44 protein-coding genes, 10 tRNA genes and 1 pseudogene (1 of these 55 running past the window's edge) are annotated in these 57,671 nt (G+C 39.2%); 38 read left to right on the top strand and 17 right to left on the bottom strand.

The genetic code is table 11. The features are described 5' to 3' along the window. Nucleotides 1–384 carry the 5' portion of a pyridoxamine 5'-phosphate oxidase gene (gene pdxH / locus C9J41_RS19110; RefSeq protein ID WP_107208290.1) on the bottom strand. The gene continues 252 nt to the left of window position 1, outside the view, so 384 of the gene's 636 nt are visible here — the first part of the coding sequence; its start codon is at nucleotides 382–384; the stop codon falls past the left edge of the window. Nucleotides 385–653: 269 nt separating this feature from the next. On the opposite strand from pdxH, the gene C9J41_RS19105 reads away from it, so the two are divergent. After that, entirely contained in the window at nucleotides 654–2,606 is a 1,953-nt protein-coding gene (locus C9J41_RS19105) for an EAL domain-containing protein (protein WP_233217825.1), read from the top strand. An 830-nt stretch (nucleotides 2,607–3,436) separates the two neighbouring features. Here the strand turns inward: C9J41_RS19105 and C9J41_RS19100 are convergent. The 3 genes from C9J41_RS19100 to C9J41_RS19090 form a co-directional block, all read right to left on the bottom strand. Next, the gene (locus tag C9J41_RS19100) at nucleotides 3,437–5,530 is read right to left on the bottom strand and encodes a tRNA(Met) cytidine acetyltransferase TmcA (RefSeq protein ID WP_107294900.1); all 2,094 of its coding nucleotides are present in this window, start codon (nucleotides 5,528–5,530) and stop codon (nucleotides 3,437–3,439) included. A gap of 100 nt (nucleotides 5,531–5,630) precedes the next feature. Then, complete coding sequence (locus C9J41_RS19095) at nucleotides 5,631–6,605, bottom strand: ParB/RepB/Spo0J family partition protein (RefSeq protein WP_045085007.1); 975 nt, start codon at nucleotides 6,603–6,605, stop codon at nucleotides 5,631–5,633. A 7-nt stretch (nucleotides 6,606–6,612) separates the two neighbouring features. Continuing rightward, complete coding sequence (locus C9J41_RS19090; protein WP_045085008.1) at nucleotides 6,613–7,827, bottom strand: AAA family ATPase; 1,215 nt, start codon at nucleotides 7,825–7,827, stop codon at nucleotides 6,613–6,615. Between the two features lie 1,357 nt (nucleotides 7,828–9,184). On the opposite strand from C9J41_RS19090, the gene C9J41_RS19080 reads away from it, so the two are divergent. The 4 genes from C9J41_RS19080 to C9J41_RS19065 all read left to right on the top strand — a co-directional run bounded on the left by C9J41_RS19080 (nucleotide 9,185) and on the right by C9J41_RS19065 (nucleotide 18,983). Then, entirely contained in the window at nucleotides 9,185–11,185 is a 2,001-nt protein-coding gene (locus tag C9J41_RS19080) for a replication initiator protein RctB domain-containing protein (protein WP_107208293.1), read from the top strand. Nucleotides 11,186–11,352: 167 nt separating this feature from the next. Beyond that, the gene (locus C9J41_RS19075; RefSeq protein ID WP_107261950.1) at nucleotides 11,353–13,653 is read left to right on the top strand and encodes a patatin-like phospholipase family protein; all 2,301 of its coding nucleotides are present in this window, start codon (nucleotides 11,353–11,355) and stop codon (nucleotides 13,651–13,653) included. A 403-nt stretch (nucleotides 13,654–14,056) separates the two neighbouring features. After that, entirely contained in the window at nucleotides 14,057–18,454 is a 4,398-nt protein-coding gene (locus C9J41_RS19070; protein ID WP_107294899.1) for a M36 family metallopeptidase, read from the top strand. Between the two features lie 244 nt (nucleotides 18,455–18,698). Beyond that, nucleotides 18,699–18,983 (top strand): hypothetical protein, encoded by a 285-nt coding sequence (locus tag C9J41_RS19065; protein WP_105061657.1) that lies wholly within the window; start codon nucleotides 18,699–18,701, stop codon nucleotides 18,981–18,983. Nucleotides 18,984–19,027: 44 nt separating this feature from the next. Here C9J41_RS19065 and C9J41_RS19060 read toward each other — a convergent pair whose 3' ends face one another. Together C9J41_RS19060 and C9J41_RS19055 are read right to left on the bottom strand one after the other, a co-directional pair. Continuing rightward, on the bottom strand, nucleotides 19,028–19,831 hold the full coding sequence (locus C9J41_RS19060) for a helix-turn-helix transcriptional regulator (protein WP_105061658.1): 804 nt from the start codon (nucleotides 19,829–19,831) through the stop codon (nucleotides 19,028–19,030). Between the two features lie 73 nt (nucleotides 19,832–19,904). Then, the gene (locus C9J41_RS19055) at nucleotides 19,905–20,528 is read right to left on the bottom strand and encodes a hypothetical protein (RefSeq protein ID WP_107208296.1); all 624 of its coding nucleotides are present in this window, start codon (nucleotides 20,526–20,528) and stop codon (nucleotides 19,905–19,907) included. Between the two features lie 268 nt (nucleotides 20,529–20,796). Here C9J41_RS19055 and C9J41_RS19050 point away from each other — a divergent pair. From C9J41_RS19050 to C9J41_RS19015, 8 genes are all read left to right on the top strand, one after another. Continuing rightward, nucleotides 20,797–20,887 (top strand) — tRNA-Ser (locus C9J41_RS19050). A 39-nt stretch (nucleotides 20,888–20,926) separates the two neighbouring features. Then, a tRNA-Asp gene (locus C9J41_RS19045) sits at nucleotides 20,927–21,003 on the top strand. Between the two features lie 43 nt (nucleotides 21,004–21,046). Continuing rightward, a tRNA-Thr gene (locus C9J41_RS19040) sits at nucleotides 21,047–21,122 on the top strand. Between the two features lie 9 nt (nucleotides 21,123–21,131). Continuing rightward, a tRNA-Tyr gene (locus tag C9J41_RS19035) sits at nucleotides 21,132–21,216 on the top strand. Between the two features lie 7 nt (nucleotides 21,217–21,223). Continuing rightward, a tRNA-Asn gene (locus C9J41_RS19030) sits at nucleotides 21,224–21,299 on the top strand. 410 nt (nucleotides 21,300–21,709) lie between these two features. Further along, on the top strand, nucleotides 21,710–22,270 hold the full coding sequence (locus C9J41_RS19025) for a 3'-5' exonuclease (protein ID WP_107208297.1): 561 nt from the start codon (nucleotides 21,710–21,712) through the stop codon (nucleotides 22,268–22,270). A gap of 244 nt (nucleotides 22,271–22,514) precedes the next feature. Further along, nucleotides 22,515–24,485 (top strand): excinuclease ABC subunit UvrB, encoded by a 1,971-nt coding sequence (gene uvrB, locus C9J41_RS19020; RefSeq protein ID WP_107294898.1) that lies wholly within the window; start codon nucleotides 22,515–22,517, stop codon nucleotides 24,483–24,485. Between the two features lie 916 nt (nucleotides 24,486–25,401). Next, on the top strand, nucleotides 25,402–26,568 hold the full coding sequence (locus C9J41_RS19015) for an EAL domain-containing protein (protein ID WP_233220422.1): 1,167 nt from the start codon (nucleotides 25,402–25,404) through the stop codon (nucleotides 26,566–26,568). A gap of 106 nt (nucleotides 26,569–26,674) precedes the next feature. Here the strand turns inward: C9J41_RS19015 and C9J41_RS19010 are convergent, their stop codons facing one another. Genes C9J41_RS19010 through C9J41_RS19000 form a run of 3 tightly spaced genes read right to left on the bottom strand, consistent with a single transcriptional unit; the run spans nucleotide 26,675 to nucleotide 29,780 of the window. Then, on the bottom strand, nucleotides 26,675–27,766 hold the full coding sequence (locus C9J41_RS19010) for a DUF4056 domain-containing protein (protein WP_107294896.1): 1,092 nt from the start codon (nucleotides 27,764–27,766) through the stop codon (nucleotides 26,675–26,677). Beyond that, a complete protein-coding gene (locus tag C9J41_RS19005; protein ID WP_107294895.1) occupies nucleotides 27,766–28,893 on the bottom strand; it encodes a BamA/TamA family outer membrane protein in 1,128 nt (375 codons plus the stop codon). The genes C9J41_RS19010 and C9J41_RS19005 overlap by 1 nt, the downstream gene beginning before the upstream one ends. A 14-nt stretch (nucleotides 28,894–28,907) precedes the next feature. Beyond that, entirely contained in the window at nucleotides 28,908–29,780 is an 873-nt protein-coding gene (locus C9J41_RS19000; RefSeq protein WP_107288024.1) for a hypothetical protein, read from the bottom strand. A gap of 493 nt (nucleotides 29,781–30,273) precedes the next feature. Here C9J41_RS19000 and C9J41_RS18995 point away from each other — a divergent pair, with 493 nt between their 5' ends. From C9J41_RS18995 to C9J41_RS18930, 14 genes are all read left to right on the top strand, one after another. Further along, a complete protein-coding gene (locus C9J41_RS18995) occupies nucleotides 30,274–30,621 on the top strand; it encodes a transcriptional regulator (RefSeq protein WP_107294894.1) in 348 nt (115 codons plus the stop codon). A 2-nt stretch (nucleotides 30,622–30,623) separates the two neighbouring features. Continuing rightward, complete coding sequence (locus tag C9J41_RS18990; protein ID WP_060989724.1) at nucleotides 30,624–30,986, top strand: glycine-rich SFCGS family protein; 363 nt, start codon at nucleotides 30,624–30,626, stop codon at nucleotides 30,984–30,986. A gap of 1 nt (nucleotide 30,987) precedes the next feature. Next, complete coding sequence (locus C9J41_RS18985; RefSeq protein ID WP_107208304.1) at nucleotides 30,988–31,284, top strand: DUF4312 family protein; 297 nt, start codon at nucleotides 30,988–30,990, stop codon at nucleotides 31,282–31,284. A gap of 46 nt (nucleotides 31,285–31,330) precedes the next feature. Further along, nucleotides 31,331–32,107: a DUF4311 domain-containing protein gene (locus C9J41_RS18980; protein WP_060989726.1), complete on the top strand. Its 777-nt coding sequence runs from the start codon at nucleotides 31,331–31,333 to the stop codon at nucleotides 32,105–32,107. A gap of 20 nt (nucleotides 32,108–32,127) precedes the next feature. Beyond that, nucleotides 32,128–32,778, top strand: a complete 651-nt coding sequence (locus C9J41_RS18975; protein WP_107208305.1) for a DUF4310 family protein — start codon at nucleotides 32,128–32,130, stop codon at nucleotides 32,776–32,778. A gap of 55 nt (nucleotides 32,779–32,833) precedes the next feature. Then, nucleotides 32,834–33,967, top strand: a complete 1,134-nt coding sequence (locus C9J41_RS18970) for an amidohydrolase/deacetylase family metallohydrolase (protein WP_107208326.1) — start codon at nucleotides 32,834–32,836, stop codon at nucleotides 33,965–33,967. Beyond that, complete coding sequence (locus C9J41_RS18965; protein WP_107208306.1) at nucleotides 33,951–35,054, top strand: DgaE family pyridoxal phosphate-dependent ammonia lyase; 1,104 nt, start codon at nucleotides 33,951–33,953, stop codon at nucleotides 35,052–35,054. The genes C9J41_RS18970 and C9J41_RS18965 overlap by 17 nt, the downstream gene beginning before the upstream one ends. Before the next feature lie 20 nt (nucleotides 35,055–35,074). Beyond that, nucleotides 35,075–35,815: a KDGP aldolase family protein gene (locus C9J41_RS18960; RefSeq protein WP_107208307.1), complete on the top strand. Its 741-nt coding sequence runs from the start codon at nucleotides 35,075–35,077 to the stop codon at nucleotides 35,813–35,815. Nucleotides 35,816–35,987: 172 nt separating this feature from the next. After that, nucleotides 35,988–37,916, top strand: coding sequence for a transcription antiterminator (locus C9J41_RS18955; RefSeq protein ID WP_107208308.1), 1,929 nt, complete (start codon nucleotides 35,988–35,990; stop codon nucleotides 37,914–37,916). Between the two features lie 56 nt (nucleotides 37,917–37,972). Beyond that, nucleotides 37,973–38,434, top strand: a complete 462-nt coding sequence (locus C9J41_RS18950) for a GNAT family N-acetyltransferase (RefSeq protein ID WP_107208327.1) — start codon at nucleotides 37,973–37,975, stop codon at nucleotides 38,432–38,434. Nucleotides 38,435–38,562: 128 nt separating this feature from the next. Continuing rightward, nucleotides 38,563–39,477, top strand: coding sequence for a LysR family transcriptional regulator (locus C9J41_RS18945; RefSeq protein ID WP_107208309.1), 915 nt, complete (start codon nucleotides 38,563–38,565; stop codon nucleotides 39,475–39,477). A 189-nt stretch (nucleotides 39,478–39,666) separates the two neighbouring features. Continuing rightward, nucleotides 39,667–40,032 carry an SMR family transporter gene (locus tag C9J41_RS18940; protein ID WP_107208310.1) on the top strand — a complete coding sequence of 122 codons (366 nt, stop codon included), beginning with the start codon at nucleotides 39,667–39,669 and terminating at the stop codon, nucleotides 40,030–40,032. Between the two features lie 17 nt (nucleotides 40,033–40,049). Further along, nucleotides 40,050–40,379 (top strand): SMR family transporter, encoded by a 330-nt coding sequence (locus C9J41_RS18935; RefSeq protein WP_107208311.1) that lies wholly within the window; start codon nucleotides 40,050–40,052, stop codon nucleotides 40,377–40,379. 276 nt (nucleotides 40,380–40,655) lie between these two features. Next, nucleotides 40,656–41,549 carry a DMT family transporter gene (locus C9J41_RS18930; protein ID WP_107262016.1) on the top strand — a complete coding sequence of 298 codons (894 nt, stop codon included), beginning with the start codon at nucleotides 40,656–40,658 and terminating at the stop codon, nucleotides 41,547–41,549. Nucleotides 41,550–41,641: 92 nt separating this feature from the next. Here the strand turns inward: C9J41_RS18930 and C9J41_RS18925 are convergent, their stop codons facing one another. Both C9J41_RS18925 and C9J41_RS18920 read right to left on the bottom strand, forming a co-directional pair. After that, on the bottom strand, nucleotides 41,642–42,964 hold the full coding sequence (locus tag C9J41_RS18925; RefSeq protein WP_158259684.1) for an amino acid permease: 1,323 nt from the start codon (nucleotides 42,962–42,964) through the stop codon (nucleotides 41,642–41,644). Between the two features lie 293 nt (nucleotides 42,965–43,257). Further along, nucleotides 43,258–44,553, bottom strand: a complete 1,296-nt coding sequence (locus tag C9J41_RS18920; RefSeq protein WP_107288023.1) for a serine dehydratase subunit alpha family protein — start codon at nucleotides 44,551–44,553, stop codon at nucleotides 43,258–43,260. A 480-nt stretch (nucleotides 44,554–45,033) separates the two neighbouring features. Here C9J41_RS18920 and C9J41_RS18915 point away from each other — a divergent pair, with 480 nt between their 5' ends. The 3 genes from C9J41_RS18915 to C9J41_RS18905 all read left to right on the top strand — a co-directional run bounded on the left by C9J41_RS18915 (nucleotide 45,034) and on the right by C9J41_RS18905 (nucleotide 48,269). After that, nucleotides 45,034–46,401: an NCS2 family permease gene (locus C9J41_RS18915; RefSeq protein WP_107208314.1), complete on the top strand. Its 1,368-nt coding sequence runs from the start codon at nucleotides 45,034–45,036 to the stop codon at nucleotides 46,399–46,401. Nucleotides 46,402–46,546: 145 nt separating this feature from the next. Then, nucleotides 46,547–47,632 carry a linear amide C-N hydrolase gene (locus tag C9J41_RS18910; RefSeq protein WP_107208315.1) on the top strand — a complete coding sequence of 362 codons (1,086 nt, stop codon included), beginning with the start codon at nucleotides 46,547–46,549 and terminating at the stop codon, nucleotides 47,630–47,632. 451 nt (nucleotides 47,633–48,083) lie between these two features. Further along, nucleotides 48,084–48,269 (top strand): hypothetical protein, encoded by a 186-nt coding sequence (locus C9J41_RS18905; protein WP_045150501.1) that lies wholly within the window; start codon nucleotides 48,084–48,086, stop codon nucleotides 48,267–48,269. 127 nt (nucleotides 48,270–48,396) lie between these two features. Here C9J41_RS18905 and C9J41_RS18900 read toward each other — a convergent pair whose 3' ends face one another. Further along, a complete protein-coding gene (locus C9J41_RS18900) occupies nucleotides 48,397–48,639 on the bottom strand; it encodes a Rho-binding antiterminator (RefSeq protein WP_107288022.1) in 243 nt (80 codons plus the stop codon). An 884-nt stretch (nucleotides 48,640–49,523) separates the two neighbouring features. Here C9J41_RS18900 and C9J41_RS18895 point away from each other — a divergent pair. Beyond that, on the top strand, nucleotides 49,524–51,239 hold the full coding sequence (locus tag C9J41_RS18895) for a chitinase (RefSeq protein ID WP_107247782.1): 1,716 nt from the start codon (nucleotides 49,524–49,526) through the stop codon (nucleotides 51,237–51,239). A gap of 62 nt (nucleotides 51,240–51,301) precedes the next feature. Here C9J41_RS18895 and C9J41_RS18890 read toward each other — a convergent pair whose 3' ends face one another. Further along, the gene (locus C9J41_RS18890) at nucleotides 51,302–51,856 is read right to left on the bottom strand and encodes a hypothetical protein (protein ID WP_107247781.1); all 555 of its coding nucleotides are present in this window, start codon (nucleotides 51,854–51,856) and stop codon (nucleotides 51,302–51,304) included. Nucleotides 51,857–51,861: 5 nt separating this feature from the next. Next, entirely contained in the window at nucleotides 51,862–53,940 is a 2,079-nt protein-coding gene (locus tag C9J41_RS18885; RefSeq protein WP_233217827.1) for an LruC domain-containing protein, read from the bottom strand. A gap of 383 nt (nucleotides 53,941–54,323) precedes the next feature. On the opposite strand from C9J41_RS18885, the gene C9J41_RS18880 reads away from it, so the two are divergent. From C9J41_RS18880 to C9J41_RS18860, 5 genes are all read left to right on the top strand, one after another. After that, nucleotides 54,324–54,414, top strand: a tRNA-Ser gene (locus tag C9J41_RS18880). Nucleotides 54,415–54,460: 46 nt separating this feature from the next. Further along, a tRNA-Thr gene (locus tag C9J41_RS18875) sits at nucleotides 54,461–54,536 on the top strand. A 9-nt stretch (nucleotides 54,537–54,545) separates the two neighbouring features. Next, a tRNA-Tyr gene (locus C9J41_RS18870) sits at nucleotides 54,546–54,630 on the top strand. Between the two features lie 19 nt (nucleotides 54,631–54,649). Then, nucleotides 54,650–54,724: transfer RNA gene (locus tag C9J41_RS18865), tRNA-Gly, on the top strand. A gap of 6 nt (nucleotides 54,725–54,730) precedes the next feature. After that, nucleotides 54,731–54,806 (top strand) — tRNA-Asn (locus tag C9J41_RS18860). Nucleotides 54,807–54,960: 154 nt separating this feature from the next. Here the strand turns inward: C9J41_RS18860 and C9J41_RS18855 are convergent. Continuing rightward, nucleotides 54,961–55,071: pseudogene (locus tag C9J41_RS18855) on the bottom strand (IS6 family transposase); the annotation flags it as partial. A gap of 228 nt (nucleotides 55,072–55,299) precedes the next feature. Between C9J41_RS18855 and C9J41_RS18850 the strand changes: the two are divergent. Further along, complete coding sequence (locus C9J41_RS18850) at nucleotides 55,300–55,605, top strand: hypothetical protein (protein WP_107288021.1); 306 nt, start codon at nucleotides 55,300–55,302, stop codon at nucleotides 55,603–55,605. After that, a complete protein-coding gene (locus C9J41_RS18845; protein ID WP_199190660.1) occupies nucleotides 55,602–55,928 on the top strand; it encodes a hypothetical protein in 327 nt (108 codons plus the stop codon). The genes C9J41_RS18850 and C9J41_RS18845 overlap by 4 nt, the downstream gene beginning before the upstream one ends. Nucleotides 55,929–56,034: 106 nt before the next feature. Here C9J41_RS18845 and C9J41_RS18840 read toward each other — a convergent pair whose 3' ends face one another. Beyond that, nucleotides 56,035–56,292 carry a bacteriocin immunity protein gene (locus C9J41_RS18840; RefSeq protein WP_199190661.1) on the bottom strand — a complete coding sequence of 86 codons (258 nt, stop codon included), beginning with the start codon at nucleotides 56,290–56,292 and terminating at the stop codon, nucleotides 56,035–56,037. After that, nucleotides 56,282–57,544: an S-type pyocin domain-containing protein gene (locus tag C9J41_RS18835; protein WP_107294893.1), complete on the bottom strand. Its 1,263-nt coding sequence runs from the start codon at nucleotides 57,542–57,544 to the stop codon at nucleotides 56,282–56,284. Before C9J41_RS18835 ends, C9J41_RS18840 begins: the two co-directional genes overlap by 11 nt. Nucleotides 57,545–57,671 lie beyond the last annotated feature (127 nt).

The following is a 57,671-nucleotide window of genomic DNA, read 5'->3' as shown; positions in this document are numbered from 1 at the left end:
TTTTGGACGAGAAGAAAAATAGCTTAGCACTTCACGCTTTGATAACGCTTCAACATGTCCGGTAATATGTACTTGTCTTTCCAACATATGCCATGGGAAATGCAAGCTGATTTTATTATTAATGGCTAGTTGCTGAGCTTTACGACTACCAAGGTTGGTATAAAATACAAAGCCATGCTCATCAAAGTGTTTTAGTAAAACAATACGTTGAAAAGGTTGTCCAGAAGCATCGACGGTAGCAACCGTCATTGCAGTGGGATCAGGTAACTGTGCTTCTACTGCTTGCTTTAACCATCGTTCAAATAAGACGAGTGGATCACTCGGTAAATCATCTCGTCGTAGACCTCCTTTGGCATACTCCCTGCGAATATCGGACAACTCCATCTTTATCTCCATAAAGTATAAATAATTTATTCTCTACAATATTGTGACTTCCTTTTGGAAGCAAACACTATTTTCTTATGAATATTAGTCTTGTTTGCAAAAACAAATAGACACATCTATCGAATTTCAACAATAAATAACAAAGAGTACAGTTGCAAGATGCGACTTTTGATAAATTAGACTAATACAAAATCAATGATTTAGTCAGCATAAGATATCTCTCTTTTACTGTTTATGTTGGGCTAGTACTCTACTTTGGTGCTCAGACTATGACACTCTTTAAACGACAAATAATAAGTATTACAACACTCATGTGTTCTATACTTGGCATTTCTGCAGGTACGCAGTTGTATACTGGCTATCATGTAATTAGTGATCAGCATATAGCGACAGCTCATGAAGATATAAATCGTGCGCTTACTACATTACCGGATAAATTATCAATTATTGACAGTTTAATAATTTCACGACAGCAAGAAGAACAACTTGTTGATACGCTAAATTATTTATTTCCTGCACAACAATATAACCACGCATCGTTGTTACTTGCCGATTCAACACCTTTGATACGAATAGATAATAACCGTGATATCACTAATGTTCCACAATGGTTTCAATCTTTAATTAAGATCCCAGAACATATTGAAAAAAGAATAATAAATAATGACAATTTTGATGTCGGTATCCTAGCCCTGAGCGCGTCATCCCGCTGGGCATATACAAAATATTGGCAGTTATTTAGTAACACCCTTATTTCACATTTATTACTCATGCTTCTTGGTGGCTGCGCGATTTACTTTATTAGTAAAAAGCATTTCACATCGTTACGCACGCTAACCAACCGTGCGTATAACATAGATAATCTCAATCAAGCACCTTTAGCATTGCCTGATGAATCAGATATTAAAACAATAGTAAGAGCTTTTAATAAGCTTAGTTATCAATTAGATGTCAACTTTAAGAGTCAAGCAAACGAAGCCGTAAAACTGCGAGAACAAGCTTATCTTGATCCTATCTCTGGTTTAGGCAATCGAAGTTTCTTTATCCATCAAATTAGCTCTTGGTTGGATGAATCACATAAAGGTGGATTAGCACTAATCCAAACAACGCTAATCAGTGATTATTATGAGCAGGAAGGCTATCAAGCGGGTGATAAACTGATAAAGCAAATCGCAGCACGTTTGAATGATGTCATTAATTATAATTACACCACGATAGCACGCTTATCTCGTGATGAATTCGCCATTCTTATTCCTAACCTATCTTCTGAAAAGTTAGAATTGCTTGGAAAAATGGTGCTTAAAATATTTGATGATATCGTTAATAATTCAAATTTAGTTAGCCCATCAACCACAGATATTGGATTGGTTTATAACGAAGCGCAAATTACGCCAAGCCAATTATTAACCCAATTAGATAACGCATTAACACAAGCAAAGCTTACTCCTCATAAATCCATTGCTTTAATAAAAGATCCTAATAGCCATAACAGCTTAGGAAAACAACAGTGGAAACAATTACTGGAGCAAGCGATAAATGAAGATTTATTTCAATATAAATTTCAGCCTGCAACATTAGAAAATAAAAGTGTTTACCATTATGAGGTTTTCACCGCGATACAAAAAGATAAGAACTTTTATTCAGCTGGTCAGTTTTTAGGTGCTATAGAAGATTTGAAGATCGGCAGTTGGTTTGATCGACATGTCATCGTAACCATAGTTAACCGACTTAATGCCGATAGAACAATAGGTCCATTTGCAATAAACATCACTAACAGCAGTATTGGCGATCCGAGTTTTACTCGCTGGTTAGATAAACTATTGAGTAATAATACGCAGATAGCCTCTCGACTATTTTTTGAATTACAAGAAATCAGTTGTATCAGAAACACTGATGCGACAAGCCTGTTGTGCAGTATTATAAAACGCTACCACTTTGGCGTGGGAATAGATAACTATGGACGTCATTTTCAATCATTAAATTACTTAAAAGAAATCAATCCTGATTACGTCAAGATCGACTACGCATATACTTATCAATTAAATGACCAAACAAAATCAAATGTATTATCTTCTATATGTCGAACCGCACATAGTTTAGATATTAAGGCTATTGCAACTCGCGTTGAAACAGAAACACAGTTAGAACGGTTATCTGATTTATTCGTAAGTGGTTATCAAGGCTTTATTACTGAAAAATACACACAGTTAGAATCGGCGTAGGTCATTTACACTGTAAATATTATTTCCCCCGAAAACCAGTACCTTTGTACTGGTTTTTTTATTTCTATTTATTATCTAACTGATTCAACTTATAGGATGCAAATCGTTATCACAGCTTTTAATTTCAAGAAAGCAAGGTGAAGGTTCTGCCTTATTTTAATCACTCTAATCACGGTTTGAATTGGACAACGGCAAATAAGTGCACTTTCAAGTCCCAACCTATCAATGCTTTAATTGTTACCCCTTCTTTTATCGTCTTATCGATTTTCACAATATAATTCATTCTCGAAAAATCATACGAGTAAGAACTGGTTCTTCATTTACAGTGTAAATATAGCACTTCAACTTTAGCATCTAGCATCTAGCATCTAGCATCTAGCAAATATTAATAAACAATTAACCATCATTCATTGTATTTACAGTGTAAATACTCGTCATCAATTTAAATATTTACACTGTAAATTACATACACATTAGATTGCATATGTAGTTTACAGTTAGGACATACATTATCACCCAACCTTTCAATTAAATAAGTGAGTATCAGCTACCTCTTCCAAACGCCACAAATTAATATAAAAATATTTTTCGACCGAAGAAATAAAAAGCATCATTCTACGATAAAAAGAAAATATTCCAGGCAAGTTCTGTAGAGGCGCTTAGAAGTAAGAAGTAAGAAGTAAGAAGTAAGAAGTAAGAAGTAAGAAGTAAGAAGTAAGAAAAGAATAAACGGGTAATTTACAGTGTAAAGTGAATATCCAATTTACACTGTAAATAAAAGAGAGAAACAATTTACACTGTAAACAGTACTCCCAAAATCGAAGCCATCACTAGATAAGATTCTCGCTGACAAATTGGCGAAGAATGCTTTCTGCTTGTTTTCGTCCAGTATATTTGAACGTAGAGATAACATCAGTCCAAGCTTGGCGCTGCATCACTTTTGCGATTACAAAAAACAATTCTTCATTTCGAGTACAATCATCACTTAGTAAATAAGATGATAACCTTGTTTCAATACTTGCAACCACATAATCATATCCTAACGCCCCCAAACAAAAGCCTTTAAGTTGAGACTGAATAAAGGGTTCAGGAAGTTGATAATCAATTGGATGAGTCTTCCCATTTCTATATAAACGAAGAAATAATTCAGGTGCCAGTTGTTGAAACTGTTCTACTCTTTGAGCGCAAAAACTCGCAGAAAATAAAAGAGCAGCATCATTGAACCAAGAATCATAGCAGTAAGGATTGAATACCTTAACGCAGAGTAATGAATGAAGCCCACTGGCCGCATCTCTATTTATGCCTAAACGAATAGGAGTAAAACCTGCGTTATGCCAAAAATTTACTAGTTCATCAGAAGCACCAAAACTTGTACCAATATAGTCAACGCGGCACGACAAAGCGTACTTCTCAGCACGAGATAATAACTGATGACCGATCCCCTGACGATGAAGTGCCGGTAAAACAGCAATACGTAATATTCGATAACAAGACTGTTTCGCTGCCGCTTTTAAACCTAGGTGTGCTGCGATAGATTGCGCTAATAAATGCCCTTTGATTCTTCGCTGTCCAAGCATAACCGCTTGCGCTAAATCCTCATCAAACGCGCCTTCTTTGACGAGCAAACAACAACCAATCACGTGTTGTTCCGTACGGGCGACGAGTAGGTGTTGGCTAGCATCATCAAGAAGTTGTTGAACATCATTGGGAGAGGTTTGGTAGTGGGCATGAATTAATAGACCAACTATTTGAGACAATAAATTTTTATTGGCAACAAGCTCTGACTTAGTAACGCGTTCATAAGAAATGGTCGCATCAGATAATGTCTCTATTGTTGGGTACTCTGCATTAAGCAGTAATGCATTGAAAACCCACTGCTCTAACGGATCGTTGACTTGCCAACGAATAGGTTGCTCAATATGAAGCGCTTTCCACTGCGGCATTTTTTTATTGAGGGCTTGCTTAAATTTAATTTCAAAACCACGCCCTGTCCCTTCATAACCATGAATCGTCGTGGCAAAGACTAACCGATTATGTCTATTCAATAGCGCGATCAAGGTATCACCAGGAATCGCTGCAGCTTCATCGACAAGAATAAAATCATAATTATCTGCAACATCACAAATAACATCTTGCGCAATAAAATGTAGCTCACTCCCTTGGCATAATAAGCGATGAGGGTGAGTGGTATCAGCGTCAACCAAGCGTTGCTGGGCATGCGAAAAAACGGTAGATGCACAAGAAAAAGAAGGAGACGTCACCGCAATTTTCATTTTACGCGTTAGCATTAATTCGGCAGCAGCAATACCTAACGATGACGATTTACCTCGCCCTCTATCAGCCGATAAAACTAACGGGCGCTTCCTATGACCAACAGCAACTTTGATAATGGCATCTACCGCAAGCTCTTGTTGTTGCGATAAGCAAAACCGAGGAGCACTAGAGATAAAATCAACACTATTAGGTGACTGGTGAATCCAAGGTTTAAATATCGGAATAGGCGTATCTTGGCATAACGTAATCACATCAGGATCTGCACACAATAATGATAGCCGCTTCATAAATGGAGAAATATTAGCATCGCTTTTCCATCCAAGAGGTAAGAGTAATAACATTACCCCACCCCCTTTTATTGTGCCGGACAACGCACCAATAACATTCGCATCAATACCGTGATGAGCGTTAATTGCAATACAATCTGTTTCTTGTCCCAACCACTTTTTCGCTGTTTTAAAAGGACAATGAAGCATAGAGTCAGGCGCATTATCACCCGCCCAAAGCATCGCTGAATAGTGTTCAGAAAATACTTGCGTGATCTGAGTTGACCAGCAAAGATCACCTTCAACAATAACAAGTCGACGGCAATTAGCTGCAAGAGAGTCCCCATGAAGCTTAGAAATAAACGTAGGAAGAAGTGATAACATACAATAACCTGAACAACATGATTGCTGAGATCATAACATGTGAAACAAAATTGAGATGAAAAAAAACCACGCTAGAGTGCGTGGTTTTAATAAGAATTGATTATTTCAGATAATCATTTAAATAATCAAGAATGTCACTGACTTGGCGATCGCTCATTTTTTTCAAACGTAACTGTAACTTATCACCATCGCGGGTATAACTTACTTTACCTTTAATAAGCTCTTGAGAACTTGGTTTTTCAACAACAGCTTTTGGCTGAAGTGCATCACCCATCTCTTCAAGTTTAACCGTCACTTCGCGAGTAATACGGCTGATCCCTTGTGCTTTGATTGTTTTCCAAAGTGCCGTATTTTCTGCACTTAGCTCTTCAATCATCTTTTTCTGTTGTTCAGCGTCTAAGCCAAAAAACACACGGTGAAGTTTAACTATCGTAGGACGGCCAAGTTCGCCAACGCTAGGATAAGCCATCAGCAATTCCATCGGTAAACTTGCCGCTTTTAAAGCGCCACTCACCAGGGCTTCACTGCATTGTAAATAACGCGCTAACTCTTTTTGATCCGCAACTTTTCCACTATCAAGGAGATGTTGCATCTCTTTACCACGCTCAAATAAACTTAACGGTTTATGAGCGTTAGCGACGTCAGATAAAAATTTAGCGTGTTCAGTATTAATGCCTTTAGCAACATAAATTAAGAAATCTTTATGAGCTAAAATACAAGACATTCGACGGCGGCTACCGTCTAAAACTTCAATACGACCATCATCTAACCAACGACCAACAGCGGGATATTGCTGTCCACGATCTTTCAATGTCGATAATATATCAGCGAGTGCATGCTCATTTAAAAATGCTTGTTCACGTGCATTCTCAGCAAAAACAGTGGTTTTAGTACTGACATCATCTGCATTAATTTTGATTAATTCAAACGCAACTGTTTCTTCACCCGCTACCGCTAATTCTATTACAGCAGCTTTATCGCGCGCAGCTGTTTGTGCTTCTGTTACATTAGTCGCGCGACGTTTGTCCGCTTTACCGAACAGACGAGCATTAAGATCAGTTGTTTTAATAGCCATCTGTTAGTTACTCCTCGTTAAGATTTGCCCAGTGGCTATGCATAACGCGTTCTAGTTCTAAACCAACGCGTTGAATAGCCTCTTGGGCGGTTGAAAGGGTCTTTTTACCCCCTTCAAACTCTGCTGCCGTTAAATCAAATACCGTACTATAGGTATCAGCACAAGTTTCAAATGCACGGCTACGTGGCACTGTTGCCATCATAACTTGATCACGAAGCAGGTAATTCATTTCAGTTAACACAGAAACTTGCTTCTTATTATCGTCTTCAAACATTGTCGGCATTAAACGAATAAATTCTAAACCATGCCAATCTTCAGGGAACATCTCGTAAACAGTCGGTAAATGCTGGAAAAAGTTAACAGTAGATGCCCAGTCAAGACGTTTTGCAGCACAAGGAATGATTAACGCATTAGATGCATACATTGCATTCCATACCAGTGGGTCAATGTGAGGACCCGTATCAATCATAATAATGTCGAACTCATCTGCAATTGGATCAATGACTTTTTCTTTGAGTAAACGAACAATATCAAGGTCTTGATTTACTGCAAGATCTTGCCATGCATCAGCATTAAACATCGCATCTTCAGGGAAGGCCGCTATCGTTTTAAGGTTAGGATATTGGGTTGGCATAACCACATTATCTTTTAAGAAATCTTTATCCATTTCAACGCCATCAGGTACGTTATCAAGCATAACGTCAACAGCGGAATAAATCGTTTCTTGTTTTCCCACACTTATAAGAGGGTTTAAAAACAGACGTAATGAACCCTGTGGATCAAGGTCGATAAGACAAATACGATAGCGTTTATCTAAATCTAATGCTAAACAAGCAGCGATATGAACCGCTGTCATTGATTTACCCGTACCACCTTTCTGATTCTGAACATTAACAACCCAAGGTTTACGGCCAGCTCCTTCTCTCTCATGAAAAGCCGGTTTTTTTGCCGCTTTCATCAGCTTATGGGCTTCTTCTAATGTAATAGAGTAGTGATTAGCATTATTTTTCGTAAATTGATGACCATCAGCCTCCATACGAGAAATTGCATCATCAAGTTTACGTCTTGTTAACCCTGAGCGTGTTTCCATTAAAGCCTTAGACATCGGAGGGAATAGCTCCTCACGACGCTCTTCTAAAACAATCTCAATTCGGTCCGCTTGTACTTGTTTTGTTTGCTCTGCAATGTTGAGCAAATTTTGGATCGTCTGTTCCCTATTCATTATCACTCTTCGCCATGATGATAGACTGAGCAATATTGTACAACAAACACAGAACATAACAATAAAAAGCTGAACAATCAGTGTGATATTAATCTAAAGTCAAAAAGCTTTATGTTTGATAAAAGCAGATATGAGATAAATATTTGAACATTTTATGACGTTAACTATGTGATTAACTACTCGAAATAAGAGACAGATTTAAAATGTTACAGCGTCACAACTTTACAATGTAAATTGATTTTAGCTAGCTATTTACAGAAGCATGAGAAAAACAAGCTAAGTTACGGGAGATGTTATTTCAATTTCAGATACAGCTAAAATTAGACAAATAACGATAAGATCTAACACTATGATGAAATTGAATAATTTCATAGCTATTTCATTAAAAAAATTATGAAATAGCAAATAAAGCCAGATCTCATCACCTAAAAGTCGAAATAGAGCGAACAAAATCTTGATCATTGTTCCGAGAAAATAGCTGCGATCACGAAACGATGATCAAGTGCTCTAACGGCAATATAAATCAGAACTTCAATCGATTATAAGATCAAATTTTCAGGAAAAATGATCAAGGTAAAAGGGAGGCGCTAGCGCCTTACAACAATAGTTACGGAAGCATGATCGAAAGGTGATAAGTTACGGTGAATGTAGGTTCAATAAGGGTTTAGCACACAAAACCTCCCTTAGAAGGTGTCCAAAAGGTCAATATTGAATAAATAGTACAGATATTTGAAATGCAGATTCATTTACTTGATCATTTTTCCTAATATTAAACGACAAAATAGGCACTTCTTTAGCAACATAACGAATCAATGTAATATGGATTAATCGTTATGGTCGCGGTAATTACTTTTTATCCGAATTTAAAAAGTGAATAGAATTTAAACAAAATGGCTCGAACGGCACTTACATGATCATTGTTCCGACTAAAAACACCTTAATAAATGACTTTTACAGCGTGAAATTAAAGATCAATCAATACAGATAAAGGATTACTGTGGATAACCCTGTGAATAAGCATTGAATCTATTATGATCATGCTTTCAATTGAATGTTGATCATCGTTTCAGAATCAAGATGATCATGCTTCCTATGTTATGATGATCATGTTTTCAATCAACTGTTGATCACACTTCCGATAAAACCATGATCATTGTTCCGTAACGTCACTATTTTATCTTCTTTTAAAACAAAATGTTACATTGTAAAATAGAACCAGATCATTAGATCAGTTAATCAAATAGATCAGAATTAATCATAAAGATCAGTATTAAAAATCTTTAAATAAAAAACTTTATTTATTGATCTTTTTCTATTAATCTTTGCGGAAAGATGATGAATCTACGGCCAATGACAAATGAAACAACCTCGTAATAGTGAAAATGCCCCAATTGAAAAAATATTGATCGAAGCCCCTAGATCGCACAAAGATGGTCATTTATTTTTGATCCATTCAAATCTTGTCGATTGGCTTCCGCAATATCAACATTTCAAAGGGGTCACCAAAAGTATTATTGAATTGCTCAATATTATTTCGCTACGTGGTTTATCAAGCAAAGATGGTTATGTATCAACAACTGAACTTGTTGAAGCAACGGAAGGTCAATTAACGCGAGCGGCAATTCAGCAACGTTTACGTGCAGCTGTGAGTGTTGGTTTATTTAATCAGCAGCCTGTAAGGTTCGAAGAAGGCTTAGCCGGTAAAACCATGCTGCATCACTTCATCAATCCATCTTTGCTGATCTCTCAATTGGGCACGGGGAGTTTACAATCAGACCAATTTAAAGAAAAAGAAAAACAAAAACGTTCAAAAGCATTAGCACAAAATCATGTTAATCGACGCTTACTGACAGAACATGGTTTAGGCACCCCACCTAGTATGCCTGATGAAGCTGATCAAATTGTGGTTTCACCAACCAGCTGGGCAGGGATCATTGATCAAGCGTTAGCGCCACCGAGAACTAAAAAAAGTTATCAAAAATCAATGGTTGCGATCAGTGGTACGAAAGCGATCATTGAGACACGATCATCAAAGTCGATCATGACGGTGGATGATCTCATGACACTGTTTGCGTTGTTTACCCTAACGGTTCAGTACCATGATCACCATATCGCTGATTATGAAATTCAAGCGCGATCGATGGTAAATAAGACGCCAGTCTATATCACTGATATTTTGGCTCTACGAGGCAAAAAAGACAGTGGCCCGGCACGCGATTCTATTCGAGAAAGTATTGATCGTATTGAATTTACTGATTTTCAATTACACGAACTCACTGGTCGTTGGCTAAGTGAAAATATGCCTGAAGGGTTTAAGAGTGATCGTTTTCGTTTTATTGCTAGAACGATCACGGCTTCAGAAGAAGCGCCTCAAGAAGGGGAAGATGGTGAGATCAGGATCAAACCTAATTTGTATATTTTGGTGTGGGAACCGTCATTTTTTGATGAACTATTAACACGCGATTATTTTTTCTTGTTTCCACCTGAAATTTTACGTCAGCATACGCTTGTGTTTCAGTTGTATACTTTTTTCCGTAGTCGCATGTCTCGTCGTGTCAATGACTCTATGCTTTTAAGTGATTTAAATCAAAAGCTTGCTAGAAATATTGAATGGCGACGTTTTTCTTCTGATCTTATTCGAGAATTGAAAAAATTAGCTGAAGGAAAAGTAACAGAAACGATATTTGCGGTGAATTTATGGGGATACCATTTAACGATCAGTGCTGAAGAGCCTGATAAACGTTACACAGATTATCGTATTGATATTAAATGTGATGCTGATGAAGTGATCCGATATTCACGTGCTAAAACGACCAATGAAGGTAAGCGTACGATGGCACCAACAATGCCAAACCCGTTACGTAATGAGATCATGCCAAAGCAAGAATTAGAACAATTATCCGCCATTATTGATGGTGAGTTTGAACCGATTCAGCGAAAGGCACCGCGTCCGAAAGGCCGATTAGGGCGTCGTATTAAGTTGCGTAAGCATCTTGTTGAGATTAATGCAGATGAATTAACGATTGTGTTATCTAAATATACCTCACCAGAAGCGCTCCAGCGAAGCATAACGGCTTTATCTGCAATGACTGGTCATCCATCATCAGTTATTACTGAAGAGTGCCACGGATACTTAGAGAAGCTAGATTGGTTATATGTTTCTGGTCAAAAAGTCAGTTATGAAACTTTAAGTCGTACCGTTGAGTTATATAACAGTCGCCAAGACGAACGTCATTTATCGATTGAACGTTTAATTTCAGGCTTAGCTGTTAGACGAAAAGTCTGTCAACTTGTCCATGAAGGCCATATTAATGAGCAGGTTTTAAAAGCACTTGATGATGTCGCCAAAGGCATTTAAAGCTGTTGCGTTAGAAAGAAAAAGAGCGTTTTGTACGCTCTTTTTTCATTTTATTAACGGAATATTTAGTATTTAGTGTATTTTATTAAGCGATTCGTAGTTTTAGTGAATATTTTAACGATGAGAGGAACTCGTTGGTTAAAATATTTTCATTGTGATAGCGCTAAATGATTGGGAACTTCATGGTGTTGAAAAAGCATAGAATAATAAAAACCGTATTATTTATGGCACTCAGTGTACAGTCTCTTACAGTGTATGCGAGTGTAGATGAACGTCCCAAACTGAATCGAGAACGGATTGGACTTGTTCTTAGCGGTGGTGGTGCAAAAGGAGCTGCTCACATCGGCGTACTGGAAGTACTAGAAGAAAACCGCATTCCTGTTGATATCGTAACCGGTACCAGTATGGGCGCTTATGTTGGCGGTATGTACGCCATGGGGTTAAGTGCTAAAGAAGTAAAACGTCGTACCTTTGGTGTTAAATGGGAAGAAGGTTACCTCGATCGTGCTAGTCGTAACGATCTTACGTTACGTAGAAAGCAGCAAAGTGATAGATATCAATTACATACTGATATTGGTCTCGACCTGAATGGTGAATTTAAATCGCGTTCAGGCGCATTTCAAGGTCAAGGATTTGCTAAAATTCTACGAGATGTGACTGATAACCTTCCTGCTTTAAAATCTTTTGATCAGCTCGCAATCCCGTATCGAAGTGTAGCTACCGATATTGCTAAAGTGAAACCTGTTATATTAAGTTCAGGTCATTTAGCGACAGCAATGCAAGCATCAATGACAGTACCAGGGGCGTTAAAGCCGGTTCACTTAAATGGGAAACTATTGGTTGATGGTGGTGTTGTTAACAATATGCCTGTTAATGTGGCCAAAGTGCTTGGTGCTGATGCCATTATTGCGGTTGATTTACGTGATAATTTAATGCCAAGTAAAGATCTTGATAGTGCGTTGAATATTGTTTCGCAGTTAACGACTTATATGACCAATGCGAGTGCTGATCTGCAAAAAAGTCTCATGGCCGAAGGTGATGTATATCTCCAGCCTGATGTGTCATTTATGACTGCCGCTGATTTTGATCAAATGAAAAAAGCATATTTAGCGGGAAGGAAAGTGGCAACGGCTTCGCTACCAAAATTACTTCGTTATCAATTATCAGATCACGATTATCAAGCTTATATTAAACAAAAACAAAATCGTCGAAGCCAATTAACCGCAGCTTCTGCTTATTACATTGATAAGATAAAAATAAAGAATAATACCCGTTTACCTGAAAAAACCTTATTGTCTCAGTTGGATTTAAAAACTGGTCGAGTAATTTCTAATGAAGAATTAGAGCAAGCAGTTAAACGACTACAAAGTGAAGATGTTTATGGTCGAATTACTTACCAAATTAAGCAAGAAAACGGCGAAAACGTGCTTGATATGGATATTAATGAAAAATCATGGGGACCGGGGTATTTAAACTTTACCTTGGCGTTCGAAGATGATTTTGTCAATCGTTCAAACTTCTCTTTTGGTGCTCAATATCTATATACCGATCTCACTGATAAAGGGGGAGAGTGGCTAACAGAGTTCTCATTAGGTAGTTGGAAAAATATCAATACTGAATTTTATTTCCCACTCGATTATAAACAGCAATTTTTTACAGAAATTGGTGCTGGTGCAAGTAACGAGGTAAGGAAATTCAATCGTCCTACTATTAATTATGTCGATGGGAATAGTGATGATCGGTTTAATATCGAAACTGAATATCGACATGTTAATGGTTATGCTGCTATTGGTTGGAATTTAAAATCATCAGCAGAAGCAGTTCTTGGATACAGTGTTCAAAAAGGCTCTATCACGGTCCTTTCAAAACGAGATAAAGAGAATTATTTCGTGCACGGCCCTTATATAAACTTAATTTATGATGACTTAGATAGTTTCTATTTTCCGTCAAAAGGTCTATATGCGAATGCAACCACGGGTTATAACCAAACAACCAGTGAGTATAAAGATAAGGGTGAAGTAAATGGCAATACCACTTTTTATAACTTATCGATTAAAAAACCGTTTACTTATGATCGACATACCTTGGTGTTAAATGCGAAAACGGCTGGATCTGATTCAGACGAAATATTACCGATATTTGTTCAGGCGTTAGGTGGCTTATTTAATTTATCTGGTTATCACCGTTACGAGTTAAATGGCCGTTACAGTGCATTTACTAGCATTGTCTATCGTTATCGTGTCATGGATAATAACTTTGGCGCATTTAAATTACCTGTTTATGTGGGAGGGTCTTTAGAGCATGGGGGAGTTTGGGCTAAATCTTCAGAAATGTCTTGGGGCTCGGCAGTGACTGCAGGCAGTGTTTATGTTGCTGTTGACTCTATTATAGGTCCTGTTTACTTGAGTTATGGTCAAGCAGAAGACGGCAATAACTCGTTCTACCTTTCTCTTGGCTCTTCGTGGTAATCAATAAAGCAAGGTTAAGTAAATTTACTTAACCTTGCTTATTTTAATTTTGAATATGTTGTGTATTTACATTGTTATGACAAATATATCTACGTATATGGCAAAATAATTACCGATATAACCTTTGTCTTATCGTACTAAGGATTAATTATTTAAGAAGGATCTTGAATTATAATCACTTTTGTATTGTATATTACGTTTGCGAGCATCTTGCTCGCTTTTTTTTTAACTAATATTTTATTTAATTACTTGTTATATTTATCCTATTTTTAACATTTCAATGGTACTTATTTATTAAGTATTTTCTTTCTTTTAAACAAGACAAATAAAAAATAAACCGTTTCTATAATCACAAAGTTAATTTGTATTCGCAAAGTAAACTGAGATAAATAGAGGCTTGCTCATGAAAATTATCCGAGTGTTTATATGGCTCGCAATGCTAATAAGTATTGTGAGTTGTAATGGTAGCAGTGAAGATACAGTAGCACCCAGTAGTGATAGTAAAACTGTAGTCATTGATTTTACTCCTGAATTCACTGCATTTCGTATGGCTATCCCCTCCACAAAAAATGAACAAATAGGAAAAAATACTTCATCACCAATCTTATTAGTGGGGACTTTACAAGCAACGAATACAGCTACGAATGCTGTCGATGAGTTCGATTGGAAAGCGTATCTACATCTTGATACGTTTAAAGTGGAATCGGAAACAACGGTTGGCTTAACACCGGGTAATTATGATCTTATGCTTGATATTGAGCATGATGGACAAAAATATCATGGTGAAGCGAACACCAATATTGTCGATGGTAATTCCCCTATTGCGATGAATTTAACCCCTGTATTAGGCAAACTTGATATTGACGTTTCTGTTAATCCTGAAATGGCTAAAGTCTTTTTTAAAGTCGATCCTAACGAATTAAATTTATTAGGTTTAGGAACCCCTATTGTTGGTATTGGGCTTGATAATAATCAAGAAATGAAGTTTTTAATCAACAAAAATTCAGCGCAATCTGATCTTTTTTTTAATATCCAATATGGTAGCTATTTCGTTGATATTAATTTCTACAATGACACTGAAAAAGTGGGACATTTAGATATACCAAACCAAGTATTAAATATTGATCAAAATACTGCTATTGCGAATTATGATGTGGTTCCATTGATGGGGGTCAGCGTCATTACATTTAATGAGCAAGGAGAGACTACAGATATCACGGTTAAAATTCCTAACTCGATTATTACCCATGTTCAGCAATTATCAGATCTTAATACTGAGCTTAAGCTATTAGATCCTAACAATATGATAGTGTTTGATGATCAAGTGATATTTACCCAAGATCCAAATACACCTGATAGTTACATCGCAACGCTACCGATGAATTTGAATTTTGCTCAAACACAGATCCATGGTTTGTTTTTAACATTAAAATTTTTCGATACCGCGGATAATCCGACTGTTGCATTTGCAAGTTGTACTTCAGAGAGTTTTCATTTAGAGCACAATGATAAAACCTTAGGCTGTCAGGTGACGTTTAACGATACAACGATTGATGTTGTAACGGCACTTAATGCCCATTTTGTGGTGAATGTTTATGATGTCAACGGTAACCCTGTTAAAGATGCTCAAATCTTTATTGATGATGCAGCAACTCCTATTGGTGTAACTGGGGAAGATCCGTCGACCAGTGATGGTGCGCTGGTATTCAATACATCTATAGGTGAACACGATATTAAGGCTAAAGCGATTGGTTATGTCGCTGAAAAAGTCGTTAATGCTGCACCTCTAAGCATCAATAATGTTGATTTATATTTAATGATCCCTGAATCACCACCAGCAGATGCTGTTGAATCAAGAAACTATGATACGCGGGTATCTTTAACTGAAAATATCAATATTTTACCCAGTACAGAGCAAATAAACCTTGCTAATGACATGATGGTAAGAATACCGCCGGTGAAAATTGATTATGAAAAACGCACAGGTGTAGCGCGTGTTCTTTATAATCAGACAGGCTATTTGACTGATGCTGATCCAAGTAAAACCACAGAGCAAGTGGTGATGGATTTTCTTGAAGATAATCGACGATTATTACATTTATCACCTACCGATATTGCCAATGTAGAGCAACAAGTTTATGAAACTGCAGCGACAGGTGCGAAGCGTTTTTACTTACAACAAAAAATCCATGGGCGTGATGTCTTTAATGCTTTGCTACAAGTAAATGTGAATCGTGATGGTCGTATCTTAAGTGTGAATAACACCTTCTCACCACATATTGATCAAGTGATTTTGAGTAAGCAACCACCCACCATAACGATTAAGCAAGCGATCATTAATGCGGCTGAAAAAGTAGGGATCAAGGTTCGCCACCAGCCAACCATTGAAAATGAAGATCTTGGCGCAGATGATCAAGCAACAAAAGTTAATGCCGCCAGTGCTTCAAGAGAGCCGATTGACGCTAAATTAGTTTACATGCCAGTCAAAAATGATGAACTACGTTTGGCATGGTCTTTCTTACTCTTTACTCATGATCAACGTCATGTCTATCAAATGTTGGTTGATGCCAATAGTGGTGAACTTCTCGCTTACTTTGATCAGGTTGATGAGCACAGCTATGAAGTGTTTCAATATCCTGTTGAATCACCGAATCATGCAACACCTGTTAACGCTCGACAAATTGAAGTTAATCCGGCGGCAAGTCCCGGTTCACCATGGGGATGGCATGATATAAATGCCACCATTGGCAATGAATATACCATCATGCGAGGTAACAATGTTCATGCGTATAATGATTCAAATAATTCAGGTTCACCAACAGGAGTCGAGCCTGATTGTTTGGCGGGTATAAGTTGTGTCTTCCCACTGGATTTTACTCTACCACCACAAGACAACAGCGATGCGGCTGTAGCAAACTTATTCCACTGGAATAACATTATTCACGATATCACCTATCTATATGGCTTTGATCAAGCTTCAGGGAATTTCCAAGTCAATCAATATGGAGCACCCGGTGCTGGTGGCGATGATGTTAAAGCCGAAGCGCAAGATGGCGGGGGAATGAATAATGCTAACTTCTGGACGCCTGCTGATGGTACACGCCCTCGAATGCAAATGTACCTATGGTCATATACCACTCCACAGCGTGACGGTGATTTTGATAATGCGATTATTGTCCATGAGTATGCTCACGGTATTTCAAATCGTTTAGTCGGTGGCCCTGCCAATGTAAATTGTTTAAGTAATTACCAACGACCATCAGAAGGGATCAGTGATCTTTATGCCTTAATGATGACTCAACCAGCTGGGCTCACAGGGGCCGATCCTCGTGCGATGGGGACCTATGTATTAGGTCAACCAACCTCGGGTGCAGGTATACGTCCGCAACGTTACAGTACTGATTCAACGATAAATAATTATACTTATGAAAGTATTACCTCAGGTATGTCAGTACCTCATGGGGTCGGCTCTGTATGGGCACAAGCGGCATGGGAAGTGTACTGGGCATTGGTTGATGAACATGGTTTTGATATTAACTTGTATAATTCATTAGGGGGAAGCGGTAACCAACGTGCCATGTTGTATTTCACCGAAGGGTTGAAAAATACCATTTGTTCACCAAGCTTTATTGATACACGCGACGGTATTATCCAAGCTGCTATCGATAACTATTCGGGTGAAGATGTGTGCTTAATCTGGCGTACGTTTGCAGGCTTTGGACTTGGTGTTGATGCAATATCACCAAGTAGTAATAGTTTAAATGTTACTAATGGCTTTGGTATTCCAAGCTCATGTGACGAGACTGCTGATGTGTGGGTTGAAGATACCCATTATGATTACTTTGGTCCTGCACCTGATACGGGCAATGAGCCTGATGCCAATATGGTTGGTAAATCGATGTGGCGCAGTAAAGCGATTTGGAACCGTGTGGTTGCAGGTAGCCCAGGTCCGCATCAAAATCCAGAGTTTGGCCAGAAAAATGAAATTTACGTTAATGTGAAAAATCGTGGTGCAGCAACGGCCTTTAATACCACTGTTGAAGTGTATTGGGCACATGCATCTACTGGATTAACGTGGCCTGCGGATTGGACATTGCTGGGTACTGATACCATCGGCACTCTACCCGTGGGGGCTGATGTAGAAGCGACAGTTGCTTGGGAGCCACCAACAACGGGACATTATTGTTTAGTGGCACGATTAATTAACCCACAAGATCCAATGAGCTTCCCTGAAACAGCGAGCATTAACTATAACACCCGTCAGAACAATAATATTGCATGGCGGAATATGAATGTGGTTGATTTATTGATTAATCAGCAGCAAAAAATATCGTTTATTGCTAGAGGGATCGAGACGAATAATCAACAGATTGTTTTGCAAATAGGTCATGATGAACAGCAACGCTTCTTAGTTGATGGTGGTAAATTAGCGATTAATTTGCTTGAGTTTACAGGCGTTGATGAATGGCAAGAGATCACTCAATTACCCTTTATTATTCGTAATTTACAAACCCCAACAGGTAATGCTAATGAAGCAAATGTGCAATTACGCTTTAGCGCCGATCCTATGCCTATTACAGACAAAGAAAGTGCACTTTACCATCTTGATGTGATGCAGTTAGGTACAACAGCGACGGGGAGTAATGAAGAAATTGGTGGTGTATCGTATGAAATTATTACGCGTACTCACTTAACTGATACGGATAACGATCAGAAACCTGATATCCAAGATGATGATGATGATGATGATCAAGTCCCTGATGAGTTAGATGCTTATCCACTCGATGAATTACGTCATTAATTGTTAATAAGTGACACATTTAAGCCTCGCTATTTAGCGGGGCTTTCTTTTGTTGGTTAAATCGTATGTTTACTCTTAGCGTCTATAATGACTCTTAAATTATCAAATACCTGTATCAAAACATGTCTAATGACGAGTAGATGGTAATTAACTGTAACAGTGAATAAATAGCGAAAAGGGAGTGCTTGCTGCGTCAATCGTATCTTAATACTATCGCGAAAATTCAAGTTACTGACAACGTGTGATGGCATTTTTTAAATTAAAAATTACGCATGGACTTTCTCATTACCCTGATATTATTACCACAACGCGGGATCCACAGCGCGCTTTACAATTTTTAAAGTACGATGTATCACCGTATTCGCGTGGTTTTACTAAAATCGTGATCGTGGATAACAAGCAATATGTGAAAAATTTAGCGAATAATGCCACTGCTGAATTTCAATCTGATTATATCCACGATGGTGAATGCAGTGTATTTACTCTACTGAGTAGTAAAATTCTATTTGCTCGTTGGAATCGTAAGTAATTTAATATCAGTAATATGGATGCGAGCAGTAACAATATAGACAATTATATTTTCGGTGGCATCGCCTCATCACCTAAGCGCTGACGATATTGATCGGGTGTACTGCCTGATTGCTTTTTAAACGCAGTAATAAAGGGAGATGCCTGATGATAGCCCAGTGTTAATGCAATCTCTTTTACTGATAAACCACTACGCAGTAAATGTAGTGAGTAGATAAACTTTCGTCGTTGTCTCCATTCGGTAAAGTTCATCCCAAGTTTATCTTTGAAGTGACGGGCAAGGGTACGCTCTGTCGTATGAAGCATTTTTGCCCATTCCGCTAAACTGCGATTATTGGTTGGGTTTTTTTCAAGTTCAATCAATATTGTTTGTAGGAGCTTATCATCACTTGTTGGTAAGTATTGATGGTGTTCTTTACTCATTAATACCTGATCAAACAACACCTTCACTAAGCGTTTATCTTGCGGGGTTTCAGGGCTAACAATCCGGCGCTCGCGTAAATCACTCACCATGGCTTGCATTAATGGGCTGACTTCCAATAAACAGGCATAATTCGGCAACGCATTAGCGAGTGGCTTGGTAATGTTCATTGAACAATAATTTAAACTACGACGAATATAACTTTGATGCTCCATTGCTGGTGGTACCCATAATGCAAACTGGGGAGGGGCAAGAAAGTGTTTACTCTCCGCTTTTAATTCAATGATCCCTCCACTGATTAGTTGCAATTGTCCCCACGGATGAGCATGTTTCATTGTTCCTGTATTTGGCAGAAAAATCGTATGACCAAAAAAGATATCACCGGGTGGATTATTATCATCAAATAAAGGTTGGTATACGTTTTTCATTGAACTTTAGCTGTCATATGATGTGATAAGAATAGTATACGCAGGTTTTAGGTTATTGATCTACTTTGATAACTTATGGGTACCAGTCGATACCGCAAGTTTGTAGTGCTTTAAGGTAATCATGGGCTAAAGGGTAGCGGCCTACGGTTAATCCATGCAATGGAGTTTGAAATATTCGATATTCTAAAAACTCACCTGTTAGCATTTGATTAAATAAAGATTTAGCAGCATCACCTGTGGCAACGGTATAAGGCGATCTTGAAGCCAACGCTTTTGCCGTTACAGTGCTAAAACTGTGTTGTAATTCATCACGCTGATGCATGTTCATATGACTTAAGTAATGATCGTATCCTATTAGAATATGAGGTGTAATATCCATTTGTTGTTGAAGGTAATAGGGCATATCACGTTGCTTGATTAGCCAACGATAATGACTATCTACCTGTAATTGGATATCGCCAACGGGCAAGGGGTTTTGATCTGGGCTGTGCATGCCGACTCTTACCTGATCATGAACCATATCAACAATAGGATAATAGCTGCTATCCGTTTGCATTGGAGAGATTGCGCGTACACGACAAACAGGCTCACCTGTGAGTTCATCAATAACCGTGATGGCTTGCCATTGAGCGGGATAGAGCGCAACACAGCCCGAACAAAAAAAGATAACAGCAATAAGTATTATATAGAATGGCATATAACATCCTTGTGTATCTCAATAGCGCTTAAAAAGCGCGATAACTGATTTTAGTATATGCAAGCTTTACACATTGTGTTTAATCCCTTGCGAGAAGAGAAGATATGTAAAGCGCGGTATTGCTTGAAAAATAAACGTCGAAATGGATTACAAATGGCGATATTGTTACCTTTATTAACACTCTGATTATTTGTTAATCGAGTGGTGTTTTTTCTTAAAATTAGGCTTTACAGATTTTAAATCTATCGGTAATATTCGCCGCACTTACGGAGAGATGGCTGAGTGGTTGAAAGCACCGGTCTTGAAAACCGGCATACGTTTATAGCGTATCTAGGGTTCAAATCCCTATCTCTCCGCCATATTCTAGAGATTCGATTTATCGGGTTTCATAAAGAATTGGAGCGGTAGTTCAGTTGGTTAGAATACCGGCCTGTCACGCCGGGGGTCGCGGGTTCGAGTCCCGTCCGCTCCGCCAACATTTAGATTTAACGGTTACGTTAAATAGACGAAATTATAGTGCCGACTTAGCTCAGTAGGTAGAGCAACTGACTTGTAATCAGTAGGTCACCAGTTCGACTCCGGTAGTCGGCACCATTAAATTTCGGTGGGGTTCCCGAGTGGCCAAAGGGAGCAGATTGTAAATCTGCCGGCACTGCCTTCGAAGGTTCGAATCCTTCCCCCACCACCATTATAATTCCTCCTTAGTTCAGTCGGTAGAACGGCGGACTGTTAATCCGTATGTCGCTGGTTCAAGTCCAGCAGGAGGAGCCAAATAAAAAAGCCCGCAAGTAATTGCGGGCTTTTTTACATTTGAAATCTAGGCTTTTGTTAATTACTCATTGGGTGATAAAGGTCTATTAACTATTCTTAACTCACTGACGTAACCATACAAAGGATTATGCAATTTACTGTTAGAACACGATGATCCCACAATCCAAGCGGCATCTTCTTTGATTTTCTTATCAACTGATATGTAATCCAGTATTAAAAACGGTATAAACTAAAGGGCAAAATGTACGTTGTTGATCGGTACTTACAGATAGTGTGAGCTTAATTATTTCGCTGTATGTTTTTCTCTATTAACGCCATAGAATAGGTTTCTCTCATCTCTTAACGGATGAAGCAGTTAACACAAAATGGTATTATTAACGGCTGTTTTGCCTGTGACACTTGGATAACTAATGAATTTTGACCGTATTGTGTGTTTCGATCTCGAAATGTGTTGTTGGAATGATGGCCGCACATCTAGAACCGGTGAAATCATCGAAATTGGTGTGGCAGAGCTTGATCTCAACACCGGAAAAATTGTTCGTCGGGCACAACATTATGTGCGTCCTACAAAAGATGAAATCTCACCGTTTTGTACTGAACTAACGGGCATCAAACCTGAGGTCGTTGAAAAAAATGGCAAGCCGCTTTCTGTGATATTAAAATCGATCGAACAAAAGTTTGGTGGTCGACATAAGATCTATGCAGCGTGGGGACATGATGATCGTATTTTGAAAAAGGAATGTTTAGCTAAAGAGCTCAAAGTCCCTTTTCGTGAATATTTAAATCTTGCCACTTTATTTAAATTACAGCGTCATGTGACGAATAAACGATTAGGTCAACGTGCCGCAATGGAAATTGCTGGTGTTGAATGGGAAGGGCGTCAGCATTCGGGTTATGTCGATGCGTATAACCTTGCGCGTTTAGCGGCAACCATGTTCTGTGAAAAAGACACAGATTCAACACAGGAATAGTGTTACTTCCAATCGATTTGTTTAGTAAAGCCGACTGATAGAGTCGGCTTTTTTATGTGTATGATGTAATTCGTGCGATGAAAATGCTGTTGTTTATATTTTGTGATTCGGTGCCAATACTTGAGGAGATAGTTGGATAACTAAAATATTAATATTAGTTTGTAGCAAGGGATTAAGTGTTTAAACAGCAAAATATAATGCGTTATGTATACTGACAAAAGCCGCTCATTAAAAGGTAACTTTTATGTCACAGAATACGTTTATTTTGCATTCCGCTTATCCTCCATCAGGCGATCAACCTGAAGCTTTAGCGCGATTAATCGGTAATATTCAAGACGGTGTTACACACCAAACACTGCAAGGGGTTACCGGATCTGGGAAAACTTTCACGATGGCAAATATGATCCATCGTCTTCAGCGTCCTACCTTAATATTGGCTCATAACAAGACGCTTGCCGCACAACTTTATAGTGAAATGAAACGTTTCTTTCCTGAAAATGCTGTCGAGTATTTTGTCTCTTATTACGATTACTACCAACCTGAAGTGTATATTCCTGGTAGCGATCGCTTTATTCGTAAAGATTCTGCAGTGAATCAACAATTGGAACGATTACGTTTATCGACCACCAAATCGTTGATAGAACGTAAAGACGTGATTGTCGTGGCATCGGTATCTGCTATTTATGGCTTAGGCGATCCAGCTCAATATCGCGCGGTACAAATTCCGTTATCAGTGGGTATGACCATCGAAAGGGAAGACTTTATTCAACGTCTTGTCGCGCTACAATATAGCCGTTGTGAGCGAACGATTGAACGAGCAACTTTCCGTGTCCATGGTGAAATATTTGATATCTATCCAGCAGATTCAGAATCAAAAGCAATACGTGTGGTGATGTTTGATGACACCATTGAGCAACTACAATGGCTTGACCCTATTACAGGGAAAGTGTTGGGCGACATTGAGCATTATTTTGTTTCTCCAAAAACCTTGTATGCCGCTTCAAAAGACAAGTTACTGAAAGCCAGCATTGAAATTCAAAAAGAATTAGAAATGCGTGTCGCTGAATTAAATAATGAAAATCGTATTGTGGAAGCGGCAAGGCTGTATGAGCGCACGACACATGATATAGAAATGATGCAGCAGCTTGGATATTGTTCAGGATTAGAAAACTACTCATGTTATTTAAACGATCGCGATCCTAGCTTGCCACCGACGACCTTATTAGATTATTTACCGGAAGATGGCTTACTGTTTATTGATGAATCCCATGTGATGATCCCGCAGATTTCTGCAATGTATCGCAGTGATGTGAGTCGTAAAGAGACATTAATTGATTATGGCTTTCGGTTGCCATCAGCGAAGAACAATCGACCTTTAATGTTTAAAGAATTTGAGCAAATAAAACCACAAACCGTATTTGTATCAGCTACCCCCGGTGAGTACGAACTCAAAAAATCTCAGCAGCATGTTATAGAACAAATCATTCGCCCGACAGGCTTGCTTGATCCTATTGTTGAAGTGCGTCCTTTAGCGACTCAAACTGACGATCTATTAAAAGAAATATCAGAACGTACGCAAAAAGATGAACGCGTATTGGTGACGACATTAACGAAAAAAAGTGCAGAGGCATTGTATGAGTTAATGGTAGAACAAGGTATTAAGGTCAGTTATATTCATTCAGAAGTAAAAACCGAGCAACGGGTTGAAATTATAGATGATTTACGTGCAGGTAAATTTGATGTGCTTATTGGGATAAACCTGTTACGAGAAGGGTTAGATATTCCAGAGGCCTCATTGGTCGCAGTGTTAAATGCCGATCATGCGGGATTTTTGCGTTCAACACAGGCGCTGATTCAAATCATTGGTCGTGCAGCCCGTAACGCAAACGGTAAAGCGATTTTATATGCTGATAAAATGACGCCTGCAATGCAGCAAGCGATGAAGGAATCACAACAACGCCGAGAGCGTCAGGTGGAATATAATAAAGCGCATAATATTACACCAGCCTCCTCTCAACGTAAAAAAGCAAGGATAGATAATAATGAGCCCGCACAACATAGTGTTGAGTTCTGCTCTAATCTATCAGAGTTATGCCAGCAAATTACGACAACAGAAAAAGAACTATTGGTGGCTTGTGATACGAATGATGAAATACACGTTGGTATTTTTAGAGAAAAGCTCAATGAGTTATATCGTCAGTTCATATTTATGTAAAAAGGATACTAATTGACATCTAATTAAGGTCGTAATGACTCGGCCTTAATTACTCACAATCAACCTAACTATATTCATCTGTTATATTCTTATTGAATAAGATAAGTATGACTTTAATTAAAAATAAGGAACAATACTGAATTATTGCAATATATTTTTGTTAACAAGATAAGTGAATTTTATTGTAAGTTTATCTCATTGATGAATTTACGTTTTATTTGTGTTGTTTAGTGGTTTTGTTTTTGTGTTGTGATTGTAATTACATTAAGTTTTGATATACTCCGCCCGATTTTTATAGAAAATAAACGGTATAAAAATTCTAAAGTTGAATAGATAAAAGCAGTCATCATTTTGGTGAATACTCCTCCAGCTATATTGGCCTTTTTACAACGTCGCGCGCGAATATCAGCGATGTATATTTTATATTGTGAGAAAGAGCGTATGTTCATTCTTAATATAAAAGATCTTAGTTTTATCAGTCATCGTGCTGGAAAATCATATGCTACGATAGAAAATAGAATTTAAGTGTATTCATTTTATAAGAATGAATCTGGGGCGTAATTGCTTCCTTTAGTTTGTTATAAAGAGTTGTTATGGTGCTATACAACGCAATAAATATGGCTTTAAATGGGATCGTTCTTATATGAACATTAAATACATGAAGCTTTATACATTGATCGTGTGCTCTACGTTCTTTTTCATTATCTTTGCATGCGGTACTTATCTACTTTATCAACACGATATTGATACAAAAATTCACAATGAGCATGAAATACAACGGAAAACCTTTTATTCAGTTGTTGATAGTAAAGATACACTAGTTCCTATGTTTTCGAAGATGACGATTCCGACTTTAGCTGAGCAGAGGGAGTTAAAGCGTTATGTCTCCGATCATAAAGATGTTAGCAGTATATCTGTGATTTATAATGATTATTATGTATACAGTACATTTGGAAATCGCCTGTATTCAATGAAGATGAAGGCAGTAAAAGGTTTTAATATTAAGGTAAAAAGCTTACTAACGCATAAGCCAACCTTGTCTTATACGTTGCAAGTTGGAGCGAATACTTACTTAAAAATATATTTTAAACCGCTTCGTTTTAATGTTATCGATAGTATTGGTAGAGGCTATATTACCGTTTTTGATAATATTGAAATTGGTGAAGGTAATCAGTTAGTTAAGCATGATTTGTTAAATCATCGCGATGAGTACTATTTTCATCTCGACGACGCTGATTTTTTTGTTGATGTTGATCCGGCACTCGCTCTAAAACAATTTATTGAAACTAAATATGTTTACTTGTTAATGCTCTTATTGGGCTGCATGGTAAGTAGTTATACATCGGCCGCTTACTGCAAAAAAATCTGGGTACGAGTTTGTATCAAACGCAATATTATTCGTCCATACCTTCAACCCATTGTTAATAAGGAAGGCGATATTATTGGGGCTGAAGTCTTAGCTCGTTGGATTACTAAAAAAGGTCAGGTTTTACCGCCTTATTTATTTATACCCTATATAGAGAGTCAACACTTAACATCCTTGTTAACCTGCTCTTTGATGACACAGGTTTATCAAAGTCAGTTAATGGTTTTGAGTAAAAAACTAAAATTGAGTTTTAATTTGACGGAACGTTGTTTGTTTGACGAAAGTATTTATAAAGCGAGTTTATTATTGGCGCCTAAGTTTGAACTGGTGCTTGAGTTTACGGAATCAGCACCATTTTCGAATGTTCATGTGAAAGCGCGTATGGAAAAATTTCATCAAAATGGCATGTTCTTTGCGCTTGACGATTATGGTACAGGGTACTCTTCACCGTATTATTTGACGGATTATAATTTTGATTATTTAAAAATAGATCGTTGTTTTATTGAGCAAATTGAACATAATCCTAAATCGATTTATGTTGTTGAATCTTTAGTGCTATTAGCCCAAAAACTGGAGCTTTCTGTCATCTCTGAAGGCGTTGAAACAGAAAAACAAAAAAAGATGTTAGATCAATGGGGAATTAAGCAATATCAAGGGTTTTACTTTTATAAACCGATGTCAATAGAAAGCTTTATGGATATATATCGTTCTCACTAATATAGCATCTTAGTGATAACCCTGACTCTTCTTGCACTCTGTGCAAGAAGAGTTTTTTTAGCTCTGTCATTTTATAAGGTTAATCGTAAGTGAGTATTTGCTAACTCTAGTCTTTAACTACCTGGGTAGTTTTGCCGCGTTCTTTATAATCTTGTTGTTTTGCAAAAGTAGCGAGTTGTTTAAATTGAGCGGGTTGCCAGACCATATTGTTTGTGAGCTCAGGAGCGAGCGCGTTAAACGTTTCTTCATTGCCTACATTATGTAAATACAACTCCGCCCACATACCATTATTATCACCGTTGCTCAGTTCGGTAGATAAAGAAAGAGGAACTCCGTTTTTTACCCCATTAGGGTAGAGAGTTAATCCCAGTTGATAATCACGTTTTAACACCACCCACTTTTGTGGCAAACGTGTATTGTGATCCCACCACTGACCATTTAACTGCTGTATGTTGCGTTTGGTTTCTTCTGCTGAAACACTGCCTAATTGCTGTAATTGATCGTTAAAAGCATCAGTCATGGCTTGAGAAAAATCTGACGGAGAAAGATCGGGTTGCTGCTCTAGCACTTGTTTAGCTGTGATAGCACCTAACATGTTGGAATAGAGATCTTCAGGTGAAAAAGCAGAGACATATTCAGGAAAGCCAATAATTGATTCATAGCCAAACCACTGTGCGATTTCATGCCATTGTGCTAATCGAAAAGCTAATAGAGCCGCAAGCTCGAGACTCAGTGATTGTTTCTCTTTATTTGTAAGTAGTTGCTTATTCTCTTGTAACCGAATGTGGCGCGCCCGTAATTCCGTGGGTAAGATTATTCGATAATGGGATCCAAGATGCTGGCGAATTTGTTGATATAAATAATAAGTGAAATCTGCCGTATCTCGGACGTGAGCTGTATCGATAAATCCCCCCTTACTCGTAAAGATTAAGCCATTAGATTCACCGCCTAATCCGAATAAGCTTGAAATAACGCTTTGCGATCCATCGTTGTAGCTATGTTTACCGAGCATTGGTATATCGACAATATTCTCTACTGAGAAAAAAGGAATGGGCATACCTAATAATTCGGTTTTTAAATCTTGACCAAAGGCACAGCATGGACGCACGCCAATAGGCGCATCCAATGCTTTACTGTATGGGCTGACGAATAAAGCACAAAGGCTGAATGCTGCGATCAAAGGTGCGTGTATTTTCATTAAAAAGCTTCATTGATGTGAAAATAAAAACCGGAACTGTCTTTACCAATGGCGTAATCGACACGCACATTTATTCGGGGCTTAAAGGCAAAGCGATAGCCGACACCTAAACTAGGTAATAGCTTACTTGAAAGTAACTGCTCACTTTTATTGGCGATATTACCTCCGCCAAACCAGGTCACCATACCATGACGATGGTTAAAACGATGACGCCATTCTATTTGTCCAGACAGTAAATAACGATCACGGTATTGCCCTGTATAGTAACCACGCATACGTTTATCGTTACCCATTTCCGCATAGCCATACCAAGGAATATCACCATCAACCCGTTGCCCGTAGACATCCCAAGCAATAATGTTATTGCTATCAAGTTGAACATATTGACGGTAGTTCATGGTCAGGCGTGTGTAATTTTGATCAGAGCCTAATGTGGTTTTGTAATCAACCCATTCCGCGAACCACAATTGACCACGGTATGGGTTGGGTTCAAAATCTCGGCTGTCATATTCCAACGCAATGCTTATACCACTGCTTTGTTGATTTGAAAGTTTGTGCTCACTAACATCGTTAGTCTTTGCTAAGGTTTGTTGTGAATAATGTTGATAATCCCAGCCAACACTGACGTATTGATGAGGTAAAAACTGGTATGACACCTTTGGCGCAAGTTTGATGATCTGGCCGTTATACTCACGTTTATTGTTGTCGTTTTGTGCGGCAGCTTTTCCTACTCCCCAGTAATGTTGGGGGGAATGGCTGATCCATGCATCACCGATCAAGCGCAGTTTGTCTTGATTTAAGTAACTGCGATTTTCAACCCCTAATCCATAAGAGCCAGTTGAGGATAGATAGGATTTAATCGCTAATGTTGAATACGGTGTACTGGGTGTCCAGCCTGTCGGTGAGTAAAGTCCAACCGCAGCCATTCCAAATCCGACCCCTTGTTCAGGGTTAGCAAAAGGCCCCGGCAATACTCCCCAATCAATACCTTCTGAAGTATCAATCGTTTCACTAGCGCCGAGTTTTTCCAGTAGTTGATCTACCCAACCTGATTGTGTTGTATCAGCAAAGGCTAAGTGAGAAAAACTACAAATAATCAATAATGGGGAAAGTTGCCAAGGTTTCATTGCTGATCTCTGACTTAAAAACGAAAATCAATGGATGTAAATAGGCTGGAGCGATCGCCAAAGCCGGCTTCTGCCAATAAATACAGACTTGGATTGAGCTGATATTGCATCCCGAGGATTGGGTTCCATGGTGTCGACAGTTGTTGCTCGATATGGAAACTGCCATTTTTAATCCAAGGTTGTAACCCTGAAGGAAGATTGAGATCGGTGAGTTTGCCAGATAGCGATTGCTCAACATTTTGATACATCGCACCGGCCCAAACTCGTAGTGGTACACCTTGTTGATAAAAGTCGTAACCTACACGAGGGCTGATCACCCATGCAGAAATACTGCCGTCGATGACGGTTAGCTCTGTTTCGGTATAGCTGATATCAACTAAGCCAAAGAATCGCTTATAGCCACCGGCAAGCACTACACCACCACCATATAAGTAGCCATCAAGATCAAGCTTGAAGTTATCAATGCGGCCTTTGAGGTGACGGTCTGGGCGGTTTGGGAATAAAGGCTGAATAGCAACATCATAGTTCACTGCAGTTTCCGATTTACCCGTCATCTTGCCACCTAAGACATAGAGGTTCAGAAACGGAAATAGCCACATATCCGCCCGTAGGGTGAGCACTTCACTGGTTTGTTTGCCTTGCTCTGCTTGCATATCGATGTTGCGCACAAAAGAAGGTAGGTTAAGGCCATTAAAGCCAATGCTAGTTACATCAATGCCTTGCTCTAATGCCATGTAACTCAAATTAAAGCCAATCGGTTTGGGTAATTCGTAACCTAAAGCTTGAGCTTCTTCTTTCCAAAGAGGGAGAGTAAAAGATTGAGCATATGTATAAGTGGATGAGGAAAACGCTAGGCTACTAAGGAAAAGTGAATGCGCTAATCGCATGTGTGTAATGCCAGTTAAATTCTATAATGGCGCGCATTTTAAGTTGGCATTTGATTTAAGCATACTTAATGATTTATCTATAATGTAAGTATATGTTACATAACTATACCCAACTGATTTCAAGTTACCGAATTCAGAACATTGTTACAGTCCCTAGTTCAAGGAAAGCAAAGAAGTGTAATCGTTTTCTATTTCCAAATTGCATATACCTTTATGTTTATAGCGCTATTTTATTTGCCGTTTTCTGCTCGCTTGTGGAGGAAATCACAGAATTAACGATAAGTATTTCTTTTCTTTGGTGGTTTTTTATTTCTTATTAATTGATAAATTACTGATTTATATGTGGTTAATAAGAAAAATATGACATAGATCTGCTATTAATTTCCTTTTCCGCTTTGAAATGGAAATCAATCATCTACACATTAGCTCAACGTATCAATATTATGACCATATTCAATAAGTGGTGACACTTATATTACTAAGGAGAGATAAAGTGTCTGGAAATAAGTTTTCGGTTGATTACAGCATTTATGAGTTGGAATGCGAAGATACCTATAAAAAAGCAATTTCACTTTTAAAAGAAAATAATATTTTTCCTGATGCTATTCAGCAACAAATGTTATTTACACATTTAAAAGCAATGGTCATTCGCTCTTATACAAAAGAGTCATTACCAGAAATTGAAGTCGATATGTTTGAAGATATTTCCCCACTATCTCATCAATTATCAGCAGATGTGGTTTCTTGGTTCCCTACCTTAGCGTACGAAGAAACCTATTTATTATCAGTCCACTTTGAAGTGGCAAAAGAAAACGAATTAACGTGTGAATTAGGAGTGTAATTATGACAACTATTAAAGTAGTAATTGGTGATCGTTTAGGTAAAGGTCAAAAAGTTGGTTTGGGTGTAGAAGCGGCGGGCGGCGCTGTAACGGTGATCCCTGGTATGGCAGCAGATATGAAGCTAGGTGATGTGATGCACCAAGAGCAAGCTGATTTTGGTATTTCATTCTGTGGTAGTGGTGGTGCTGGGGCAATTACTGCCCAAACCAAATATGGTTACAAAGCACGTTACGGTATGCGTTCTGTTGAAGAAGGTGTAACAGCTATCAATGAAGGTTGTAACGTTTTAGGCTTTGGCTTTATGGATAAAGAAGAGCTTGGTCAAAAGTTAGTTGAAGCCTTTATTAAAAAGCATCACGGTTAATATGAAAAAATCTATTACTACGACGGTTGAAGTCAGTGGTAAAGGAAATACAAAACAATCAGCTTTTAGTTCTGCACTAAATAATGTTCAAAAAACAATTCTAAAAGAAACTAATAACGTTATTTTACGAATTGAACCTGTGGATGTTGAAATAATAAGTGCAGAACATAAACAAACTACTGAGAAGTTTATGTTCTTTTTCTTACCACGAGAAAAATCTATTTATTCCATCACTATTAATGTCACTGTAAATATTACATTAATAGAAACTGATGAATTAAATTTCAAACAAATCTAATTATTAGCTACGAACATTATTTGTGTCTACATATAAAGGTATATAAATGTTCTTCATTATTTTAATAAAGTCACTAATTATTGGTGCATTAGTGGGTGTTGGCGTGGGTGTCGGCGCTGCTCGTATGTATCACGCTCCAACTATTCAAGGTATGGGGGCATTCCGTACTTTAGGGGAATTAAACTCGTGTGAAGGGGATCCTGCTTCTCACTTCTCTTTCGGTTTAGGCTTTTTCTTCAATGCTTGGGCATCATCAGTCGCTGCTGGTGCATTTACCCAAGACGTTGACCACCGTATTTTACCGAACTGGGGCGCAGCGGCATTGATGGTAAAAAATCGTGATGTCACCCAAACCTTACATGATCCGAAGAAGATGGGTATTGCCTGCGGCATCATCGGTATGATTGTCGTGGCATTTCTTAACTCAACCGCATCAGCGGTACCTGAAAGCTTACAAATTACAGCGGTAAAAGTGCTGGTTCCGGCAGCAAACATGCTGGTTAACGTGGCGATGCCGGTGATCTTCTGGTTAGCAGCGATTGAAGCAGGTAAGCGTTCTGGTTTTTGGGCAACTATTTTCGGTGGTTTGGCACAAATGATCATGGGTAACGCCGTGCCTGGTTTAGTACTTGGTATCTTGATTGGTAAAGGTGTGGAAGATAGCGGTTGGAATAAAGTAACGAAAAGTATGTTGTTTGCCGTTATCGCTCTGTTTGTTCTAAGTGGCTTCTTCCGTGGCTTTGATATTGCGGTATTAGAATCCTTTAGCCTAACTGTTCCTGATTGGCTGCATTACATCCACGGAAGTATCAGCGGTAAATAACCGAGCCGGAGTTGAAGAAAATGGACGATAAATTAAAGAATGATTTTTGGTACGCTGACTGGTCTTTCCCATTCTTTGTTGGCTTGCTGTCATCAGGTGTTTTTGCTGGTACACACATGTATTACCTCTACGGTATCGGTGCTTTTAACGAGGTGGCTTTCGTCGCCATGTTAAGAGCGGGTATGGATACCGGTGTTTACGGTGCAGTAGCGGCGTTTGGTGCAAGTTTCCTTTTTGCTCGCATCATTGAAGGTTCCTTGGTGGGTATCTTAGATATCGGTGGTGCTATTCAAACTGGTATTGGTTTAGGTGTACCAGCACTGTTATTAGGCGCAGGTATTGTATATCCACTCGAAAACTTTGCTGCCTCATTGGTTGTGGGTTTCTTCCTTGGTGTCGCTATTGGTTATGTGATCATCCTAGCGCGAAAGTACACCATCAACCAAAGTAACTCGACTTACGGTGCCGATGTCATGATGGGCGCAGGTAACTCTTCGGGTCGCTTCTTAGGTCCTCTGATTGTGTTATCAGCAATTGCAGCATCACTACCAATCGGTATTGGCTCTTTAATTGGTGCGCTTGCTTTCTATCAATGGAATAAACCTATTACAGGTGGTGCGATTATCGGTGCAATGGTGTTTGGTTCACTGTTCCCTGTTGCTATCAGTTAATCCTTGAAAGGTTGTGCTCTGCATGTTGGGTGCAGAGCACAATAAAGGCAAAGCAATGTATGACGTATTAATTAAGCAAGGCAAGTTAGTGAGTGGCGAAGTGGTGGATGTTGCGGTTCTGAACGGCAAGATTGCAGCACTGGGTCAACTGGATGTAACAGCAAAAAAGGTGGTGGATTTAGCGGGTGATTTTTATATCAGCGCGGGGTGGATTGATGGTCATACCCATTGCTACTCCAAATCACCGATTTATAACGATGAACCAGACTTAGTCGGGGTTGAGACTGGCGTTACCACTGTGATTGATGCTGGTAGCGTAGGTGCCGATGATGTGGGTGATTTCTATCACTGTTGTCAGCAAGTAAAAACCAATGTTTACAGTATCTTAAATATTTCTCGAATTGGTTTGCTGCGACAAAACGAATTAGCCGATATGGCAGACATTGATGGTGAGTTAGTGAAACAAGCCGTCAATCAGTATCCCGATTTTATCGTTGGGATCAAAGCCCGAATGAGTGGCAGTGTGGTGGAAGCCAATGGTTTAAAACCGTTGATAAAAGCTAAAGAGATCCAACGTAATCAGTGCCCATTACCTTTGATGGTACACATTGGTAATAACCCACCTAATTTAGATGACGTAGCGGATTTATTAGGTGAAGGGGACATCATTACCCATTGCTATAACGGCAAACCGAATCGCATTTTAACTGCAGAAGGTGAGTTAAAACCGTCGATGCAACGTGCTCTTGAGCGTGGTGTGAAACTCGATGTGGGACACGGTGGTGCAAGCTTTAGTTTTGCAGTGGCAGAGCAAGCGATTAAACAAGGTATTTATCCTGACATGATTAGCTCTGACATTTATTGCAAGAATCGTATTCATGGCCCGGTGCGTAGTCTCGCTCACATTATGGATAAGTTTTTAGCGATTGGTTTACCGCTACAACAAGTGATTGATTGCGTCACAGTAAACGCTGCCAAGTTACTTAAGTTAGAAAATAAAGGGCAGTTAGAAGTAGGTAAAGATGCGGATTTAACGTTTTTCCATTTAAACACTGAAACTGTTGAGCTGGTGGATTCTGATAATGATCAGCGCAGTGGCAAGACGAGCTTAAAACCTGCCGCAGCCATGGTTGCTGGCAAGATCATGACGACAAATTACGGAGTAGGATTCGATGTCTTCAATTCATGAAAAATACCAATTAAAAGAAGTCATTAATGCGTCAGGTCGTATGACTATTTTAGGTGTTTCGACACCAACAGAAACCGTGATGGATGCGGTGCGTGATGGTCTTGGCCAGTATTTTGAAATGAAAGATCTGGTGGTGAAAACCGGTGCTTATATTGCCAAGTTGCTAAATGTAGAAGATGCGATTGTGGTTTCTTGTGCCTCGGCGGGTATCGCTCAATCAGTGGCTGCGGTGATTGTGAAAGACGATCCGTATTTACTCGAAAATTTACACGCTCACGCTCATAACGTGGCGTCAGAAATTGTGATGCCAAAAGGCCACAACGTTAACTTTGGTGCACCAGTCGGCACCATGGTGACATTAGGTGGTGGCACACTAAAAGAAGCGGGCTATGCCAATGAGTGTTCGCCTGCTCAGTTAGCCGCCATGATCACCCCGCAAACAGCAGCGATTTTATACATCAAATCCCATCACTGTGTACAAAAGAGCATTTTATCCGTAGCAGAAGCGGCAGCCGTTGCCAAACAGCATGACTTACCTTTGATTGTGGATGCTGCAGCTGAAGAAGATCTGCAGTGTTACTACAACATGGGTGCTGATCTGGTTATTTACAGTGGTGCAAAAGCCATTGAAGGGCCAACCAGTGGTTTAGTGGTTGGACGTAGCCAATATATTGCATGGGTGCGTAAGCAGTCATTAGGTATTGGTCGTGCAATGAAAGTTGGTAAAGAAGGCATTTTAGGTTTAACCCACGCCATTACCGAGTACCTGCAAACTGAAAAAGAAACTGGTCAGCAAATGGTGGCCAAAATGGAACACTTTGTGGCGCAACTCAAGACCCTTAATGGCATTGATTGCCGTGTGGTTTGGGACAGCGCAGGACGCGACATTGCACGTGCAGAAATCTGTTTTGATGAAACGGTATTAGCAATGACAACACCTGAGATTGTGGCACGACTTCAGGGTGGTGATCCTGCGATTTATTGTCGTGGCTACAAAGCTAATGATGGGATCATTGAAATAGATGTACGCAGTGTCACAAGCGCACAACTTGACGTTATTTATCAGAATATTAAAGCATTATTTTAAATTTTTAAGAGAACACCACTATGTCATTGAAAGCAAAATTCTACAAAAACCGCGTATGTTTAAACGTGTTGGCTGGCTCTATTGATAACGCAGCAGAAATCTATGATGCCGCAGAAGGTCATGTCTTAGTTGGCGTACTATCTAAGAACTACCCTGATGTACAAACAGCGGTTGAAGAGATGAAAAAATACAGCGATAAGATCAATAACGCTGTTTCTGTTGGCCTTGGCGCTGGCGATCCAAACCAATCGATGATGGTTTCGCTGATCTCTCAGCATATTCAGCCACAACACATTAATCAGGTATTTACTGGCGTGGCAACCAGTCGTGCATTAGTCGGTCAAGATCAAAGTATTGTTAACGGCTTAATTTCACCAACAGGCACTGTGGGCATGGTGAAGATCTCAACCGGCCCTTTAAGCTCGTGCAATAAAGAAGCGATCGTTCCTGTGGAATCAGCGATTGCGATGCTGAAAGACATGGGTGGTAGCTCGGTGAAATACTTCCCAATGGGAGGGTTAGAAACCCGTGAAGAATTCGCCTATGTCGCTAAAGCGTGTGCTGAGCAAGATTTCTGGTTAGAGCCGACAGGCGGGATTGATTTAGAAAACTTTGAAGAAATCATGCAAATTGCGCTAGAGGCCGGTGTAACTAAAATCATTCCACATATTTATAGCTCAATCATTGATAAAGAAACGGGTAATACTCGCCCTCAAGATGTGCGTGTTTTACTTGATATGACCAAGAATTTGTTAAAATAACGTGATCTGATTTAACGGACCGGAAACGGTCCGTTAATATTTATAAGTCTATGAAATATTGTGAAACAGTTAATATTTAGAAACCAATGTGAATATGACCCAGGTCTTATGACGCATTGTTTTCAAATGTTAGCCTCCGTATATAAACGGACATCATTTAACGGATTATTCAATGATTCAATTCCCTTATCCTCGTCTTAATTTAATTTTTGATGCACTGCTGATGCAGACACTGCCGCAGCAAGAGTTGGCACAACGTTTTGATGTTTCTACCAGAACGATTCGTACTGACATTTCAGCATTAAATGATACCTTAGCGCACTACGGTGCTCAGTTGTTATTACGTCGAGGTGAAGGGTATTACATTGATATTTATGATCAGCAACGTTACAGCAATATCACTCAGCAAACCCAACAAATGAAGCAGTCACCACGTAGTGTTAAAGATCGGGTGACATATTTGATGTTGCGTTTATTGAACCAGCAAGATGGCTGTAAATTGGATGATTTGGCTAATCAGTGGTTTGTCAGCCGTACCTGTTTACAGGCTGATATGACCGAAGTACGTGAGTTGTTTCAGTCATACCATTTAGAGATAGACAGCAAGCCCCATTATGGGCTGTTAGTGTTTGGCAAAGAGTCATCCATACGTGCTTGTATTGCCCATATCTTGTACCAATTTAAGGCGTCAGATCCTACATTTATCAATTTATGTGAGCTATTTTACTCTGAGTGTGATTTTGCACAATTAGAGCAGCCACTGTTAACGGCAATGCAGCAGAATAGTATTAATTTGACCGATGAAGGTCTGCATCAGTTAATGGTTTACTGTGGCGTGGCGATCAGCCGTTTAAAGCGTGGTTTGGGTTGCGATCAAACCACATGTGCTAACGTGCCAAATAATGCACTATCAGCAGCCAAAGAAATCGCAGCCTTAATGGCGAGCGAAACTCAAACCATTATCGAACCTTGTGAACTAAATCATCTCGCGATTCAAATTGCTGCCCGTCGCGTTACTGGGATCAAGCATTGGCATGTTGATGATCGTAATGACAATGATGCTGATGCTTTTATTGATCATTTACTTCATTTTATTAACGATCACTTTAATTACAACTTGCTCAATGATCTGCAGCTAAAACATGACTTACTGGCTCATGTTCATCCAATGTTACTGCGTGTTGAGCATCAAATAACGATACCCAATCCATTAGCTGATCATATTAAACGTTATTATCCGCTTGCTTATGATATGACTGTGGGTGCTGTATCTAGTTGGGACGGACGACAAATCCCAGATGGTGAAATTAGTTTTTTAGTGATGCATGTTGGTGTTGGAATAGAGCGTAATTATGTGCAAAAAAAAGAACAGCAGCCGATAGTACTGCTGGTATGTAACTCTGGCACATCGGTGATCCGAATGTTGGAATCTCAATTGCTTAAAGCTATCCCACAGTTAGTGATCCATAAAATGCACTCGATACGTGAATACGATGCATTACATGAAGTTACTGAAGACTTTGTGGTTTCAACAGAAAAGCTGGTGGTAAAAAATAAGCCAACCATGGTGTTTTCACCGATTGCTAGCTCTTTTCAATTAGAGCAATTGAATAAACTGGTGCATGAGAATAGTAACCATATTAATGCGTTAGGTAAGTTCTTTCAGCCAAGTTTATTCACTCGAATTGAAACGCCTATGACGCAACATCAACTTTTTGCGCAATTGTCTACAGAGCTAGAAGCAAAAGGGATTGTGCCAAGCCATTTTCACCCATCGGTTATTGAGCGAGAAAATATTACTTCGACCATGTTAGGTGACGGTATTGCGATCCCGCATTCTCTCGGTCTATGTGCTAAGCAAAGTGCAGTCTATACCGTCCTTTCGCCACAAGGGATTGAATGGGGAGAAGGAAAACGTGCCTATGTCATTTTCCTATTAGCGATCAACAAAGATGATTATGAAGAAGCCATGGGGCTTTACGATCTCTTTGTCACTTTAATGAAGAGTAAGGCGGTCGAACATTTGTTGGCATGTTATTCATTTGAGCACTTTACCCATGTTGCCAATGAGTGTTGGAATAACTGCAAGAAAGATTGGTAATTTATCAACTGTAAGTGGTCGATATAATAGAAGGAACTAATGTGATTATTCGTGTAATGGAACACGCTGATTTAGAGCAAGCAGCAAAGGTGCATCAACAGGCGTTTGTACGTCAGCAACGCTCCTATGAGTGGATCGAATGTAACTTTAATGCCGCCCCGCGCTTTTTAAATTTTGTCGCTGAGCTTAATAGTGAAGTGGTGGGGTATATCGTTTGGGGGCAAAAAAGCGGTTTTCGTCCTGAAGTGATTTTAGAGTTAGAGCAACTTGCAGTGTTGCCAAGCCATCATAACCAAGGGATAGCGACACAACTTATCACTCAATCACTACCACAAGTGAAACAGCGATTAGCGGAACAAGACAGTAAATTAAAGCATATTTTGGTCAATACTCGTGCTGATAACTATGCGCAACAGATCTATCAGAAGCTATTAGGCGCCGAGGTGGAAATGACGATCAAATCGCTCTATTCTGCTGATGAAGTGTTTATGATTGCCCGAAACGTTTGCTCGGATTAATACCGTTTTTTAGTTTATCTCTGCGCCGTATTTGGCCTCATCTTTAAACAAGATAGCTGTTAAACTGGCTATCTTGTTTTGTTTTAGGCTTTATTATCAGTAAAGACGTTTTATCGGTGAGAAAGCAAATGTCGTATCAGTTAGAAGAGTTAGATCTGAATTTAATACGGTTATTAAAAGCGGTGGTGGAACATCGCAGTATTAAATTAGCAGCCATGCAGTTAGGGATCTCACAGCCAAGTGCCAGTCGTGGCGTAGTGAGGCTTAAACAGTTCTTTAATGATCCGCTGTTTGTGCGCAAAGCCCATGGAGTAGAACCATCACCCCTTGCGATTCGTCTCGCTGATGAATTTGATAATATCTTAGCGCCTATAGAAAAAGTGTTACTGGAGTTCTCTGAATTTAAACCAGAAACCTACCAAGGCTCGATTTCTCTTGTGGTTGATCCCTATTTGATGGATGAGCATGGTCAACACCTACTATCTTGCTGTCACAAGGCATTTCCAAAGGCGTCATTGGTGTTTTCTAATTGGGATAGCATCAGCCAAGATGACATGCTGGAAGGGAAAGTCGATTACTGCATTTTGGATCAAGAAACGGACATTGCGAAAGATATCTACATGCAGCCGTTATTTAAGGAAAAGCGAGTGATCTTGGCGAAAAAAGATCACCCAAGTTTACGGCTCGATAGTAATGATTGGGCATCGATAGCACCATTGTCATTGGTCTCGCTGCCAGCGCCTGCCGCTTATAAACCTTTGTGTACCGTTGAATCTGAATATCAACGCATGGGTTATGAGCCAAAAGTGTTACTCAAAACCTTTAATTTACGGGTCGCTTGCCAAATGCTGTTGGAAACCAACGCAATCATGTTTGCTAGCGAAAGTACTGCCGATTTAATGCCGGAATTACATGCCTATCCGATGCCTGTGGTGAACCGTAATTTCAGCCATTTTGTGGTCTCAGGTGGTTATCTTCAAACCCATCGTAATTATCCGCTCTACCAACATTTACATCAGGTGATACAGGCCGCATTCGGTTAAATTCTCTGATCATTTCTGCGCTATTTACCCTTTTAGAGATATTCAAATTTGAATATCTCAATTACCTATTGTGCTTTTGTGCGCTGCGGTAGTCTTGCGAGTAGATGCATTAACTTTATGTATTTTCACTACGAGAATGCGTGAAATTTGATGCTATCTACCTAAAAAATTAGCACAGTGGAGTCAATCATGTGGTTAGCACGAATATTTTTATTATTAGCCATTGCCGCAGAAGTGGCTGGTACCAGTACCATGAGCCTTATTTCCAGTGAAGGTGGAAATTGGGGGTACTGGGTGATGTATAGCTTAATTTGTATTTCATATTTTTTCTTGTCGTTGGCAGCAAAAAAGATCGCTATTGGTGTTGCCTATGCGGTTTGGGAAGGGCTAGGTATTGCGCTTATTACAATGGTTTCGGTGTTTGTGCTTGATGCGCAATTAAATACGCAAGAGCTGATTGGTTTAGCGATGGCAACTGTCGGGATCGTATTAGTGACACTTGGTGAAAGTCACAGCGATAAACCAAGTCATTCGCCCACAAGCGTGTCGGCATAACAACAGGAGGCAATGAAATGAGTCAATTTTTTACACTATCATTTGGTTTTGTTGTCCTTGCTGCGTTTGTCGATATTTTAGCGAACATGGCATTAACCCGATCAAATGGCTTTAGTCATAAACGTTGGGGTATTACTGCGATCGTCTTAGTCATGTTGGCATTTACCCTGCTAGCGCAAGCGGTCAAAGAGATCGATTTAGCGGTGGCGTATGCGTCATGGGGAGCTATCGGTATTTTAGGTACCGCGATTGGTGGCTCGCTGCTGTTTAAGCAAAAACTTAAGCCTATCGGTTGGGTGGGAATTGCTGTGATGATCTCCGCTGTGATTGTTATGAAAACAGCGTAATTACGTATTTTAAAGCCCAATGTGATGTTGAATCCATTGGACTTTTTGTTGCCTTTTTTCTGCGGTGAATATTGGGAGAAAAAATTAATAGCGAGAATTCAACATGTTCTGCTCTAAAGGCTGAAATAGTCTTGCTTTTTTGTTGATTAATATGTCTGACAAAAGATTTATTATGTCCGATTAGAGATATATGTATCTTAAAAGACGTGACAGAATAGCCTCGTTATTGATTCAGATATAGGTATCTGGACTAGAAAAATCTGAGAAAGGCAGACAATGTTCTATCTATTACCCTTAATTACCGTTGCAATATGGGCAGGGAACGCCATTGTCAACAAGATGGCATTCAGTGTCATCGATCCCGGTGCGATATCGTTTTATCGTTGGTTCTTCGCATTAGTCATGTTAACTCCTTTTGTTGCTAAATCTGTTTGGCGTGATCGTGCGGTGATTAAACCTTATCTAGCGAAATTAGCATTCCTTGGTTTGTTAGGTATGGTGCTAAACCAATCGTTAGGCTACTTCGCAGCAGCGACCACCACGGCAACGAATATTGCCCTGATCATTTCATTAGTGCCGTTGATCAGCATGTTCTTAAGTGTGCCTATTTTAGGTCAACGCTTATCACCGTTCGCATTGGTTGGCGCAGTGTTATCACTAAGTGGTTTAGTATTGATGCTAAGCCACGGTCATGTAGAAAACTTACTGTCGCAAGGTATCAAGCAAGGTGACTTCCTAATGCTGATCGCAGCGGTCGTTTATGCACTTTACTGTGTGCTATTAAAGCGTTGGAAAATGCCGTTCTCGACGTGGAAATCTGTGTACGTTCAGTGTTTATTTGCGGTCATTATGTTAACGCCATTGCTACTAAGTAGCGATCGTATGGCAATTACAGCATCTGCAGTCCCTTTGATTGCTTATGCTGCATTGCTTGCGTCAGTGATTGCACCTTGGTTATGGATGTTATCAATTGAACGTTTAGGTGCCGATCGTACCGCGATGTTCATGAACCTATTGCCAATTATGGCGGCAGGTATTGCGAGCGTGATGCTCAACGAGCAACTAGAGTCTTACCATTATATTGGTGGCATCATGGTATTAACGGGTGTTGCGCTGGCTCAGAAACGCATTAAAGCGAAGAAAGCAAAAGTGGCAATGACACCTGCTTAAGCACGACATTGATATAAAACGCCGTTGTATTGAAGCTTATTTAAGCTGCGTACAACGGCGTTTTTTTGTGTCAGATATTTAGCTGCTAGCTATTAAAGGAAAGCTAATAGCGGCGAGATGCAGAGCAAAATACCGGTGAGGATGATCAAGTAGGTTGCTGTACCTTTATATTTGTTCAATGATGGTACCTTGTATACCAAGTAGGCTGGGATCAAGCAGCCAACAATGCCGAAGATTGGTGAACAAATAGAAGTGAACGATAAGATCGGTAGATTCAATGCCACTGCCGCCCATGCGATCAGAATAATAAATACCGTCGTTAGTTTATTTACTAACTCAGTATTGATGTCGTGGTGAGCATACTTACGTTCAAGCATGTTCATTGCCAGCCCTTTACACGCCTCTTTAAACGCCAAGAACACCCCAAAGAACGACGTCACGACCGCAAAGATGTTGATCACGATACCGACGATTGTTGCCCAACTGCCTGGGAAGTAATGTGCAATCATCGCAAGGGCAGAGATATTTTCTTGCATCGCATGTTGTGCTTCAGACTGGCTGATCGCAAAGGTGAACGAGATGGCAAAGAAAAAGACCACCACAAACAAAATACTAAAGGCTATTTTCATCGCACGTGATGCTTTATAACGTGCCACTTCAATCGATTTTTCATGTGAGCGGTACGAAATCACCATTGGGCTCAACGATTGAATAAATAAAATCGAGGTTAAGGTAAAAGGTAGGGTGATGATTGCATCTTTAAGCATCTTGTCCCCGTCGCCAACAGCGGTAATATTGCTAAAATTCCATTGTGGGATCAGCAGTACGCCCATCACCGCGACTAAGGTGATCACCGTTACTGCCATAACCCCTGAGATCTTAAACAGGAACTTTTCACTTTTTGAGCCGATATAGCTCAGTAAGCAGATTAATGCTAAGCCATAGAAAATATTATGGTTTAAATGAGATTCAGTAACGCCAAAAGTATATAGGTACGAGGCACTGTCATTAGTGATGGCGAGAGAGTAAACCAATACCCAAATCACCAGCATGATGAAATATAAAATGCCTAATGCGATGCCCCAGTTTTTACCTAAGTAGCCGCTGATCACGCCTGGATAATCGGTACATTTCTTTGATTCAGCAAGAGTATTGATAAAGAGTTTCTGAAACAAATACATGGCAGGGTAGCCAATGACAGAAGACAGTAAAAAGACCCATAATCCCATAACGCCAACTTGTACTGGGAGAAAAACAATCCCCGTGCCAATGGCCATGCCAATACTCATGACAATCCAACCGACATCAACACTGTCGAATTTTGTTGCAGCCTTCCATTGTTGAGGTGTCATGTTTGCCTGTTGGTATAGGGGGACACTGGTGTTTGAAAGGGCGGTATCTGTATTAGGTTTCATTATATATTCCAGCTTATTATCATTGTTATGCTGACAGCGAATAGCTGGATTATGGATCTAGTCGTATAGTTACTAAATAACTAAAAGTTATAATATATAAACTATAGAAGTATAAAAGATGCAATTAGGTGCTTTTAATGATTGTTTTACTTTTAGCGATGGCAGAAGAGGACAGAATGCTCTTTTAAAGAGGAAAAAAGAAAAGGCATTTAAGCGATTAAAAATAGGAAACCAGAGCAAAATAGCTCTGGTTTAGTCTTGTCGATTATTTATTAATCACATGTGTTAGAACATTATTTGTTAATCATAATATCAAGGATCTGAACATCAGTATGGGTCATAGCGCCATTTGCTAATGCAGATAAATTACGAATAGTCGTATCGACATCATCAGCGACAATGCCTTCATTGCCCGTTACTCGAATACCATCTAATGCCATTAAGGCAGATTTAACAGCAGATCCGGCAGCAGAAGAGACTTTCATCGCACAGCTGGCTTTTGCGCCGTCACAAATAATACCGGTGATATCTCCGATCATACTGCAAATCGCTGCACTGATTTGCTCCACATTTCCGCCCAATAACCATGTAATACCAGATACCGCCCCCATTGACGCAGTTGTTGCGCCGCATAATGCAGACAGCTTGTTTTGATAGCTTTTAATATAAATTGCCATTAAATGAGAAAGTATTAAGGCGCGAATCAAATGCTCATTATCAGCATTTACAAAATCGGCAACGACCACGACAGGCATGGTGGCGGCAATACCTTGGTTACCAGAGCCTGAATTACTCATCGCCGGTTTCATAGCTCCTCCCATACGCGCATCAGAAGCGGCAGCCGTGCGGAGTAATACATCGGTGAGTAGACCGCCTGATAATAAACCGCGATCAATGTTACGTTGAAATGTCGCGCCAATTTCTAATCCATATTGGCCCTTTAGCCCTTCACAAGATAATGCGTTATTGAGCTCATAAGCTTGTTCGATAAATTGAATATCAGTAATAGGCGCATTGGTCGCGAAATCAAAAATATCTTGAACGCCAGCATCACTAAAAGGTGAGTTCGATATTTCAACGACCTTTTGCTCGTTAGGTGACGTTTCGAAAACTGTAACACCATCAAGTTCAATACTGATCACTTGAGTATGGCTATCTGCGATAGTCACTGTCGCACAATGAGCTTGGTTATAAATACTTACCTTGGCATAAAGAATATTAGTGACATCAGCGACGTTAACCGTGACTTTATTGGCATCTAATAATGCTTTAGCTTGTTTAACGTTATCTGGCGTAATGTCCTTTAATACTTCTAATTTCGCTTGGCTATTGCCAGCCAGTGCACCTAAAGTTGATGCAATAGCTAAACCTGCCATTCCCGTACCGGGTACCATGACGCCGATGCCATTTTTCATCAAGTTAGGAGAAACACGCACATCAATATGGGTGATATTGCGTTCATGAAGTGGAAGTTGTTCCATCGCAATAGCAGCAGCAAGCGCCACAGACACAGGCTCTGTGCAGCCTAAAGCAGGAACAACATCACGTTTGATCACGTTAATAAATGCAGGCCAAAGATGGGTTTTCATAACTACTACCTTAATGTTCCAACCGGAGGAAAATAAACCGACAACGAAGAGAGGAGGCTTTATTTTTTAATATCCTCTTTAACTTCATGGGTATTTGAATCGATGCAAATATACGCTCGATAACGAAGAAATAAATTTCCTATTTAAATGTAAATTAAAGATAAAATAGAAAAATATTCTATTATTTTATTTATTGTTGAATATTATGTTGTGTTTATCACATTTTTAGAGGTTATGTTTTTATCTAAATGATAAGTCCATTTAGGTAGTGGAGATAAAATGCAGAGTATTTCAACTGGAAAATTGATTTAACACTAGCGAATTGAGGCTATTTATAGGTATGATCACGTCGTCATAGAATGAAGGTTGGTGCTAGCATCAGCCTTTTATTTTGAATAGAAACGGAAACGTTTGCGTTAATTTGGCAATACATTAGATTTGCTGAAAAATATCGCTTTTTTGATCAAATAGGAATTTACCATGTCTGCTGATAGCACACATCAACGCCCTTCTCATTTAGAACCTAAGAGTAAACTAGATAGCTATTTTGAAATTACAGCTCGCGGCAGTAATGTCAAACAGGAAATAATTGCGGGTTTAACCACATTTCTAGCCATGGTGTATTCCGTGATTGTGGTGCCTAGCATGTTGGGTGCAGCGGGTTTTAATCAAGGGGCGGTTTTTATCGCAACCTGTTTAGTGGCTGCATTTGGTTCATTACTTATGGGGTTATGGGCGCGTTTACCGATGGCCATTGGTTGTGCTATTTCACTTACCGCATTTACTGCATTTAGCTTAGTACTAGGGCAAGACGTGAGTGTGCCTGTTGCCTTAGGTGCCGTATTCTTAATGGGGGTTGTCTTTACATTAATAACGGTAACGGGTGTGCGTACTTGGATCATGAAAAATATGCCCAATGGTATTGCTCATGGTACTGGGATTGGTATTGGATTATTTTTACTTTTGATTGCAGCGAATGGCGTTGGGCTAGTGATCAAAAATCCAGCTGAAGGCTTACCCGTTGCTTTTGGTGATTTCACCGCGTTTCCAGTCTTCATGTCTATTTTAGGCTTGGCGGCTATTTTAGGATTAGAAAAGCGCCGTGTTCCTGGTGGTATTTTATTAGTGATTATTGCCATTTCTATCATTGGTCTTATCTTTGATCCGAAAGTGACGTACCACGGCTTCTTTGCAATGCCGACATTTGGTCATGATGGCGAATCCTTATTAGGTACAATGGACATTATGGGTGCCCTAAACCCAGTTATTTTGCCTACAGTATTAGCACTTGTGATGACGGCAATTTTTGATGCAACAGGTACGATTCGTGCAGTAGCAGGACAGGCGAATTTACTTAACCAACGTGGTCATATTATCAATGGTGGTAAGGCATTAACGTCTGATTCTGTTAGTAGCATTTTTGCAGGCCTGGTTGGTGGTTCTCCTGCTGCGGTATACATTGAATCTGCGGCAGGTACAGCTGCTGGTGGTAAAACAGGCTTAACAGCAACTACAGTAGGTGTACTGTTCATCTTCATGTTGTTTCTTGCACCATTAAGCTACTTAGTCCCTTCCTATGCGACAGCGCCTGCACTGATGTATGTTGGCCTATTAATGCTAAGTAATGTTAGCAAGTTAGATATGGAAGATTCTGTTGATGCATTATCTGGCTTACTGTGTGCTGTTTTCATTGTTCTAACAAGTAATATTGTTACTGGTATTATGCTTGGTTTTACTGCATTAGTTATCGGTCGATTAGTTTCTGGTGAAGTGAAAAAGCTCAATATAGGTACTGTCGTTATTGCGATTGCCTTAGTTGTTTTCTATGCTGGCGGCTGGGCTATCTAGCGACTAGTTCTATAGTAAAGTATTTTTTAAGCCCACTAAAAGTGGGCTTTTTTATACATATCAACATATAACACGTTGTTTTTATTTTCCATAATGGACTATTATCAAGGATTAATTATATGCGTTCACATTCACAGGCATATTTATGAAAAAAACGATATTAACATTGCTGTTGGCGTCATGTTTTAGCTCCGCTGCAAGTGCTTGTACTGGAATTACACTTGGCACAACAGGCAATGATCATATTCAAGCTCGTACCATCGAGTGGGGTCATAGCGATTTAAATAGTAAGTTAATTGTTTCTCCTCGTAATTATAGCTATACCTCGATAATGCCAGATCAAAAGCAAGGGTTAACTTGGAAAAGTAAATATGGCTTTGCTGGGATCTCTGTTAGTGATGATCGTTTTATTGCTGAAGGTATTAACGAAAAAGGCTTAACGGCGGGTTTATTCTATTTCCGTGGTTATGGCTCACTTGCGAAATATGATCCTAACAATACCGCAAATAACATCACGGATATGGATTTTGTACGTTGGATGTTAAGTCAATATTCAACGGTTGCAGAAGTTGAAGCTGCGTTAAGTAAGATCAAGATTGTCACTGTTTACTTTGATGCTGAAGGTAACCCATCACCAACGGCGCACTGGCGTGTGTCGGATAAGCAAGGTAACAGCATCGTGATTGAGATAATGGATCACGGTAAGATAAATATTTATAAGAACACGGCTAAAGTGCTAACTAACTCGCCAGATTACAAGTGGCAGGTAACGAATTTAAATAACTATATTAACCTTCACCCGGGTATCAGTGCGCCACAAAAGATCAATGGGGTAGAAGCCCAATCGTTTGGTGTCGGCTCTAACTTTGTGGGCTTACCTGGTGATATTTCTCCACCGTCACGTTTTGTTCGCGCTGCATTCTATGTAAATAGCGCACCTGTATTAAAGACATCGCAAGAAGCAGTATCACAAGCTTTCCATATATTAAATAACTTCGATATTCCAATTGGCAGTGAGTTTAACGATAAGTCACACATCCCTGATTTACCAAGTGCGACTCAGTGGACATCTGTTATTGATCAAGGCAATGGTGAACTGTTCTATAAAACGATGCATGACAGTACTATTCGTCGTGTAGAGTTATCTAAATTAGATTTCAATGCGAAGACAGAACACAAGCAACCACTTGATAATGGTAAGTTTACTACTCAAGATGTAGTGATTAAATAACCACAAACACCTAGTCGCTATTATGAGGGCAACAGCATGTTGCCCTTTTTATTGTCTTTTTTGTGTCAAAAATGAAGCTATAAACGATCATTTTTGCAATCTTGCATTTTATTCATACTTGATCGCTAATTATTCACTACTATTATTGCGTACCCCATACTATTTATGCGCGATTGTGTCATTATTTAGTATCTTTTTATAATTTATATTATTGTTTTTAATAAACTTATTATTCTTCTTTAAAGAAGGTGTTGGGTTGCGTATTTATAACTCCTAAGATAAAACCAGAAAAAGATTAAAAAAATTTGAATCTACCATTTATGCACAACTAACGTTGCATTTTTATTGTAATGACAATTAATCAAAACGAGGTAAATTAAAAAGACCAACTGAGGAACCGCAAAGTGTTTCGGTAGGGTTGTTTAAAATATTCATTTAAGGTGCAGTCATTATGAAAGTAGTAGTAGAAATTTTAGAAGCAGGTAAATACCGTGATGTTGCTTGGGAAGGTCAATTTGTATCAGTGAAAGGTGAGCTACGCGCTGTTACACCTTCATATGCAGCACAGTTGATCAAACAATCTAAAGCGTCGTTATACACAGATGCTAATGGTGAAATGGCGTTTACTTATAAATAACTTAAATATGTTAAATAGTATATTTAAGTTTTTTGGTTAATAAAAAGGTGACTTATTATTCAAGTCACCTTTTTTGTTTTTTACTTGCATAGATGAGTGAAAATTAACCACTATTTACAATGTAAATTTAAAAATTAACCGTCTCAAAATGTGGATTCGCGGTGAGTGCCTGCATAGAGGCGAGATGATCGAGAACTATTGTTGAAACGGTATTATTCATTTTCAATTTGATACATTCTTCTCGCTGCGCGTTATAACAAGTATCTTGGGCGATCCCTGAAATTTTCTCTCCATTTTTATACGTTAAACTCACATTAAGGTGGAGCATGCAGGCTATCTCAATATAGTCATGTTGATGACAACTGATCATTATTATTGCTCCTTAAATTACCGTTCACGACTATTTTAGATTATTCCCAGCGTTCAAAAAACTCAAAATATATGCCTTAATAATCCCAATATGGTTGATTTAGAAAGAGCACGTGATAGACGATGAGAAATATTGATTGTTATCACTGAAGTAAAATTAACTGAATCTTTTAGTGAGTATTACTGGGTTTATTTTAGCGTTAAGAAGTGTTGCTATAGCGCACTTTACAATGTGTGATTATGTATAAACGTGATTAAAAATAAAATTCTAAATTATATTTTTAATGTGTTTGATATTACAATCATCGGATTTTTATATTAATTATCACGATAAATCTTCTGCTTATAAATTGCTTTCTATAATAATAAATTATAAATAATAAAAAGTAGACATTCCTCTGAGTAAACATTACTTATTAATATTTTGTTAGTTAATGTCATTATACTCTAAATATATTAATCTTGATGATGTGCAACTAAGCTCACTTATTTTCCATTGCCAATTATATCGTAAGTGAATGATTTTAAAACGTTAATTTTCAATATCTTAGTTATTTACTCTTGGCTTTGTATTTTTAAATACAATAACCATAAATAGACTTTGCTAGCTTTCATTATTATGTTTTCAAATTTTGTGTACAGTGTGACAGCCAAAGATATTAGTTGAATGAATTTATTACAGCGTACATAAAAACAAGTTATGTGGCACGGTTTTAACCATGGAACGTTGCCGTTATTAAGTAATTATTTGTAAATGTACTGATAGCTAAGATGAGTTTTGAATATTAAAATTATTAGCGTCGCATTAAATAAAATTGTTTGGTGAGTATGCCGACTTATTTTAGCTCTGAAAGATAGATAATTCGTACTTAAAAGGAATTTATAATGGCGAAAATAAGTCAATTAGCATTACTGATTGCTGGTTTATCCGCGACAAGCAGTTATGCGATGAATCCACAGCCTGATCCCGAAAACCCTGGTGGCTACATCATTGAGCGGGCAGAAATAACAGCCGCAGAAGATGCAAAGACGTTAGATCCTATGTATGACGTTTGGGCTAAAGCACTCGAAACACGCCCAAATACAGAGGTTGAGGCGATCTACCCTGATGCTTCAAGCAACCCTGATAACGTAAAACGTGTTGAGCGAGTTTTTCCTGAAACAGAGTGGAATTTCTTGACACAAATGGCAGCGCCTGAATATACCTATACCCGTTTTCTACGCGCAATTGGTAAGTTTCCTGCATTCTGTGGCGACTATACCGACGGACGTAATGCTGATGAAATTTGTAAAACCTCTATCGTGACGGCATTTGCCCATTTCTCACAAGAAACGGGCGGCCATATCAGTATCGATAATTATTCGGATAACCCACTGGCATTAGAAGAATGGCAGCAAGCCCTCGTTCATGTACGCGAAATGGGCTGGTCTGAAGGTCAAGCGGGTTATACTACAGGTTGTGGGCAAGATGATTGGCAAAATAAACGTTGGCCATGTGCTGACGGTGAAGGTTATTTTGGCCGAGGCGCTAAACAGCTCTCTTACCATTTTAATTATGGCGCTTTCTCGGAAGTAATGTTTGATGGCGATGCAACGGTATTATTAAATGATCCGGGGCGTGTTGCTGATTCATGGCTGAACCTTGCCTCTGCGATTTGGTTTTTCTTAACCCCACAAGCCCCTAAGCCTGCGATGCTTCATGTAATTGATCGTACATGGAAACCATCACAACGTGAAATTGATGCCGGTATTACCTATGGCTTTGGTACCACTATTAATGTGATCAATGGCGGTATCGAATGTGGTGAGCAAAACAGAGAGAAAGGACAACCTGTTAACCGTATTCGTTACTGGGAAGGTTTAGCCGAGCATTATGAAATTGCTATTGCAGAAGATGAGAAAAACACCTGCTGGCAGCAAACACCCTATGGTAGTTTAAATCTTAATGGTGCCACTGACGTGCTTTACACCAACTGGGATGCGAACTGGAAATATTATTCTGATCGTCCAGGCGGTGTTTCTTTTGAATGTGAATTAGTCGGTTTTCAAACGGCGTATTCAGCTTTAGTTGAAGGTGATTACGAAAAATGTGTCGCGAATGCATATGGCTCTCACGCCAATTGGCCTGATGTGCGTGTAGTTGATAAATTACCTGATACAGATAAGCCTGTGGATCCTGTAGACCCGCCAGTCGATGGTGTGGATACATGGCAAAGCAATAAAGTTTACACTGGTGGCGATAAAGTCAGTTACCAAGGTGCTGTCTATAAAGCGAAGTGGTGGACACAAGGCGATAACCCTGCAAGTGGTGGTCCTTGGGCGCTAGAAAGTGGTACACCAGTGACTCCTGAGCCAGTTGATCCAATCGAACCTCCTGTTGATCCTGTTACGCCAGTCGAACCTGTTGATCCAGTTATTCCTGTCGATCCTGTGGTTCCTGTAGAGCCCGTTGATCCTCCTGCAACTGATACACCTGCATGGAATGTAGGAGCTGTGTATGTTGGTGGCGACAAAGTCAGTTATCAAGGAAGTGAATATAAAGCGAAGTGGTGGACGCAAGGGAATAAACCCGATGCTGGGAGCCCTTGGCAAAAGTTGTAATAAAAACTAACAATTAGAGAAAGCCCGAAAGATAAATATAAAATGTCTTTCGGGCTTTTGTTTTATAAATTAATACGTTCAATAGGAAATGTGATCGCTTTTTGTGTAATAATTTGATTATCATTCAGTGAGATTATCTCAATAAGCAGCTTGTTAATATCTGGCGTTAAAAATAGGCTGCCCTCATAATTTGCTTCAGTAATAGCTGTTGCCATGACTCTATCATCATGATTAACAATGTAATTACCGTCATCATCAGTGCTATAATTTCGATAAATATTGACATAGACATCTTCAAATATTGGATTAGTAATGTTTAAGGGGATCGTTGTGATATTGCCCGAAAAATTAATATTACTCGCCTCTAATTCTGGAAAGTTGTCTTCGTCTTGCTCAGTTAAATCGTCATCACTAATATTATCAATATCGTCACTTTCACCGTTATCTATATTATCGTCACCGCTATCTTTCACTGGAAAAAAGATAGGGGGTTGCACCTGAGCACTGGTATCACTTTCTGTTTCTATAGGCTGATTGGTTTGATCGGATGAACTTTCGCTTAAACAACCAGTAAAGATCCAAGTGATGAGTAGTAACAGTAATCGAGAGTTTTTCATCAGTATTACTCCACTGTCAGAGAATATACGTTTAAGGGATCAGGGTGCATAAACCATGTATCATGTTCACTGTCATTATTGTTGAGATAGTTTTTGATATCAGGGTAGGCAGATAAAATACTTTTCCCTTCTACCGGATTATTCCAATTAGCAGGTATTAAAATCGCAAATGGGATCCCTGATTTATTTTTATAACTGTCGCAGCTTTTTTGAATACCACAATTGATGCTGGCATCGCCTGAATCATCATTACCACTTTTGAATAAATTTGGATTAGCCTTGATTGTTGGAGAAAAGTCCTTCAAATGAATTTCTAGACTTCGAGAAGGCGGGGCTAGAAAACCATGATTATCATTGGGCGAAGCAAAAATAAATGGATTTAAATATGGAGATAAATCTTTAGGGTAGGTAACAGGTTCGTTGAATGTGATTTTCATTGAAGCTTTTACGGTTACATTTTTATCTAATTCACAATTAGGATCTACGCGTAAAAACCCGTTGTCACATTCAGAAGAAAAGTATTGCTTTAATGAGTCCGTGACAATCAAAACTGCGTCATCATCTGGGCTGTCAGTTGCTTCTACAATACTTGCTTGGTATGCATTATTTACGACAACATAGCTGTTTTCGGTATCAACACTCGAAGAGGTAACGCCGTCTAATTTAATAGCAAAACCATTATTATATTCCCCACCGTAAGCCTGTAATTCAATATCAATGTTCAGTTGTGAAAGCTTGCCAGTAGTGGCTTGTTGTACATGTCCAACACGGTATCTCAGGACGACATCATTAAAATCAAAATCATCTTCATTAGGCCAGCGGTCTTCAAACGCGAGAGTTGCATAACTTCCTTGAGAAGGAAACCAAGAATAACTTTCTTGCTTGTCATAGCTGGTAATTGAAATAGGGTAGTCTTCGACTTCTCCTCGTTCACCACGCCCTAGATGTGAAATATTTGGATCTTCATTTAGCCTAAAGCGAACCCATGTTTGATCTGTTAAGCTTGCATCACTTGGAACGTCGATAGCAAGGTGGTGGGTGCCACCGAGCAGTGAGACATTTTGGAGCACATTCTCGTTAGGATCACTAAAGTTACCATTGTTATTCCAGTCAACCCACGCAGATAGATATCCCGTTAAAAAGCCGCCGACTTTTGCCGTGAAAAAAGAGGTTGAGCCTTGATTTAAACTCATAGTTGCGAAAGTTATCCCTTGTTCATCATCACTGTCATTATTATCATCAAACGCAGGATAAAGTTGTGCGAGCAGATCTTCATCAGGTTTACTTCCTAAGTAAAGATGAGAAGACACTTGATGATGCGCACCATTGACAGAAACTGAAGTACCATAAGAATTTGGTGCATCACCAAAATCATAACCTTTTATAGCGAGTGTCATATCACGACAACGAGCTATATCAATCGTACTACTAACATTCGTTAGGGAAGGTAAGGAAATATAACGGAAACTTTCTTGTTCATTGAGGGGAGTGATATCATCAAAAAGGTATAACTCTCCTGTTTTAGAATCAATAATGTATAACATTCCATTAGCATCGAAAAACTGACCACTAAAATTACGTAATCCTTGAAGCCCTGTTGATTGTGATAGTTCCACTTTGTTATCTTCTAACGATTGCGAAAGGTCAAATCGGTGAATATTTCTACTGTTATCAATTGCATAAACAACCCCCTCAGGATGAATAGCTAGATCTGCCAGTGTATAAAAAGCTTGTTCCTTTTTTAATACTTGGGTTGCTTGCTTCGTTGATAAATTAATGCGCCATATACCTTCCTGCTTGGCATAGAGGTACAAGTTATCGTTATGAACATCGCCTGCGGTGTAATCATGTTCGGGTAAATCAACTATATCTAACTCATCGGCGTTGAAACCATTATCAATGCGCACTACTTTTTTATTTATTACTCCATATAAATAACCATCGAGAGTATTGAAACCCACTGCATCATAACTATTAGGTATTAAGCCTGAGTTATTTGTCTGTCGATCAATGTTAATGAATGAGATATTCGCAGTATCATGAAAGAAATAGCCTGTTTGGTTACATGAAAATGAGTTTGCCAAGCTATTACTCATGAAGGAGGTAAACAAAAAAAATGAAAAAAATATGTACAGATAGCGTTTCATTGTCACTCCACTTCCAGTTAGCGTTTGAAACATCCTTAGTTAAGAATCAACTTTAATGCCAGTTAAACGTACACACATAACAATAGGTTATGGCGCTTTACACTTTTGTTATTCTCATTTTTGCAAAACGCTATGAATTTTAAGACAGTGTTTATTTGTAATATGAGTCTTTTAAAAAACTGAAAAGCAGTAAATCGCAGGGGAGTGATGTTTTTTTGAATGACTACCTCATATTTGATTGATAATTGACTAATTGATTTTTTTTTCAAAATATTCCCTTTACAGCAGCAAGTTAGCTCGATATTATTCATCGCACTTACGGAGAGATGGCTGAGTGGTTGAAAGCACCGGTCTTGAAAACCGGCATACGTTTATAGCGTATCTAGGGTTCAAATCCCTATCTCTCCGCCATATTTAATTGTTAAGCTTTGGCTTGATGATAAAACGAAATTTTAGTGCCGACTTAGCTCAGTAGGTAGAGCAACTGACTTGTAATCAGTAGGTCACCAGTTCGACTCCGGTAGTCGGCACCATTAAATTTCGGTGGGGTTCCCGAGTGGCCAAAGGGAGCAGATTGTAAATCTGCCGGCACTGCCTTCGAAGGTTCGAATCCTTCCCCCACCACCATAATTTGCAGAGATGCTTAGCAGGCATCGTATAATGGCTATTACCTCAGCCTTCCAAGCTGATGATGCGGGTTCGATTCCCGCTGCCTGCTCCAAACAATTCCTCCTTAGTTCAGTCGGTAGAACGGCGGACTGTTAATCCGTATGTCGCTGGTTCAAGTCCAGCAGGAGGAGCCAAATAAAAAAGCCCGCAAGCAATTGCGGGCTTTTTTACGTCTGTAAAAAATCACTTAAAAAATGCTCGGTGACCAAACGGTGACCACCATTTTTTGTAGGCTGGGGCTGTTGCAAATAATTTAACGGGTATATTGAGCCTACAATTAACTTTAAATTACGCGTAAATCGCATCAACATTAAAGAGACGATTCATAAAGGCGGATCTATCCTGTACTTTTGTTTTAGGTTAATCATGACGTAGCCAAAAATCAAATTGCCACTTATTTTACATTCGTTTGCTGTGCTAAGTGTCGCTAAGGTGTGTGCCGTTTCCATGTGCTTTTTGTTTTCTCCTTATTGTTCTCATCGCTTTTTCACGGGTTGTAACGTTGCACAGCAGAACCTCTAAAACAAGGGTGAAATACACGCTACGCGCCCTTGCTTTAAAGAACCTGCAGTGCCTCGAAAAAGTTAGGCGAAAACGGCGATGAGAAACCCCATAAGGAGAAAAGCGATGGCACATTCCAACTCACACTCACCAAGCTCTACTAAGGCACATCAACCGAGCAGCGTATCACCGCTGCACCACTCAGGCTCTACAACGATGAGCGACAGAGCCTGCGATTACTTCATTGATAAGCGTCTTTATCAACTCTACACCCGACTACGCGAATGCAATCCAAGCGTGTTGGATATGGTGAATGCGCTTAACTTTGTGTTGCGACAATACCCAGCATTAGGACCGGTAATTGGTACTTGTCACGATCTGGAATGTTTTATTGAAGCGGTAGAAAGTTACGAGCAGGAGGGGGCACTATGAGTCAGCCGTATTATATGGCAATAGCCAAAACTATTTTAAGCCAGCTAGGCGGTAACCGTTTTATTACCATGACCGGCGCAAAACATTTTGTCGGCCTTACCGAACCAGGACTGCAATTCGATTTACCTACTGATACGGGGGCAATCAATAAAGTGACACGGTTACGGGTAATTTTAGATCCGTGTGATACCTATACGGTGATCAGCTTTCGTAAAAAGCGTGGCCAACTGGAGTACATCGAAGTCACACGTCAATCGGGGATTTATTGCGATATGTTAGAAGATACTTTCACTGAAATGACAGGGTTGTATACGTCGTTTTAGGTGTAATTGTGGTGATAAAAAGCCCTGCGTTGTAGGGCTTATTTAACAGTATGGGTATTTATGCGTACTGAATCGGAAGTTACTGTAGTGCTAATATTCTTTGTTTCTATTCAACTTTAAATAACGGTAAGCCTTGAGACTTTCGCCATTCTTTTATGATTTTCGTAATACCTTCAGGAGAACAATTAGCTTCATTATCAGGGTAATATATTAAATCTGTTCCATCTGGGTGCTCAGTTAATAATTCAAACTTCTCCAGCAAAGTATCTAACTTATCATCGTTCAAAGCAGTATTCTCTTTAAAAATCAGATCCATAAGTTCAACAAACTCACTTTCTGTATAATCTTGTATTTTAGATTTCATTCTTATGTATCCTAATATGATTTTTTGCGGTGACTATTCTTAAGTTATCAACATTATAAACTTCACCTCCATATTGTATTTCTTCAATGTGGTGGATTTCAAAAGAATTTCGCTTTCCAACTTTATCAATACTTCTTGTTTTAGGTGACTTACCTAATAATATTCGATTCTGGTTTTGTTTATTAAATTGACTCATTAGAAATTCATCTTTAGAGACCTCAACCCAAAATGCTTTTCTAAACACATCAAAACTTGAAAACTCTCTGCCTCTTAATTTATCGGCTATCTGGGACGGTATTGGTGCTCCTAATCCTTGTCCTGCTTTTTCTAACCAGATCCCTGTTATATCTTCACCTTTCCCAGTAACAACTCCTGGCTCATTACGAGCGGTTGTCTTAAAGACCAGATACAGAGGCTCAATCCCTGAACCTTCAGGGAACACAAGAATTCTATCTTGCCAATCACTCTCTGCAGGCATAGGTAATACAGTCGATGAGTCATTAACCGCATCACTGAGTGGATTAACCCAAATATCATCGAATGACACACCATCATCTTGAGACGGCGTTGTATGGGGCACTTGATTTCCAGTCTCGTCTGGTGACCAATATATCGTTGGGCCACCTTCTTCTAGTGCGACTGAATATTGACCTTGTGCGTTCTGACCCACATACCGAACAGGTACTTTGTCGTCACCATCGCCAACATGAAAAGCTCTGACTGTAGGGTAAACATCATCACCTTCGGGTTCTATTATCTGCACACGAATACGGCTTTTGACTTCTTGCATTTGCCTTAATTCTTCTTCTGTATGCTGCGTATCATCAGGAAACTGCAAGGCTTTAAACAGCATTAAAGAGAAATTAATAACAGGTGAGGCTTCAACAACAAAGCGTAAGTTATCGAGTGATTTATCCTTAAACTTTCCCGCAACCTGAGTCAGTGCGCGTGCCGCTTTATCATTATTTGATTGGTTTTGTGTTCCTGCGGCCATCGTCGCACTACTAGAAACGACTGGAGGCGGTATAGCAAGAGGCATTGCCTCTGCTGAACTTATAAATAGTCCCCAAGGATTAAAACTATTTTTAATCGATTCTTTTTTTTGGCACGCATCGGTATTGCCAAAAGGTTGTGAGCACGATTTAGCGAAAACTTTATCAAACTTTGCCTTATTGAAGTTATCGTCAACCTTAGGAAGTTCATAATGACTTGGTGGTGTAGGAACTACAGATTCGGGCTTATAAGTTGGCATTGTAGTGGTCAACAAATACTAGCCACGGTTTTAGAGGTTAACCAATATAATCGTTCTGATTCATTCGGTGTTAATCCGCCATTATATTGATGTGGTCGTAATTGGCTGTAATAACCAATAATATATC

Origin of the sequence: Photobacterium sp. GB-50 (assembly GCF_003026755.1) — a bacterium.
GTDB lineage: Bacteria > Pseudomonadota > Gammaproteobacteria > Enterobacterales > Vibrionaceae > Photobacterium.
This window is presented reverse-complemented; position numbering and strand designations above follow the sequence as displayed.

Excerpts from the sequence above, each read along its gene's own strand:
- C9J41_RS19105 (WP_233217825.1), top strand. The coding sequence starts at position 654 with ATGACACTCTTTAAACGACAAATAATAAGTATTACAACACTCATGTGT.
- C9J41_RS19100 (WP_107294900.1), bottom strand. The coding sequence starts at position 5,530 with ATGTTATCACTTCTTCCTACGTTTATTTCTAAGCTTCATGGGGACTCT.
- C9J41_RS19095 (WP_045085007.1), bottom strand. The coding sequence starts at position 6,605 with ATGGCTATTAAAACAACTGATCTTAATGCTCGTCTGTTCGGTAAAGCG.
- C9J41_RS19090 (WP_045085008.1), bottom strand. The coding sequence starts at position 7,827 with ATGAATAGGGAACAGACGATCCAAAATTTGCTCAACATTGCAGAGCAA.
- C9J41_RS19080 (WP_107208293.1), top strand. The coding sequence starts at position 9,185 with ATGAAACAACCTCGTAATAGTGAAAATGCCCCAATTGAAAAAATATTG.
- C9J41_RS19075 (WP_107261950.1), top strand. The coding sequence starts at position 11,353 with ATGATTGGGAACTTCATGGTGTTGAAAAAGCATAGAATAATAAAAACC.
- C9J41_RS19070 (WP_107294899.1), top strand. The coding sequence starts at position 14,057 with ATGAAAATTATCCGAGTGTTTATATGGCTCGCAATGCTAATAAGTATT.
- C9J41_RS19065 (WP_105061657.1), top strand. The coding sequence starts at position 18,699 with ATGGCATTTTTTAAATTAAAAATTACGCATGGACTTTCTCATTACCCT.
- C9J41_RS19060 (WP_105061658.1), bottom strand. The coding sequence starts at position 19,831 with ATGAAAAACGTATACCAACCTTTATTTGATGATAATAATCCACCCGGT.
- C9J41_RS19055 (WP_107208296.1), bottom strand. The coding sequence starts at position 20,528 with ATGCCATTCTATATAATACTTATTGCTGTTATCTTTTTTTGTTCGGGC.
- C9J41_RS19025 (WP_107208297.1), top strand. The coding sequence starts at position 21,710 with ATGAATTTTGACCGTATTGTGTGTTTCGATCTCGAAATGTGTTGTTGG.
- uvrB (WP_107294898.1), top strand. The coding sequence starts at position 22,515 with ATGTCACAGAATACGTTTATTTTGCATTCCGCTTATCCTCCATCAGGC.
- C9J41_RS19010 (WP_107294896.1), bottom strand. The coding sequence starts at position 27,766 with ATGAAAATACACGCACCTTTGATCGCAGCATTCAGCCTTTGTGCTTTA.
- C9J41_RS19005 (WP_107294895.1), bottom strand. The coding sequence starts at position 28,893 with ATGAAACCTTGGCAACTTTCCCCATTATTGATTATTTGTAGTTTTTCT.
- C9J41_RS19000 (WP_107288024.1), bottom strand. The coding sequence starts at position 29,780 with ATGCGATTAGCGCATTCACTTTTCCTTAGTAGCCTAGCGTTTTCCTCA.
- C9J41_RS18990 (WP_060989724.1), top strand. The coding sequence starts at position 30,624 with ATGACAACTATTAAAGTAGTAATTGGTGATCGTTTAGGTAAAGGTCAA.
- C9J41_RS18985 (WP_107208304.1), top strand. The coding sequence starts at position 30,988 with ATGAAAAAATCTATTACTACGACGGTTGAAGTCAGTGGTAAAGGAAAT.
- C9J41_RS18980 (WP_060989726.1), top strand. The coding sequence starts at position 31,331 with ATGTTCTTCATTATTTTAATAAAGTCACTAATTATTGGTGCATTAGTG.
- C9J41_RS18975 (WP_107208305.1), top strand. The coding sequence starts at position 32,128 with ATGGACGATAAATTAAAGAATGATTTTTGGTACGCTGACTGGTCTTTC.
- C9J41_RS18970 (WP_107208326.1), top strand. The coding sequence starts at position 32,834 with ATGTATGACGTATTAATTAAGCAAGGCAAGTTAGTGAGTGGCGAAGTG.
- C9J41_RS18965 (WP_107208306.1), top strand. The coding sequence starts at position 33,951 with ATGTCTTCAATTCATGAAAAATACCAATTAAAAGAAGTCATTAATGCG.
- C9J41_RS18960 (WP_107208307.1), top strand. The coding sequence starts at position 35,075 with ATGTCATTGAAAGCAAAATTCTACAAAAACCGCGTATGTTTAAACGTG.
- C9J41_RS18955 (WP_107208308.1), top strand. The coding sequence starts at position 35,988 with ATGATTCAATTCCCTTATCCTCGTCTTAATTTAATTTTTGATGCACTG.
- C9J41_RS18950 (WP_107208327.1), top strand. The coding sequence starts at position 37,973 with ATGGAACACGCTGATTTAGAGCAAGCAGCAAAGGTGCATCAACAGGCG.
- C9J41_RS18945 (WP_107208309.1), top strand. The coding sequence starts at position 38,563 with ATGTCGTATCAGTTAGAAGAGTTAGATCTGAATTTAATACGGTTATTA.
- C9J41_RS18940 (WP_107208310.1), top strand. The coding sequence starts at position 39,667 with ATGTGGTTAGCACGAATATTTTTATTATTAGCCATTGCCGCAGAAGTG.
- C9J41_RS18935 (WP_107208311.1), top strand. The coding sequence starts at position 40,050 with ATGAGTCAATTTTTTACACTATCATTTGGTTTTGTTGTCCTTGCTGCG.
- C9J41_RS18930 (WP_107262016.1), top strand. The coding sequence starts at position 40,656 with ATGTTCTATCTATTACCCTTAATTACCGTTGCAATATGGGCAGGGAAC.
- C9J41_RS18925 (WP_158259684.1), bottom strand. The coding sequence starts at position 42,964 with ATGAAACCTAATACAGATACCGCCCTTTCAAACACCAGTGTCCCCCTA.
- C9J41_RS18920 (WP_107288023.1), bottom strand. The coding sequence starts at position 44,553 with ATGAAAACCCATCTTTGGCCTGCATTTATTAACGTGATCAAACGTGAT.
- C9J41_RS18915 (WP_107208314.1), top strand. The coding sequence starts at position 45,034 with ATGTCTGCTGATAGCACACATCAACGCCCTTCTCATTTAGAACCTAAG.
- C9J41_RS18910 (WP_107208315.1), top strand. The coding sequence starts at position 46,547 with ATGAAAAAAACGATATTAACATTGCTGTTGGCGTCATGTTTTAGCTCC.
- C9J41_RS18905 (WP_045150501.1), top strand. The coding sequence starts at position 48,084 with ATGAAAGTAGTAGTAGAAATTTTAGAAGCAGGTAAATACCGTGATGTT.
- C9J41_RS18900 (WP_107288022.1), bottom strand. The coding sequence starts at position 48,639 with ATGATCAGTTGTCATCAACATGACTATATTGAGATAGCCTGCATGCTC.
- C9J41_RS18895 (WP_107247782.1), top strand. The coding sequence starts at position 49,524 with ATGGCGAAAATAAGTCAATTAGCATTACTGATTGCTGGTTTATCCGCG.
- C9J41_RS18890 (WP_107247781.1), bottom strand. The coding sequence starts at position 51,856 with ATGAAAAACTCTCGATTACTGTTACTACTCATCACTTGGATCTTTACT.
- C9J41_RS18850 (WP_107288021.1), top strand. The coding sequence starts at position 55,300 with ATGGCACATTCCAACTCACACTCACCAAGCTCTACTAAGGCACATCAA.
- C9J41_RS18845 (WP_199190660.1), top strand. The coding sequence starts at position 55,602 with ATGAGTCAGCCGTATTATATGGCAATAGCCAAAACTATTTTAAGCCAG.
- C9J41_RS18840 (WP_199190661.1), bottom strand. The coding sequence starts at position 56,292 with ATGAAATCTAAAATACAAGATTATACAGAAAGTGAGTTTGTTGAACTT.
- C9J41_RS18835 (WP_107294893.1), bottom strand. The coding sequence starts at position 57,544 with ATGCCAACTTATAAGCCCGAATCTGTAGTTCCTACACCACCAAGTCAT.